The sequence below is a fragment of the Stenotrophomonas sp. Sm6012 genome (assembly GCF_030985895.1).
Classification (GTDB): Bacteria; Pseudomonadota; Gammaproteobacteria; order Xanthomonadales; family Xanthomonadaceae; genus Stenotrophomonas; species Stenotrophomonas forensis.
The window spans coordinates 1-43173 of sequence record NZ_JAPTFX010000022.1 but is presented as its reverse complement, the minus strand read 5'-3'; the positions used below and the strand labels follow the sequence as shown (position 1 = coordinate 43173).

Sequence of the window (43173 nt, the reverse complement as noted above, 5' to 3'; positions counted from 1 at the left end):
GTGCCAACCAAGGTTGGCACCCACCAAGGGCAGCGGTTGGCACCCACCAAAGCCTAGCGGCTCAGGCGTCCCGGTCCAGCAACGAGCCCAGCATCTGGTCCTCGCGGCGGATCACCGAGGCGTTGGCGTCGAACGCCAGCACTTCGGCCCGGGCCGCCAGCAGGTCGCCGAGCGGCGCGCCGGATTCGGTGCCGGTAGTCGTCACCACAGCCTGCACCCCGCCCTGCTCCGCGGCACCACGCTGCAGCTGCAGGTGCTGGGCATCGGGGGTCGCCAGGTTGGCCACGTTGTGTGCGGCCACCTGCACACCCTGCTGGGCCGCACGCATTCCGCCGAGGGCCATTCCCATCACGTTGTTCATGGCGGTCTCCGGGCCACCCTGCGCAGCCCTCCGGACCGGTTAACGGCCGGCAGGCCGCGTCCTTGAGTCCACATCGGCCCGACAGGCCCGAGTGGTAGCATATCCCTCTGATTTCAGCGCCTTTTGCCAATGCTCAGTTTTTTCCGCCGCAAGAAGCCCCAGGACGCCCCCGCAACCGAGGCGCCCAAGACCCAGCACTACTCGGCTGAAGAGCTGGCGGCGGCATTCCCGTCCGCTGCCCCGGTCGACCAAGCCCCGGCCGCTCCGCCAGCCGCGCTGAACACGCCCGAGGCTGCCACGCCCACGCCGACGCCTGCACCTGCGCCGGTCGCAGTGCCCGAAGCGCCGGCCGCCGCACCGGCACCGCCGGCCGCGGAACGCATCATCGCCGCAGAAGACTTCGAAGCCGAAGCCCTGGCCGCTGCAGCCGTACTCGCACCGCTGGCGCCGGTCACCCCGGCCGAAGCACCGGCTGCGCCCGCCGCTGATCTGCCGGTGCTGGTCGACGCCGCCCCGGCTCCGGCCGGCAAGCCGGGCTGGCGCGAACGCCTGCGCAACAGCGTCATCGCACGCAGCTTCGGCGGCCTGTTCTCGCGCAATCCCAAGCTCGACGACGACCTGCTGGACGAGCTGGAAACCGCGCTGATTACCGCCGACGTCGGCGTGGGCGCCACCACCGACCTGGTGGAAGGCCTGCGCAAGCGCATGAAGTCGCGCGAATTCGCCGACGCCAATGCGCTGCTGGCCGCGCTGCGCAGCGAACTGATCGCGATCCTGCAGCCGGTGGCCAAGCCGCTGGTGATCGACCGCACTGCCAAGCCCTTCGTGGTGCTCACCGTCGGCGTCAACGGCGTTGGCAAGACCACCACCATCGGCAAGCTGGCCAAGCGCTTCAAGGACGAGGGCCACAGCCTGATGCTGGCCGCCGGCGACACCTTCCGCGCCGCCGCCGTGGCCCAGCTGCAGGCCTGGGGCGAGCGCAACGGCGTGGCCGTGGTCGCCCAGGGCCAGAACGCCGATGCCGCATCGGTGGCATTCGATGCGCTGCAGGCCGGCAAGGCCCGCGGCACCTCGGTGCTGATCGCCGACACCGCCGGCCGCCTGCACACCCAGTCCGGGCTGATGAACGAACTGGGCAAGATCCGCCGCGTGCTCGGCAAGATCGACCCCACCGCCCCGCACGAGGTGCTGATGGTGATCGATGGCACCACCGGCCAGAACGCGCTGTCGCAGCTGCGCCAGTTCAATGCCGCGGTGAACGTGACCGGCCTGGTGGTGACCAAGCTGGACGGCACCGCCAAGGGCGGCGTGGTGTTCGCGCTCGCCCGCGAGTTCGGCATCCCGATCCGCTTCGCCGGCATCGGCGAGCGCCCGGAAGACCTGCGCGTGTTCGATCCGGAAGCCTTCGTCGACGCCCTGCTGCCTGAAGCGCTGGGCGCCTGATATACCGCGCAGCCCCCCGTGGGGTGGCTCTACTGGAACCGGTAGAGCCACCCCATGGTGGCTGCCCTCCTCCGGAACACCGATGCCACGCCAGCCGCACGCCAGCGCCAACACTGCCGAGGAAGACGGCTTCGTCCGCCGCCTGCTGCACTGGTTCGACGGCCACGGCCGCCACGACCTGCCCTGGCAGCACCCGCGCAGCCCGTACCGGGTCTGGCTGTCGGAGATCATGCTGCAGCAGACCCAGGTGGCCACGGTCATCCCGTATTTCCAGCGGTTCCTGCAGCACTTCCCGACCCTGCCCGACCTTGCCGCGGCCAGCAACGACGCGGTGATGGCGCAGTGGGCCGGGCTCGGCTACTACGCCCGCGCACGCAACCTGCATGCCGCGGCCAAGCGCTGCGTGGAACTGTACGGCGGCGACCTGCCGCGCGATTTCGATGCACTGCACGCGCTGCCCGGCATCGGCCGCAGCACCGCTGGCGCGATCCTCAGCCAGGCCTGGAACGACCCGTTCGCGATCCTCGACGGCAACGTCAAGCGCGTACTCAGCCGCTACCACGGCATCGACGGCTTCCCCGGCCTGCCGGCCATCGAGAAGCAGCTGTGGGCGATCGCCGAGGCACATGTGGCGCAGGTCCCAGGCGGGCGCATGGCCGACTACACCCAGGCGCAGATGGACCTGGGCGCGACCGTCTGCAGCCGCGCGAAACCGGCCTGCGTGATCTGCCCGCTGCACGACGACTGCATGGCGCGCCGCGAAGGCCGCACTGCCGAACTGCCCACGCCCAAGCCCGTCAAGACGCTGCCCGAACGCGAAGCGGTGGCGCTGCTGCTGCGCGACGCCCAACAGCGCGTGCTGCTGCAGAAACGGCCGGACACCGGCATCTGGGCGCAGCTGTGGACCCTGCCGCAGGCCGAAGCCGGCAGCATGCTGCAGGACTGGTTCGATGCGCACGTCGACGGTTCATTGGAAGATGCCGAGGAACTGCCGGTGCTGCAGCACACCTTCAGCCACTACAAGCTGCATCTGCAGGTACTGTCACGGCAGGTAAGCGGCCTGCGCGTGGAAGAACCCACGCTGCGCTGGGTCGCTGCCGACGAACTGCCCGCGCTGGGCCTGCCCGCGCCGATCCGCAAGCTGCTCGACGGCACCGCCATCAAGGCGCCGAAACGAAATTCCAAGAAACCCCGCAACCACGAGTGAGTGCCATGTCCCGAACCGTCTTCTGCCAGTACGAACAACGCGATGCCGAGGGCCTGGACTTCGTGCCCTACCCCGGCGAACTGGGCCAGCGCGTCTTCAACAACATCGGCAAGCAGGCCTGGTCGGCGTGGCTGGCGCACCAGACCATGCTGATCAACGAAAACCGCCTTTCGCCCCGCACGCCCGAACACCGCGCGTTCCTGGAAGGCGAACTGGTCAAGTTCCTGTTCGAGAAGGACGCGGAGAAGCCGGCCGGCACTACGCCGCTATTTCGTGTCTTCCTCGCGCTCCTGCACTTGGGCCTGGCGCAGCTCCTGCTCGGACGCGCGCAACGCCTTCACATCCAGCTTGCGGATGCTCTTGATGAAGCACGGCATGCGTGGGCCGCCCGTGGGGTCGCGCACCAGCACCTTGTCGAAGCGCGTCGAAACGCGATTCATCTGGCTGGTCAGGCCGATGGCGGTGGCAAACGTCAGGTCCTGGCAGGGGCCGTTCAACTCCAGCAGATAGGCTTCGCTGGGGCGGGTCCATACCGCCAGCGCGCTGTCTCCCAGTTCGGTCCAGCCATTGAGGCTGCCGAAGAACTGCATGTCGTTCTGCGGCGCACCGGCATGCGCACGGTACAGGTCCAGCTTCTCGGCGCTGCTGAGCCGGCCGGTGGTCGCACAGGCGGCCAGAGCCAGGCAGAGGCCGGCCATCAGGATCGGGGTCTTCATGGCGATCTCCTCGGGGTACTGTCGCCATCATGCGCCTGCCAGGGTGGCGTCCGTGCGACGACCGGGCCCCCATTCAGCCGCCGGTCGGCGGTCGACCAAGGTCGACCTCTACCAAAGCAGGCCCAAGGCTCCGGAATCCGGTAGTCGCCAACCTTGGTTGGCGCTTGCCCCGCAGCAGCAGCCGACCAAGGTCGGCTTCTACCAATGCGGGCCCAGCGCCTCAGACGTCGGCGTGGGCCAACGCGTGCAGCCGCCCTTCGCGCAGTTCCAGCACCCGATCGAGGCGACGCGCCAGGCTGCGGTCGTGGGTGACCAGCACCAGGCTGGTGTGGCGGGCACGGTTGAGTTCCAGCATCAGGTCGAACACGGTGCCGGCGGTGCGGTCATCCAGGTTGCCGGTCGGCTCGTCGCCGAGCACGCAGGCCGGGTGGTTGACCAGTGCACGCGCCACCGCGGCACGCTGGCGTTCGCCACCGGACAGCTCGCCCGGCTTGTGGTCCAGGCGATGGCCGAGGCCGACCGCCTCCAGCAGGGCCGTTGCGCGGCTGGACGCCTCGGCCACGGCGGTACCGGCCAGCAGCACCGGCATCATCACGTTTTCCAGCGCGGTGAATTCCGGCAGCAGGTGATGGAACTGGTAGACGAAGCCCAGCGCCTGGTTGCGCAGCAGGCCGCGCGCGGTATCCGACAGCGCCGACATGCGTTGGCCCGTCACATAGACCTCGCCAGCGGTCGGAACATCCAACCCGCCCAGCAGGTGCAGCAGCGTGCTCTTGCCGGCGCCGGACGCACCGATGATCGCCACCGTCTCGCCGGCGGTCACGGTCAGGTCCAGGCCATCGAACACCGGGGTCTGCATGCGCCCTTCGGCGTAGGTCTTGCCCAGTGCTTCGGCGCGGATCACTTCATCGCCACGGTTGAAGACCTTATTCATAGCGCAGGGCCTCCGCCGGCTGGGTGCGTGCTGCCCGCCAGGCGGGATACAGGGTGGCCAGGAAGCTCATCAGCAGCGCGACCACGGTGATCGCCACCACGTCGCCGGTCTGCATGTCGGTCGGCAGGCCGGTGATGTAGTACACGTCCTCAGGCATCAGCTTGACGTTGAACACCGCCTCGATGGCACCGAGAATGCGTTCGAGGTTGAGGGTCAGGGTGATGCCGCCGATCAGCCCGGCCAGGGTGCCGAAGATGCCGATCAGCGAACCCTGCACCATGAACACCTGCATCACCCCGCCCGGGGTCAGGCCGAGGGTGCGCAGGATCGCGATATCGGCCTGCTTGTCGGTGACCAGCATCACCTGCGAGGACACCAGGTTGAACGCGCCCATGGCGATGATCAGCGACAGCAGGATGCCCATCACCACCTTCTCCATGCGCAGCGAGTGGTAGAGGTTGGCATTCTGCTGGGTCCAGTCACTCACGCGGTAGGCGCCACCGAGGCTCTGCGCCAGGTCCACGCCCACCTCCAGCGAGCGGTCCATGTCGTGCAGCTTCAGCCGCACGCCGGTGGCACCGTCACTGCGCAGCACGCGCTCCAGGTCCTGCATGTTGGCGAAGCCGACGCCACGGTCGACCTCGTTGTAACCGGCTTCGAAGATGCCGCTGACGGTGAAACGCTTCATCCGCGGCACTGCGCCGGCAGGCGTGCCCTGCACTTCGGCGAAGGTCACCAGTACCTGGTCGCCGACGTCCACGCCCAGCCAGATCGCCAGCTCCTTGCCCAGCAGCAGGTTGAAGCTGCCCGGCTTGAGGCTGTCATAGCTGCCCTTGGTGACCTTCTTGTCGATCACCGACACCTTCGGCTCCAGCGCCGGGTCGATGCCCTGGATGATCGCGCCCTGGACGCGCGGGCCACTGATCATCGACTGGATCTCGATGTACGGCGCGGCACCCGCCACGCGCGGGTCCTTGCTGGCGATGTCGACCACACGCATCCAGTCCGGCATCGGCTCGCCGTCGCGACTGATGGTGGTGTGCGCGGTCATCTGCAGCAGGCGGCTGCGGATTTCCTTCTGGAAACCGCTCATTACCGCCAGCGTGGTGATCAGCACCGTGACGCCGAGCGCGATGCCCAGGATCGATGCCATCGAGATGAAGGAGATGAAGCCGTTGCGGCGCTTGGCGCGCAGATAGCGCAGGCCGATCGCCACGGGGATGGGTTTGAACATGCAGGCACGCCAGTCAATTCAGCTTATGGTGCCATCGTACGCGGCCGACGGGAAACGGCACGTGCGGCCACGGCCAGTCGCAGTTCACGTCGCTGCCCGGAATCGAGCACATCCGGCCAGAACAACAGGCGCCGACGGCGTCGGCCCTCACGCCAGGACAACAACAGCCAGGCACCACGCACCACCAGCCGTGGCACCTCGATGTCCTGCCCGGCCACCTGCAGCGGCTCGGGAAGCGGCGGCAGCCGCACCTGCAGGCGCGGCCTGCGCAGCCGCCAGGCCAGCTCGGCCAGGCCAAGGCCCCAGGCCAGCAGCACGGCGGGCATCAGCAGGCGTGGCGGCAGCTCCGAGGCGCGCAGCAGCCAGGGCGCGGCCAGCAGCACCGCCAGCTGGGCGGCGGCCTGCAGCCGCGAGGGACGCCACTCAAGGCTTGAGGGCGAGGATCTTCTGCATGAGAGGGATCGCGTGCGCATGCGGGCAGGCCTCATAGCCCATGAACCAGCGCCACAACTTATCGTCCTCGCAATCGAGCAGGAACAGGAAAACCTCGCGCTCTTCGGTCGGCGCAGTGCTCCATTCGTGGTCCAGGTAACGGCCGAACAACTGGTCCAGTTCGCGCATGCCGCGGCGGCAACGCCAGCGCAGCTTCTTCAGCAGAACATCTTCTTCCATCGTGCTTCTCCAGATACAGCAAAGCCACGCATGGCGTGGCTCTGCTGGGGTCATGCAACTACCCGGCGCCGTATCAGGCGCGGCGTTCCATCATCAGCTTCTTGATCTCGGCGATCGCCAGCGCCGGGTTCAGGCCCTTCGGACAGGTCCGGGCGCAGTTCATGATGGTGTGGCAGCGGTACAGCTTGAACGGATCTTCCAGATCGTCCAGGCGCGCACCGGTGTCCTCATCGCGCGAGTCGATGATCCAGCGGTAGGCCTGCAGCAGGATCGCCGGGCCCAGGTAACGCTCGCCGTTCCACCAGTAGCTCGGGCAGCTGGTCGAGCAGCAGGCGCACAGGATGCACTCGTAGAGGCCGTCCAGCTTCTTGCGGTCTTCCGGCGACTGCAGGCGCTCACGGTCCGGCGGTGCCGGGGTCTGGGTGCGGATCCACGGCTTGATCGACGCGTACTGCGCGTAGAAGTGGGTCAGGTCAGGAACCAGGTCCTTGACCACGTTCATGTGCGGCAGCGGATAGATCGGCACTTCCTTCTTGCCGCAGTCCGAGATGGCTCGGGTGCAGGCCAGGGTGTTGGTGCCGTCGATGTTCATCGCGCACGAGCCACAGATACCTTCGCGGCAGGAGCGGCGGAAGGTCAGGGTCGGGTCGATCTCGTTCTTGATCTTGATCAGGGCGTCCAGGACCATCGGGCCACAGGCGTCCAGATCGACTTCATAGGTATCAGTGCGCGGGTTGCTGTCGTCGTCCGGACTCCAGCGGTAGATCTTGAAGGTGCGCACGTTCTTGCCGCCGTTCTTGACGGGGAAGTGCTTGCCCTTCGTGATCTTGGAATTCTTGGGGAGTGAAAACTCGGCCATGGCTGCTCTCGTTGGCTCAGGCGGCCCGCGCCCGTGGGCGCGGATTGCATGGTAGGCGGGGTCGGATCAGTACACGCGCGGCTTCGGCGGCACTACGGACACGTCGTCGGTCAACGTGTACATGTGCACCGGACGGTAGTCGAAGCTGCACTTGCCCTTCTCGTCGACGCTGACCAGGGTGTGCTTCTGCCAGTTGACATCGTCGCGGTCCGGGAAGTCCTCGTGCGCATGCGCGCCGCGGCTTTCCTTGCGCTGTTCGGCCGAGTTGATCGTCGCCACCGCGTTGAGCAGCAGGTTGTTCAGCTCGTAGGTCTCGATCAGGTCCGAGTTCCACACCAGCGAACGGTCGGAGACCTTCACGTCCTGGAACGAGTCGAAGATCTTGTCCATCTTCTCGCAGCCTTCCTTCAGCGTCTGGCTGGTGCGGAAGACCGCCGCGTCGGCCTGCATGGTGCGCTGCATGCGATCGCGGATGACCGAGGTCGGGGTATCGCCGTTGGCGTGGCGCAGCTTGTCCAGCAGGCCCAGCGCCTTGTCGCAGGCATCGGCCGGCAGCGGCTTGTGCGATGCGCCCGGCTTGATGGTCTCGGCGCAGCGGTTGGCCACCGCACGACCGAACACCACCAGGTCCAGCAGCGAATTCGAGCCCAGGCGGTTGGCGCCGTGCACGGACACGCAGGCCGCTTCGCCGATGGCGTACAGGCCCGGCACCACCGCATCGGGGTTGTCGCCGACCTTGCGCACGACTTCGCCGTGGTAGTTGGTCGGGATGCCGCCCATGTTGTAGTGCACGGTCGGGATGACCGGGATCGGCTGCTTGTGCACGTCGACGCCGGCGAAGATGCGGGCGCTTTCGGCGATGCCCGGCAGCTTGTCGTCGATCACGCCCGGGCCGAGGTGGGTCAGGTCGAGCAGGATGTGGTCCTTGTGCTCACCGACGCCGCGGCCTTCGCGGATCTCGATGGTCATCGAACGGCTGACCACGTCGCGCGAGGCCAGGTCCTTGTAGTGCGGTGCATAGCGCTCCATGAAGCGCTCGCCGCTGCTGTTGCGCAGGATGCCGCCTTCACCGCGGACACCCTCGGTGATCAGGCAGCCGGCGCCGTAGATGCCGGTCGGGTGGAACTGCACGAACTCCATGTCCTGCATGGCGATGCCGGCACGCATGGCCAGGCCGCCACCGTCGCCGGTGCAGGTGTGCGCCGAGGTGGCGCTGAAGTAGGCACGGCCGTAACCGCCGGTGGCCAGCACCACGCCCTGGGCGCGGAACAGGTGCAGGGTGCCATCGGACATGTCCAGGGCCAGCACACCGCGGCAGGCGCCCTCTTCATCGAAGATCAGGTCGAGCGCGAAGTACTCGATCATGAAGCGTGCGTCGTGCTTCAGCGACTGCTGGTATAGCGTGTGCAGCATCGCGTGGCCGGTACGGTCGGCCGCCGCACAGGTACGCTGCGCCGCCGGGCCTTCGCCGTACTTGGTGGTCATGCCACCGAACGGACGCTGGTAGATCTTGCCTTCGGCGGTGCGCGAGAACGGCACGCCGTAGTGCTCGAGCTCGATGATGGCCGGGATGGCCTCACGGCACATGTATTCGATGGCGTCCTGGTCGCCCAGCCAGTCCGAACCCTTGATGGTGTCGAAGAAGTGGTAGCGCCAGTCGTCCTCGCCCATGTTGGCGAGTGCGGCCGAGATACCGCCCTGGGCGGCAACAGTGTGCGAACGGGTCGGGAAGACCTTGGTCAGGCACACGGTCTGCAGGCCCTTGGCGGCCAGGCCGAACGTGGCGCGCAGGCCGGCGCCGCCGGCGCCGACCACGACCATGTCGTACTTGTGTTCGGTGATCTTGTAAGCGGACATCTAATCTGGATTCCTGTCTTGGTGCCTGGGCTCAGGCAACGCCGAGGGCGATGCGGCCCACCGCAAACACACTGACGATCATGCCGAGCACGGCGACGAACTTCACCGCGGTCTGCAGCACCAGGGCCAGCAGCGATTCGTGGATGTAGTCTTCCAGCACGACCTGCATGCCGAGCTGCGCGTGCCAGAACATGGCGATCAGCAGGCCGATCAGCGGCACGGCATTCCACGGCTTGGCCACGGCGGCGGCGGCGGTCGCGTAGTCCGAACCCAGCAGGCTCAGCACGAAGACCAGGAACCAGATGCCCAGCACCACCAGGGCGGCGGCAGTCAGGCGCTGGTGCACGAAGTGTTCGGTGCCGGTCTTGGCCGAACCAAGGCCGCGCACGCTCTTCAACGGGGTACGGAACCTGCTCACGCGGCACCTCCGAACATCACATAGGCCCACACCAGCAGGGTGATCACCAGGCTGCCGGTGACCGACAGCCAGCTGCTGCGGATGAAGGCGGGAATGCTGAAGCCGATGGCGAAGTCCTGCACCACATGGCGGATGCCATTGCACAGGTGATAGGCGAACGACCATGTCCACGCGAACAGGAACACGCGGCCATACCAGGCCCCGGCATGGCCGGTGAAGCAGTTCCAGGACTCGGGCCCCATCATCAGGGCCAGCAGGCCGGCGGCGATGATGAGGGCACCAACAGACAGAAAGACGCCAGTGGCTCGATGCAGGATCGAGGTGGCCATCTGAATCTGCCAGCGATACACCTGAAGGTGCGGGGAAAGTGGGCGTTGTCTGGTCGCCATTCGCTGGGCTCGTTGTCTCGGCTGGGCGGCACACGGCCGCGTTGGCTCAATGCTGATCAGAAATCGATGCAGCGTCCGTTTTTCTCCCAATCGCCGTACCGCACCGGATCAAGTCCGCCGCGGCCGCCGAATTCTTCTGCTTTTTCCTGTTCCACGGGCACGGGTGCCGCAGGGACCAGCGGGGCTTCAGATTCGTCGTCGGGAGTGGGGGTTGTTTGGCCTATCATGTTCGGTCTCGCAACGCACAAATTTTAGACCTCGTTCACGTGCCTGACAACCTGCCCCCTGCTTTCGTCGGATATCCGCGCCTTCCCGGCCACCAGCTGCTGAGCCTGCAGGGTGTCGATGCGGCCGTTTTCGCCCACGCCCAGTTCAGCAGCGATGTCACCGCCCTGCCCCTGCTGCACTGGCAGTGGAGTGCCTGGCTGAGTGCCAAGGGCCGCACCCTGGCGGTGTTCCAGCTGCTTCGGCTGGCCGAAGACCATGTGATGCTGGTGCTGGCCGACGGCGATGCCGATGCGATTGCGTCGCAACTGCAGCGCTTCGTGTTCCGCCGCAAGGTGAGGGTGCTGGTGCGCAGCGACCTGGCGGTGGCCGGCGCCTTCACCGCGCCCGAGGCGGCCAGTGGCGCCGCCATTGCGCACGCCGCAGGTGATGGCTGGGAGCTGGACCTGGGCAGCGATGCCCTGCCGCGCACCCTGCGCATCGCCGCTACCGACGCCTTCGCCGCCGGCAGCGAGGCCGATGAGGCGGCCTTCGCCCTGGCCTGGCGCCAGGCCGATCTGCGCTACGGCCTGCCCCGGCTTGAGGAAAGCCAGCGCGAGGTGTGGACTCCGCAGCAACTGGGGCTGGATCGCCTGAACGGCTACAGCGTGAAGAAGGGCTGCTACCCGGGCCAGGAAATCGTCGCCCGCACCCACTTCCTCGGCAAAGCCAAGCGCGCGGTGCAGCTGCTGCATACCGCGCAGCCGGCGCAGGCCGGTGATGGCGTGCAGCAGGACGGCGCGGCGCTGGGCACGATCGCCAGCGTAGCCGGTGACCTGGCGCTGGCGGTGTTGCCGTTGGAGGCCAGTGACGCCGATCTGCAGGTCGGCGATGCCATCGCGCAGCGCATGCCATTGCTGGACGGATTGGCGCGCTGAATCCACCCGCCGCTTTGGTGGGTGCGGACCATTGGGCCGCACGCCTTCAGCGAATGAATGGTAGTGCCGGCCAGCAGCCGGCGCTACCGATTACAGGCGCTCGCCGGTTTCCGGGTTGAAGAAATGCAGCCCCTGCGGGTGGATCGCCACGCGGATCTGCTCACCCACCGCCGGCAGCGCCTGCGGCGCCACGCGCATGGTCAGCGCATGCTGGCCACTGCTCAGGTTGACGAAGATCTCGTTGCCGACCGGTTCGATGCCTTCGATGCGGGCGTTGAACGCATGTGCATCGTCGGCGGTCGCCGGCTGCAGGTGCTCCGGGCGCACGCCCACCGCGATCGGCTTCTGCAGCCACGCCGGATCGATCGTGGCCTGGCCCAGCGGCGCGCGCCATTCGCCATCAACCACGGTCACGCCACCGGCATCACCCTGCAGCGTGCCACGCAGCACGTTCATCGCCGGGCTGCCGAGGAAGCCGGCCACGAACAGATTGGCCGGGCGGTCGTACAGCGCCATCGGCGTGTCGATCTGCTGGATGACGCCGTCCTTCAGCACCACGATGCGCTGGCCCAGGGTCATCGCTTCGACCTGGTCGTGCGTCACGTAGATCATGGTGGTGCCCAGCTTGCGGTGCAGCTGCGCGATCTCGGTGCGCACGCTGTGGCGCAGCTTGGCATCCAGGTTGGACAGCGGCTCGTCGAGCAGGAACACCGCCGGCTCACGCACCAGCGCGCGGCCCAGCGCAACACGCTGGCGCTGGCCGCCGGACATCGCCTTGGGCAGCTTGTCCATCATCTCGGTCAGGCCCAGCGTCTGCGCCGCCTCGGCGATGCGCCTGTCGATCGTCGCCTTGTCATGGCCGCGCAGCTTCAGGCCGAAGGCCAGGTTCTCGGCCACGGTCATGTGCGGGTACAGCGCATAGCTCTGGAACACCATCGCGATGTCGCGATCCTTCGGCGCCACGTCGTTGACCACGCGATCGCCGATGGTCAGCGTGCCGCCGCTGATCTCTTCCAGCCCAGCCACCATCCGCAGCAGGGTCGACTTGCCACAGCCGGACGGGCCGACCAGCACCATCAGCTCGCCATCGGCGACCTCGAAGCTGGCGTCCTTCACCGCGACCTGGCCGTTGTCATAGACCTTGCGCACACCCTGCAACTGCACTTTTGCCATATCACCTAATCCGGTCCGCCCGAAGCCGGGCTGTCTTTTGGGACTGCCTCGGCCCTCCCGATGGCAGTGATGATTGCGCGCCCACCGCATGGCGGCGAGCACTGCAATCGAATACAGTTGCCCATTCTGCCATGTAAACGTTTTCACGTGGCACTATCCGATGATCGGTGCGCACCGATCTGCGTCGGCGATTGAACGAAGGTTCCGCCGAGGTAGTGGTTTCGATTGGAACGGTCTTCCGGAGCCCCGGGAAACCCGCCCGACGAACCTCGGACAGGCAGTTGCGCGGATGTCCCCCGAACCCAGCCATGAAGCGATTGACAACGATGTCACCCGGATCTGAAACTCGAGCGATGCACGACACCCTCTTCCTGTTCGGTGCCACAGGTGATCTGGCCCAGCGCTACCTGTTCCCTTCGCTGCTTCGCCTGCTCGGCGACGGCCTGCTGCCGGAGGACTTCCGCATCCGCGCACTGGCCCTGTCCGGGCATGACACCGAAGCCTTCCATGACATCCTGCGGCCGCGCCTGCAGCAGGCCATGCCGATGGCTACGCAGGACGACATCGCCGGGCTGCTGCGCCGCATCGACTACCGCTCGGTGGACCTGCGCGACGTCGACTCGGTGGCCGCCGCGGTCTCCGACCTGGTGCACCGCAAGTGCGTCAGCTACCTGGCCATCCCGCCGGGCCTGTACATCTCCACCTGCGAAGGCCTGGCCAAGGGCGGCGCCCTCGCCGCGCCGGCACGGCTGATGCTGGAGAAGCCGATCGGCAGCGACAGCGAAAGCGCTGAAGAGATCATCTCCACCATCGGCCAGTGGATCGACGAGGACCGCGTGTTCCGCCTCGACCACTACCTGGGCAAGGCCGCGGTGCAGAACCTGATCGCACTGCGCTTCGGCAACACGCTGCTGGAAGCGGTATGGAACCGCAACTACATCGAATCGGTGCACATCCTGGTCGCCGAAAGCGAAGGCGTGGATGGCCGTGACGCCTACTACGCCCGTTCCGGTGCGCTGCGTGACATGGTCCAGAGCCATATCCTGCAGCTGCTGTGCATGGTGGCGATGGAGCCGCCGGCCTCGCTGGAAGCCGACCGCATCCGCGACGAGAAGGTCAAGGTACTGCGCGCACTGCGCCCGCTCGATGCCAAGCACGCCGCGCGTGACAGCATCCGCGGCCGCTACACCGCCGGCACCATCAACGGCCAGCCGGCGCAGGCCTACCAGCCGCCGGAAGGCAGCGACGTGGAAACCTTCGCCGGCGTCACCGCGCATATCGACAACTGGCGCTGGAGCGGCGTGCCGTTCCACCTGGTCACCGGCAAGCGCCTGCCCGAGCGCACCACCCGCGTGGTAGTCACGCTGAAGCCGGTCACCCACTGGCTGTTCGAGCGCCCGCAGCGTGCGCAGGCCGCACCGAACCGCCTGGTGTTCCAGCTGCAGCCGCAGGAGAACATCGAGCTGGGCCTGATGAGCAGCCTGGCCGGCCCGGAATGGGGCGCGCTGGAACTGCACCCGCTGGAACTGGAACTGTCGGTGCCGACCGGCCTGCACCGCCGCATCGCCTACGAGCGCCTGTTCCTGGATGCCTTCAACGGCAACCACACGCTGTTCGTGCGCGACGACGAAGTCCGCGCGGCCTGGGCCTGGATCGACAGCGTCGCCGATGCCTGGAAGGAAGCCAGGCTGCCGCTGGAACCCTACCCCGCCGGCCAGTGGGGCCCGGGCAACGCAACGGAGTTCCTGCCGCAGGACGTGGATGCGCCGGACAGCGGAGCCTCGGCATGAGTGTCGGCTCGCAGCCGGTGCTGGTCGCCGACATCGGGGGCACCAACGCCCGTTTCGCACTGGCCGATACCTCGCTGGACGCGCCGCTGCTGAAGGACAGCATCCGCGAATACGCGGTGGCGGAGTTTCCGTCGCTGGGCGACGCCGCACGTCATCACCTCGAACAGATCGGTGCCAGCGCGGGCCGTGGCGTGTTCGCGGTGGCGGGCCGCGTCGATGGTGACGAGGCGCGCATCACCAACCACCCATGGGTGATCTCGCGCAGCCGCACCGCGGCAATGCTCGGCTTCGACGAACTGCACCTGATCAACGACTTCGCCGCACAGGCGATGGCGATCTCGCTGCTGCAGCCAGAAGACGTGATCCAGGTCGGTGGCGCAGCCTGGGTACCGGGCAAACCTGGACAGCCGCGCAACTACGCGGTGATCGGCCCGGGAACGGGCCTGGGTGTCGGCGGCCTGATCCTGCGCCACGGGCGCTGCTATCCGCTGGAAACCGAAGGCGGCCATGTCAGCTTCCCGCCGGGAACCCCCGAGGAAATCCGCATCCTGGAGATCCTGTCCGAGCAGTTCGGGCGCGTCTCCAACGAACGGCTGATCTGCGGCCCCGGCCTGGTCAACATCCATCGCGCCGTGTGCGAAATGGCCGGCATCGATCCGGGACAGCTGCAGCCAGTGGACGTGACTGCCCGTGCGCTGCACGGCGACCCGCAGGCGATGCGCACGGTGGACGTGTTCTGCGCTGTGTTCGGCGCCATCGCCGGTGACCTGGTGCTGACCCAGGGCGCCTGGGACGGCGTGTTCCTGACCGGCGGCCTGACCCCGAAGATGCTCGATTCGCTGCAGCACTCCGGGTTCCGCCAGCGATTCGAGCACAAGGGCCGCTTCTCTTCGATCATGGCGCGGGTGCCGTCGCTGGCGGTGATGCATCCCCACGCCGGGCTGCTGGGCGCCGCCGCCTATGCCGCCGACGCCGAACGTGACGCACCTGGAGTTGCCGCATGAGTCCCACCACCTTCCACGACGACCGCATCGAGTTCATCCAGCACGGCGACGCCGATGGCTGGATCGAGGCGGTCGCTGCCGAGATGGCACAGACCCTCAACCACGACATCAACGAAGTGGGCCGTGCCCGCATCCTGCTGTCTGGCGGCACCACGCCGGCGCCGGTCTACCAGGCACTGGCCGAGCTTGACGTGCACTGGGACCGGGTTGAAGTCAGCCTGGCCGACGAACGCTGGCTGTCGCCGCAAGATCGCGACAGCAACGCCTGGCTGGTGCGCGAACACCTGCTCAAGCGTGCCGAAGGTGCGCATTTCGACCCGCTGGTGCGCGTGGGCAAGCCGCTGCCGGAATGCGTCTACACCGCCAACCTGCAGGCCCAGCACAGCCAGCCGCCGAGCCTGGTGGCGCTGGGCATGGGCAATGACGGCCACACCGCCTCGCTGTTCCCGGGTTCGAAGGACCTGGCCCGCGCGCTGGAAAGCACCCTGCCCTACGCCGCGCTCGATGCCACCGGCTGCCCCGGTGCGAACCAGTGGCCGCTGCGCATCACGCTCACCCCGCACGGCCTGCGCCAGTGCCGCCAGCGCCTGCTGCTGCTGCGTGGCAAGCAGAAACTGCAGGTGCTGCGCCAGGCGCTGGACAGCAACAACGCCCAGCAGTATCCGATCCTCAATGCGATCAACCTGGACGGCGCGCGCCTGCGCGTCCACTGGGCTGATTGAAGTCGGCGGCGGCGCGCCGCCTACCTGGCCGCGATCGACGCCGCCCTGCGCGATGGCCCGTTCCGCAGCCGCCTGAGCTGCGGCAACCTCGCCCATGGCTTCGCCGCCTGTGGCGGTACCGACAAGAGCCGACTGCGCGGCGGCGTAACGCCGAACCTCGGCATCATCACCGCCTACAACGACATGCTGTCGGCGCACCAGCCGTTCGAGACCTATCCGGAGCAGATCCGGCAGATCGCCCGCGAGCTGGGCGCCACCGCACAGGTGGCCGGCGCGGTGCCGGCGATGTGTGACGGCGTGACCCAGGGCCGTGGCGGCATGGAACTGTCGCTGTTCTCGCGCGATGTGATCGCCCAGGCGACGGCCATCGGCCTCAGCCATGACATGTTCGACACCACGATCCACCTTGGTGTGTGCGACAAGATCGTGCCGGGCCTGCTGATCGGTGCGCTGGCCTTCGGTCACCTGCCGGCCGTGTTCGTGCCGGCAGGCCCGATGACCCCGGGCATTCCGAACAAGCAGAAGGCCGAAGTGCGCGAGCGCTACGCCGCCGGTGAAGCCACCCGCGAAGAGCTGCTGGAGGCCGAGTCCGCCTCGTACCATGGCGCCGGCACCTGCACCTTCTATGGCACCGCCAATTCCAACCAGGTGTTGCTGGAAGCCATGGGCGTGCAGCTGCCGGGTGCGTCGTTCGTCAACCCGGATACCGCCCTGCGCGATGCACTGACCCGCGAAGCCACCGAGCGCGCACTGGACATCACCGCGCTGGGCGACGATTTCCGTCCGCTGGGCCGGATCATCGACGAGCGCGCGATCATCAACGCGGTCATCGCGCTGATGGCCACGGGCGGCTCGACCAACCACACCATTCACTGGATCGCGGTGGCGCGTGCCGCCGGCATCGTGCTGACCTGGGACGATTTCGACGAACTCTCGCAGCTGATTCCGCTGCTGGCCCGCGTGTATCCGAACGGCGAAGCCGACGTGAACCGCTTCGCCGCCGCCGGTGGCCCGGCATTCGTGTTCGGCGAACTGATCAAGGCCGGCCTGATGCACGGCGATCTGGTCAGCGTGGCGCGTGGCGGCATGGCCGACTACGCCCGCGAGCCGCAGCTGCGCGAGGGCAAGCTGGTCTACCTGCCGGGCCTGGAGCGCAGCGCCGATGAAGAAGTGGTGCGCGGCGTCGACAACCCGTTCGAACGCCAGGGTGGCCTGCGCCTGCTGCGCGGCAACCTCGGCAAGTCACTGATCAAGCTGTCGGCGGTGAAGCCGCAGTACCGCAGCATCGAGGCACCGGCGGTGGTGGTCGATGCGCCGCAGGTGCTGAACAAGCTGCACGCCGGCGGTTTGCTGCCCGAGCATTTCGTGGCGGTGGTGCGTTACCAGGGCCCGCGTGCGAACGGCATGCCGGAACTGCATTCGCTGGCGCCGCTGCTGGGCCTGCTGCAGAACCAGGGCCGGCGCGTGGCGCTGGTCACCGACGGCCGCCTGTCCGGCGCCTCGGGCAAGATTCCGGCGGCCATCCACGTGACGCCGGAAGCGGCGCGCGGTGGCCCGCTGGCGAAGGTCCGCGAGGGCGACATGATCCGCCTGGATGGTGAAGCCGGCACGCTGGAAGTGCTGGTGGACGCCGCCGAATGGGCGGCGCGGTCGTTGGCGGCGAACACGGCTCCGGCAGCGCATGACCTGGGCCGCAATCTGTTCGCGATCAACCGTCGCGTGGTGGGCCCGGCCGACCAGGGCGCGATTTCGATTTCGTGCGGGCCGGCAGCGGCGGATGGTGGGCCGTGGGATTACGACGCCGAGTATGAGCTGGGGCACGATGCGGCGGCAGCGGCGGCGCCGCATGAGGCGAAGGACGCCTGAGGGTTGAAGAGCGTTGCGGGTATGCGTTGGCGGTGAGTGTCCTGGTTGAGGCGGCGGAGCTGTTGCATGCGGCGGGCATCCTGCCGGTGGTGACGATTCATACGCTGGACCAGGCGCGTGCGGTGAGTGCGGCGCTGCTGGAAGGGGGCTTGCCGGCGATCGAGCTGACCCTGCGTACGCCGGTGGCGATGGAAGCGCTGGCGATGCTCAAGCGCGAGCTGCCCGATGTGGTGGTGGGCGCGGGTACAGTGCTGACCGTGCAGCAGATGCAGCAGTCCATTGATGCGGGTGCGGATTTCCTGGTGACCCCGGGAACGCCGCCGGCACTGGCCGATGCGCTGGCCGCCGCCCCGCTGCCGGTGGTACCGGGTGCGGCGACGCCGACCGAGCTGCTGTCGCTGTATGCGCGCGGCTTCCGCGTGTGCAAGCTGTTCCCGGCCACCGCCGTGGGCGGGCTGGCGATGATCAAGGGCCTGGCCGGCCCGGTCGCCGATCTCAAGCTGTGCCCGACCGGCGGCATCACCGAAAACACCGCCGCCGAATACCTCGAGCAGAAGAACGTGGTCTGCATCGGTGGTTCGTGGATGGTACCGGGCAACTGGATCGCCGACGGCGAATGGGACAAGGTCCGCGCCAGCGCCGCCGACGCGGCGAAGATCATCAAGCGCGTGCGCGGTCACTGACGCACCACGCGGTCAGAGCCCTTTCCCACCGGGAAAGGGATCCGACCCCGGGCGACGAGCGCGCAAAGCGCGCGACCCGCTCCTGCTCTTACTTCTTCATTCCGCGGTGGACGCGCACGGAACCTGTCCGTGGCCCTGCGGAGGGATTGCGCAGGGGCGTAAGCGCCATGGATGGCGCGCCCGAGCCTCCAGGGATGGATTCACGGCGTCCCCTGCGCAATCCCTCCGCAGGGCCAACCCCACGAATCCTGCCGCACGCCGCGAGGGGCTCAGCCGTTGGCCGAAACCCTCACAACGGCCGTGCCGGATCCACCAGCCCGTACTGGCTCGCCATGCGCGCCAGCGCGATGTTGTCGTGGATTCCCATCTTCTCGAACAAGCGCGCCTTGTGCGTGTTCACCGTCTTCGCGCTCAGGCTCAGGCGCCGCGCGATGTCTTCCTGGCGCAGGCCCTGGGTCAGCAGCAGCGTCACTTCCAGTTCACGCGGCGACAGGCTGTCGAACGGCGAACCGTTGCCCTCCACCGTCGACAGCGCCAGGTTCTGCGCGATGCTGGTGCCCAGGTAGCGTCGACCGGCCGCCACATCGCGCACCGCACGCAACAGTTCCTGCGCGTCGCAGCCCTTGCCGATGTAGCCGGCGGCACCCGCCTCAAGCAGGCGCTTCGGCAGCGGGCCGTCCTCCAGCACCGACACGATCACCACGCGGGTATTGCGATGGCTGCGGACGATGCGCTCGGTCACTTCCATGCCACTGACACCCGGCAGGTGCAGATCGCACAGCACCACGTCCGGCAGCAGCTGGCGCACTTCACGCAGCGCGTCTTCGCCGGTCTCGGCTTCGCCCACCACCTCGATGTCGGTTTCCCCCGACAGAATCATCTTCATCCCGGTGCGGACCAGTGCGTGGTCATCCACCAGGTAGACTCGAATCGTCATTCACGTACCTCTTCGAATGCGGCCATTGCAGGTCAAGCTAGGCAGGGTGCCGTAACCCTGCAAGCGCGTTCGTAATGCGGCAATGGCAATCTGCTTTGCGCATCACAGTACGGCGCCTGGTGCTTGCCCCCTGTCTTGCAGAACCTGCTGCAACGAAACAACTGATCTATCACGTAGACGTCCCCGAAGGGTCATCCACGTCAAACCCCCTGTGATGATGCTTCGCTGGCCTTCGCTGGCGGCGAGCCGTGACGTCGCCATGGGTGCCGGCGACTGAACATGACCAGATAGCACCCTACCACCCAAACCAGCGCGGCACACCATCCGGCCAGGATATCGGAGGGGTAATGCACCCCCAGATAGACCCGGGATACGCTGACCAGAAGGCTGAACGCCGGGGCCAGCACCAGCACCGGCCAGCGCCAGCGGGTGTTCCAGGCCAGCAGTACCAGGGTCACCGCCAGGGTCATCGACCCCATCGCGTGACCACTGGGGAAACTGAACGTCGATTCCGGCGCGATCGATTCCCACAGGCTGGGGCGCTGGCGCTGGAAGAAATGCTTGCTGCCCATGTTCAGCAGCGCCGAGCCGACGAAGCTGACGGCGACGAAGGTGGCCTCGCGCCAGCGCCGGTAGCCCAGCAGCACGCCAATGATCAGCACATCGGCTGGAATCAGGAACCATTCGTAGCCCAGCCTGGAAATGAGCACGAAGAAGCGGTCCAGCAGCGGCGAATGCAGGCCATGCATCTGCCACAGCAGCGGTGCATCGAAATGGAACGATTCAAACTCGTGCACTTCATCGGCCAGCGCGACGAAGCCGGCCAACGGCAGCAGCACGCCACCGAACAGCAGCAGCAGTCGCCAAGCGTTGCGCGCCATCCAGTGGCGGAAACCGGAGGCCGACTCCGGCGCAGCGAGGATCGCAGGCTTATCCGGCGCTTCGGACATAGTTGTGTTCGACGTAATCGTCGATCAGGGCGACGAACTCCTGGGCGATGTTGTCGCCACGCAGGGTCACCTTCTTCTCGCCATCGACGAAGACCGGTGCCGCCGGCGTCTCACCGGTACCCGGCAGGGAGATGCCGATGTTGGCGTGGCGCGACTCACCGGGCCCGTTGACGATGCAGCCCATCACCGCCAGGGTCATGTTTTCGGCCCCCGGGTGGTGGATCTTCCACAGCGGCATCTTCTCGCGCACGTGGTTCTGCACCACCTTGGCCAGTTCCTGGAAGAATTCGGACGTGGTGCGGCCGCAGCCCGGGCAGGCCGTGACCAGCGGCGTGAAGGCGCGCTGGCCGGTGGTCTGCAGCAGTTCCTGGGCGACGATCACTTCCTGCGTACGCGACTGGCCCGGTTCCGGGGTCAGCGAAATGCGGATGGTGTCGCCGATACCTTCCTGCAGCAGCACGCTCAGCGCCGCCGACGACGCGACGATGCCCTTGCTGCCGATGCCGGCCTCGGTCAGGCCCAGGTGCAGGGCGAAGTCGGACCGCTGGGCCAGGTCGCGGTACACCGCGATCAGCTCCTGCACGCCGCTGACCTTGGCCGACAATACGATGCGATCGCGCGGCAGGCCGAGCTCCACCGCCTGCTCGGCCGAATCCAGCGCCGAACGGATCAGCGCCTCGCGCAGCACGCGGCCGGCGTCCCAGGGCTGTTCGCGCAGGTTGTTTTCGTCCATCAGCTTCGCCGCCAGGGCCTGGTCCAGCGAGCCCCAGTTGGCGCCGATGCGCACCGGCTTGTTGTAACGGATCGCAAACTCGATCAGCTGGGCGAACTGCAGGTCCTTCTTCTTGCCGAAGCCGACGTTGCCCGGGTTGATACGGTACTTGGCCAGTGCTTCGGCACAGGCGGGCTCGGCGGTCAGCAGCTGGTGGCCGTTGTAATGGAAGTCACCGATCAGCGGCACATCGATGCCCATCATCGCCAGCTTGTCGACGATGCGTGGAATCGCCGCAGCGGCTTCAACGGTATTGACGGTCAACCGCACCATTTCCGAACCGGCACGCCACAACTCGGCCACCTGCTTCACGCTGGAGGCCACGTCGGAGGTGTCGGTGTTGGTCATCGACTGCACCACCACCGGCTTGCCTCCGCCTACGGTGACCCCGCCGATCTGCACGGCATGGGTCTGGCGGCGCGGCCAGGAGGTGGCATCGGAGGGAGGAGTCGGGCGGGTGACGGCGTCGTGCATGGGCGCATTCTACCGCCCGCCTCCGCATTCCGGGTGACTCGCATTCAGCCGGCGGCACGGCTGCGGCCTATTGTCGCAGGCACCGGCGCCCGCGAACGCATACGATGGGCATGAATGACCGGTCCCGACGCTCCGTTTCTCCGTACCCTGTGCAGCCTGCGCTGGCTTGCCGTGGGCGGCCAGGCCGCAACCATCCTGGTGGCCACCTGGGTGCTGGGCCTGCCGTTGCCGCAGCTGCCGTTGTGGGCCGGCGTGGCGGTGCTGGCCCTGTTCAACGTCTACACCCAGCTGCGCCCGGAAGCGGCTGATACCGCGCCCCTCACCGCTTTCGGCCACATCCTCGTGGACGTGATCATCCTGACCTGGATGGTGGGCTGGAGCGGCGGCATGGCCAACCCGTTCAGCTCGCTGTTCCTGATCCTGATCGCACTGGCCGCATTCGCCCTGCCCCTGCGCTGGGCGCTGGCGGTCGCACTGGCCTGCCTGCTCGGCTACGCCAGCAGCGGCATCTTCGGGCAACCCCTGCCGGACGGCTACTTCCGCGCACAGGACCTCAACCGCTGGGGCGTGGTGGCCAACTTCCTGATCTCCGCCGCGGTGGTGCTGGCGTTCTCGACCCGGCTGGCATTGGCACTGCGCCAGCGCGAGCTGGAGCTGTCGGCGCTGCGCGAGCGCTTCGCACGCAACGAAGGCATCGTCGCTCTGGCCACCCATGCCGCCTCGGTGGCGCATGAACTGAATACCCCATTGGCGACGATGACCCTGCTCGCCGACGACGTCGCCGAGCGCAGCGAAGAGCCGGAAGTGCGCGAGGATATGGAAACCCTGCGCGAACTGCTGGTGCAGTGCCGCGAACGGGTACTGGCACTGGCCGCACCAGCGTCGGCCGATGCGCCGGGCCGCAGCCATTCCAGCGCCCAGCAGGTGCTGGAGCAATGGCGACTGGTGCGGCCGACCATCGACCTGCACCGCAACGACGATGCGCCGCTGCGGCTGCCGCTCGACCCGGGCGTGGGCCACCTGCTGATGGTCCTGCTCAACAACGCCGCCGATGCCGGCGAGAAGGCCGGCCGGCCGCGCGTGGACCTGGACCTGCGCATTGAAGGCGACGACCTGATCGGCGAAGTCCGCGACTACGGCCACGGCTTCGATGCCCGCGCCGCCGTGCTGCCGGGCAAGCTGTTCGGCAGCAGCAAGAGCGAGGGCATGGGCGTCGGCCTGGCCCTGTCCCATGCCACCATCGAACGCCTCGACGGCGAGATGTGGATGCGCCCGGCCCAGGGGGCCGGCAGCCGCGTCGGCTTCCGCCTGCCGCTGGCCCCACGCGAGGACACCCCATGAGCCTTCACCACTCCACCCTGGGCCTGCTGGTCGACGACGACGAGCTGTACCTGCGCACCCTGCAGCGCAGCCTGGCCCGCAAGGGGCTTGAAACGCAGACCGCACAGGATGCCGCCAGCGCGCTGGCACTGGCCCGCCAGCATCCGCCAGCGTTCGCGCTGATCGACCTGAAGCTGGGCAGCGATTCGGGCCTGGCCCTGATCCAGCCGCTGCGCGCCCTGCGTGCCGACATGCGGATCCTGCTGGTGACCGGCTACGCCAGCATCGCCACCGCGGTGGAAGCCATCAAGCTGGGTGCCGACGACTACCTGCCCAAGCCGGCGACCGTACCGATGATCCTGCGCGCATTGGGCGAGGAAGACGACGGCCCGGCTGACGATGGCGAAATGGAAGTGCCCGACGCGATGACGCCGATCAGCCGCCTGCAGTGGGAACACATCCAGCAGGCGATGCACGAGACCGGCGGCAATGTCTCGGCAGCCGCACGCCTGCTCGGCATGCACCGGCGCTCGCTGCAGCGCAAGCTGGCCAAGCGGCCGAGCCCGGAACGCGACCCGACCCGTTGACCGCTGCGGGACGTTCCCGGCTCAGGCCTCCGCCAGCGCTGCCGGCGCGGCCTGCCCGCTGCTGAAACGTGGCTCCATTGCGCCCGCCCTCGCGGCCCCCGTCTCCTGCAGCAGCGGCGACGGCAGCACGCAGGCCGGATGCATGCGCAGGAATCCATAGATCGCGCCGGCCAGCCCGATCATCAGGCCCGGGGTGAAGGCCGCGCGGGTCAGCCCGCCGACCATGCCCTGGTGCTCCTCGATCGAAGACACGATCTCGATGGCTGCATCATCCCGCGCATAGGGGCAGCCTTCCGGGTCCAGCGCGGCGGCCAGCACCAGCAGCTCCCGGGTCGACACGTCGCCGTGGCACAGGGTATGGCTGAAACCCCATTTGCCGCGTGCATCGGCCACCGCCCGGCGCATGTCGCGCAGCTGTGCCGGATCGCCCGTACGCGCATACAGGTCGGCGGCCGCCAGTCCGATGCCGACGCTGCCATGGCACCAGGTCGGGAAGTTCTTCTGCCCGTCCTGCAGATGGATGTCACGCCAGTGCCCGGTGTGCGGCTCGAACAATGCCGCCTGGAACGCGAAGGCCTCTTCTGCCAGTTGCCGCCAGGCAGCGCGCTCTGCCGCACTGCCCGCCTGCGAACGTGCCAGCCGTGCCAGTGCCCACCCCATGCCCATCGCACCATGGCCAAAGCCACCGATCGGCTCCCGGAACTGTGGCGTCGGCCAGCGCGCGCCATCGGCATCAACGATCGCCGCGTCCTGCATCCGGCGTCCTGCTGCGGCCGCCAGATCCAGCCAGCGCGGGCTGCCGGTGGCCTCGGCCAGTGCCAGCAGCGGCAGGATCATGCCGGACACGCCATCAATCAGTTCGAACTTCACCGGCCCCTGGAAACCACGGCGTTCCGCGGCTTCCGCGCAGTGCTCTGCCAGCGCCAGCAGTGCCGGCCGCTGCAACAGATCGTGCAACGCCAGCAGTGTCCAGATCTGCGAGCCGGTGCCGACGAATCCACCATCGATCTCGGCAGGATGGCGCTCGCACATGGTCTGGAACACCGCGATGGCGCCGTCGATGGCCGGTTCCAGGCCAGCCACCGGATCAGCACGCCCCTGCGCCACTTCACGGCGGTAAGCCGCCAGCGCGAAGGCAATGCCCCCCAGGCCGAAGTACAGGTCGGGCTGCACTGGTTGGACCGTCCAGCCGCTGCGGGTCACCTCGGGCGTGATCCAGGTCATCGAGCCGTCTTCACCGTGCACGGCCAGTCGCAGCAGGTTCTCCACCGCGCGCGCCGCGAGTGCGCGCCGACGCGCATCCAGCGCGTCGGCGTGCGGCTGCCGTGCCGCATAGCTGTAGCCGGAGCGGGCCTCTGCACGCGCCAGCGCATGCTGGTTCAGGTCGGTGGCCACCAGCGTGCTGCGGATGGTCACGTCTTCCAGATCGATGCGCATCGCGCGCCAGTTGGCGACGATCGAATGGATGCGTGGCCCATCCAGCAGCGATGCGAAGATCGGAATGTCTCCGTAGCGCAGGTCATCCACCTCGCCGCGCACGGTGTCCAGGTCCGAAGGTGCAGCCGGTGATACCGCCGCGTTCCTTACCAGCAGGTCGACGGCACGTTCGACTGCCTGGGATTCGTTGTGCAGCGACGCCGGATGCCAGAGCATCCGCCCGAGCTCGGCATAGGCCATGGTCGGCCGCCGCACATCCCGCACCTGGCACCCTTCGAACCCTGCCAGCAACGGCATCAGCTCGCCCTTCGCATCCAGCGCGCGCAGGCGCCCACTGGCGTCGACGAAGCCTTCGCTGATGTGGTCCCAGTACAGCGAGACATCCGGCTGCGGGCTCGGATGGTTCTGTGCGATGGCGACCTCCGCCTCGACCAGGCCCAGCCGCGCCGGCGCGGTCCCGTCTTCGATGATCACCGGCACCTGCACCCGTGGCTGCTCGCCCGGCAGCGCGCCGGCCGCGGACAGGTCCACGCCTTCCATGCCGAGGCCGGTGGTGCGGAACGGCACGATACCGGTGCGCAGCACGGAATTGCGCATCAGTTTGACGGCCGTGTCGTAGGCATCGCCCAAGCCTGAGGGTTCGACGTCGATGACGCGCGAAAACACACTTTCGGCGTCGACCACCACCGGCACCGGCCCGACTGCAATCAGGTTCTCAAGATGGATGTCGGTACCCCCGACCAGGCGCAGGATGGCCAGCCAGTGACCGAGGCCGCGGTAATAGGCACGCAGCTCTTCATCACCGGAACAATAGCGGTGCGCCGCGAATGCGGCCCAGCCGTGGCTGCCACGATCAACCACGCGGGGCACGCGTACCCGGCCAGCGCCTTCGCCAAAGACTGCGGCAAGCAGGCCATCGAGCGTGGCATCGATGCGCAGCGAGCGCGGCTTGTACATCAGCGTGCCGCCGTCGAACTGCAGCCGCGCCACGGTGCGGCCGCCGCCATGCAGGTCACCCCGCCCCAGCGAGACGGCACGCAACGCGCCTGCCGGCCGGTCGAGCAGCTCCGTCAGCAGCGCGCGATCGCTACCAATGCGCGCGGCCAGCTCCACCACGGCCGCACATTGCCCTTCGAGCATGCGCGACAGCCGCGGCAACAGCACCGGGTAGCGTCGCTGCAGATGCTGCTGGAAGCCCTCGCTGGTGGCGAGCGCCATGAATTCATGCAGCGCCCCGGCGCTGTCAAGCGGGCCGATGTCACCGCCACGTGCGGCGGCATGCAGCTCCAGCAGCAGCACGCGATTGAGCTTGAGCTGGGCATGCTCACGAAGCGCCGCATCGCCCTGCTCGTGCAGCAGCTTGCGTTCGTCCGGCCGCAGGTCGATAGCGGGGTCATGCAGGCCAGCGGCCAACGCGGCGCGCGCATCGGCAAGGAAATGTTCGGTGATGCGCGCAAACACGGCCGCAGCCGGAGAAGCGGTCATTACGCCCCCTGCAAAGTGTCCAGAGTCTGTTCCAGTGGCCGGCACGCAGCGCAAGCCGCTACGTGCCGGCTCGGGCTACATCAACAGCACAGGCAGTGATTGACCACCGACATCGTGGTGGTGCACTCGGTACCACCACCGGTGATCAGGGTGTCGGAGGCCGACGTGAGCGCGGACTCGGTGGCCGCAGCGCCATAGATGAACAGCGAACCGGCGGGGTTGGCGCACCCATCCACATCGTCCGAGCCGTTGAGCCAGCCGGACACAACATCGTCATTCAGATCCATTCGCAATCTCCTGTCATTCACAACATGAGGCGTTGAGAACGTGGATCGATTCCACGTTCCTTCGGATACGGCCAGTCCCTGGCATCAACTTCATGCTGCGAGCGATACTGGATGACAGGTACTGCCGCCCGTGCACACTGCATCGGCATTCGATGCGGCGTCAAGCTGCGCTGCGGCAGGCACGCGGATGCACGGCACGCGCAACACGGAAGGACGCGTGCATGGCCAGGATGTGGAATGCAGGGATGGCCGGCCGGTGGCCGGCACCTCCAGGGCAGGCTCAGCGCTTCAGCTGCGCAAGAATCTCGCGGGTCATCGGATCGGCGATCGCCACGTCCTCACCCTGCAACGCCGGCAGCAGGCCACTGGCCAGCTGCTTGCCCAGCTCGACACCGAACTGGTCGAAGGCGTTGATGTTCCAGATCACCGATTGCACGTACACGGCGTGCTCATACATCGAGATCAGCGCACCCAGTGCCTGCGGGGTGAGTGCATCAAGCAGGATCAGCGTGCTCGGACGGCCGCCCGGGTAATCGCGGTGTGGATCGTCGCTGCCCTGGCCATTGGCCAGCGCCTCGGTCTGCGCCAGCAGGTTGGCCAGCAGGGCCTGATGATTGACCGTGTAGGGATCATCGCTGTGCACGCAGCCGATGAAATCGGCCGGCACGATGCTGGTGCCCTGGTGCAGCGCCTGGAAGAAGCTGTGCTGCACATCGGTGCCCGCCCCGCCCCACCACACCGGCACGGTGTCGGTGGTGACCGGCTGGCCATCGCGCTGCACGCGCTTGCCCAGGCTCTCCATCACCAGCTGCTGCAGGTAGGCCGGCAGCAGCGCCAGGCGCTGGTCGTAGGTCATCACCGCATGCGTGGCATAGCCCAGCAGGTTGCGGTTCCAGATGTCGGTCAGGCCGTGCAGCACCGGCAGGTTGCGCTCCAGCGGCGCGTCCAGCGCATGCGCATCCATCTGCGCCGCGCCTTCCAACAGCTGCTCGAAACGCTCGAAGCCGATCGCCAGCGCGATCGGGAAACCGACCGCCGACCACAGCGAATAACGGCCCCCCACCCAGTCCCACATCGGCAGCACGCGATCGGCAGCGATCGCGAATGCCTTGGCGGCACGTTCCGGATTGGCGCTGACGGCATACAGGCGTTCACTGCCGCCGAGCCAGTCGTGCAGGATCTGGCCGTTGAGCAGGGTTTCCTGGGTACCGAAGGTCTTGGAGATCAGGATGCCGGCGGTCTTGGCCGGATCCAGCGTGGCCAGCGTGCGCTGCATGGCGGCGCCATCCACGTTCGACACGAAATGCACGCGCAGGCGCGCGCCGCTGACCGGGCGCAGCGCATCGGCCACCAGGCGCGGGCCGAGATCGGAACCACCGATGCCGACGCTGACCACATCGGTCACGCCGCTGTCTTCCAGCGCACGCACCAGCACGCCCATGCGCTGGCGGATTCCGCGCGCAGTGGCATAGGCCTCGGCCGCCACCGGCGCATCGACCACGTCACCACGCAGTGCGGTATGCAGGGCAGCGCGGCCTTCGGTCAGGTTGACCTGCTCGCCACGGAACAAGCGGTTGATGGCACCGCCGACATCACGCTCGGCGGCCAGTGCCAGCAACGCCTGCAGCGCCGCGGCATCGTATTTCTGCCGGGCGAAGTTGACGTACAACGGACCGACCCGCAGCGCCAGGTCCTGGACGCGGCCGGGTTCGGCGACGAGCAGGCTGGGAATGCTTGCGCCCTTCAGGCGCTGGGCGTGGGAATGCAGCGAGTCGAATCCGTTGTTCGTTGTCATGCGGCCTGGGTCGGGATCGTGTCGTTGGTGTGGGTAATCTGGTTGTTGCCATCAACGTACACCAGCTTCGGCTTGAAGCTGTCGGCTTCCTGCTCGGTCATGCTGGCGAACGCGGCGATGATGATGATGTCACCGACCTGCACGTGGCGCGCGGCGCCACCGTTGAGCGAGACAACGCCGCTGCCGGCTTCGGCGCGGATGGCATAGGTCGAGAAGCGCGCACCGTTGGTCACGTCCCAGATGTGCACCTGCTCGAACTCGCGGATGCCGGTGGCAGCCAGCAGGTTGTCGTCGATGGCGATCGAGCCTTCGTAGTTCAGCTCGGAATGGGTGACGGTGGCGCGGTGGATCTTGGTCTTGAGCAGGGACAGGTGCATGGGGGCGCTGCAACGGCAAAGGAAAGAGCGGATTCTAGCACCCGCTTGGCCATCGTCAGGGGCCCGTGGCAGGACGCTGAAGGCCGTTCAGGCGTCCTCCCGCGGCGGGGTTGCCGGGATCGCACTGGCGGTGCCGACCATGGACAGGCGGAACACGGTGTGGAAGGCCAGCCCGGCGACCCCGCCGAGGCCCCCTGCAGCCAGCACCAGCAGGCCATAGCCGACCACATCGAAGGTGTCGACGTAACGCAGGCGCTGCAGCAGCGGACCGCTGTCCTCACCCGGCCAGGTACAGATGGCCATGACCAGCGCCGCCAGCCCGAAGCCGACCCACACGAAGCGGCCCCGGCGCAGGCGATACTGAGACTGCTGGAACAGCGCCATCGGCAGCAGCACGGCAATGGCACCGCAGGCGGCCAGCACGAACATCAGTCCGGCGCCGTTGAGCGCCGGTAGCGGTGTGCGCCTGAATTCGACTGCGAACAACAGGCCGCCCACCAGCTGGGCCGGCAGCATGCCGGCAGCCAGCACCGCCAGGATCGAGGCCTGGGCAAGGCGGCCGGCATCAGTGGCAGGAATCTTCATGTGCTGTCTCCCGTCCGTGGGAAGGCGGGAGGCGCCCGTTGCGGGCGCCCCGGAGCCACATGCGGCTCAGAACTCCAGGTTGTCGATCAGCCGGGTGCTGCCCAGGCGCGCGGCAATAAGCGCCACGCGGCCACCGCCGTCGAAGGTCGGCTCGGCCAGCTCCGGGGTACGCAGCACCGCGTAGTCGACCTGGAAACCAGCCGTCTGCAGCGCGGCCGTCGCATCGGCCTCGATCTGCGCACGCGACTGGCCAGCCACATAGCCTTCGCGCATGCCCAGCAGGGTGCGGTGAAGGGTCGTCGCGACCGGGCGCTGTTCGGCGCTCAGGTACTGGTTGCGCGAACTCTTGGCCAGGCCATCCTCGTCGCGCACGATCTCCGCGCCGACGATCTGGATCGGGAACGACAACTCCGCCACCATCTGCCTGATCACGGCCAGCTGCTGGTAGTCCTTGCGGCCGAACACCGCCACATCCGGCTGCACCTGCAGGAACAGGCGTGCCACCACCGTGCACACGCCGTCGAAGTGGCCCGGGCGGCTGGCACCCTCCAGCACTTCGCTCACGCCCGGGGCGTGCATCTGCGTGGTCTTGTCCACGCCCAGCGGGTACATCGCCTCCACGCTGGGCAGCCACACGGCATCGCAGCCGACCTGCTCCAGCCCGGCCACATCGGCCTCGGGCGTGCGCGGGTAGCGACTGAAGTCTTCATTGGGGCCGAACTGGGTCGGATTGACGAAGATGCTCGCCACCACCCTGTCGGCGTACTGGCGCGCCAGGGTCACCAGCGAATGATGGCCGCCATGCAGGTTGCCCATGGTCGGCACCAATGCCACGCGCAGGCCTTCGCGCTTCCACTGGCCGATCTGCTCGCGCAGTGCGCCAAGCTCGTTGAAGGTCTGGATCATTGGGCGTAGGCGTGCTGTTCGTCAGGGAAGCTGCCGCCGCGCACGGCGTCGGCATAGGCGCGGGTGGCACCGGCCACCGAACCGCCTTCGGCAAGGAAATCCTTGACGAACTTCGGGCGGCGATGACCGCTGTCCAGGCCGAGGAAATCATGCAGTACCAGCACCTGGCCATCGCACTGCGGGCCGGCACCGATGCCGATGGTCGGCACGTCCACCGCCGCCGTGACCTCGGCAGCGACCGGGGTCGGCACGCATTCGAGCACCATGATGCTGGCACCTGCGGCGGCCACGGCCCTGGCATCTTCCACCAGCTGGCGCGCGGCATCGCCTCGGCCCTGGATCTTGAAGCCACCCAGGCGCAGCACCGACTGCGGGGTCAGGCCCAGATGCGCGCAGACCGGGATCTCGCGCTCGACCAGGTAACGGATGATGTCGACCTTGAAGCCGGCACCTTCGATCTTGACCATCTCGGCGCCAGCCTGCAGCAGCTGCAGCGAGGCATCCAGCGCGCGTTCGGGGGTGGCGTCGGCGCCAAACGGCAGATCGGCCACCAGCAGCGCACGCTGCAGCACGCGGGCCACGGCGCGGGTGTGGTAGACCATGTCGGCCACGGTCACCGGCAGGGTCGAATCATGGCCCTGCACGACCATGCCCAGCGAGTCGCCGATCAGGATCAGGTCAACGCCGTTTGCGTCGAAAGTGCGGGCAAAGCCGGCGTCGTAGGCGGTCAACATGACCAGCTTCTGGCCATTGCGCTTGGCCTCGGCCAGGGCGGGAACGGTCCAGGGCTTGCTGTCTGCGTGGGTGCTCATGTGCTGATAACCGGGGGAGATAACCCGGGCATTATCACTCTATCGGCGCGATCCCGCAGGCATCCACCCGCATCACTGCATCCCGCACGCGCCCATGGCCGGGAATGGCCAGATCCGGTGCGATTTCGGCCAGTGGCACCAACACGAACGCACGCTCGTGCAGGTACGGGTGTGGCACCTGCAGCCCGGGCTGGTCGAGTTCCTGCACGCCGTACAGCAGCAGGTCCAGGTCCAGCGCGCGCGGGCCCCAGTGCACCGCAGGGTCGCGCACGCGACCGAAGCGCTGCTCCAGCGCCAGCATCGCCTGCAACAGTTCGCCAGCCGGCAGCTCGGTATCGACGGCCGCCACCGCATTGACGAACGGCGGCTGGTCCTGGTTGCCCCAGGCCGGGGTGGCATACAGGCGCGAGGCCTGCCGCAGGCGGGTCCCGGGCAGCCCGTCCAGCGCGGCAATCGCCGCACCGACGGTCTCGGCCGCGTCGCCGAGGTTGGCGCCGAGGCCGATCCAGGCAAGGGTCATCGCTTACTCGCCCGCCGCACCGGCCGCGGCACCCGGGCGACGGCGGCGACGGCGGCGCTTGCGCGGCGCCCCGCTTTCGTCATCCCCCTCGTCGCTGTGCATCGCATCCAGCGACGATTCCAGTTCGCGGCCGGACTGCGCCTGTGCCTCGCGCCAGAACTCGACATCGGCGGCGTGCTCGGCCGAAGCCACCTGGCGCAGGCTGAGGAAGTCGAACGCAGCACGGAAACGCGGATGGGTCAGGGTGCGGAACACGCGCTTGCGCTGGCGCGAGCCGAAGCGCGACTGCAGCAGCCAGATCTCCTGCATCGGCAGCGAGAAGCGGCGCGGCAGCGCGATGGTGCTCAGCTGCTGCACGGTCACACGGTCGGCGGCACGCCGCTGTGCCTCTTCCGGTGCCACGCCCTGCTTGAGCAGGGTCGCCTGCGCGCGGCAGTAGGCCGGCCACAGCAGCAGCGCGAACAGGAACGCCGGCGAGACCGGCTCGTCGTTGGCCACGCGCGCATCGGTGTTGGCCAGGCCCTCGACCAGCATGCGGCGCAGCGCGCCGGTGCGGTTGGACTTGAGCGCCTTGGCGCTTTCCGGGAACAACACATCCAGCAGGCCGTAGCGCTCCAGGCCTTCGAAGCTGGCCACGCCATGCCCGGACAGGAACAGCTTGAGCACTTCCTCGAACAGGCGCGCCGGAGCCGCTTCGTTGAGCAGGCCGGCCAGCTGCGGGATCGGAGCGGCGGTGCCCTCTTCGATCTGGAAGCCGAGCTTGGCGGCCAGGCGCACGGCGCGCAGCATGCGCACCGGGTCCTCCTGGTAACGCTGCACCGGGTCGCCGATCAGTTTCATCAGCCGCGCCTGCACGTCTTCGAAGCCGCCGGTGTAGTCACGCACCGAGAAGTCCTCGATGGCGTAATACAGGGCGTTGCAGGTGAAGTCGCGGCGGACGGCATCGTCTTCGATGGAGCCGTACACGTTGTCGCGCACGAGCATGCCGTTTTCCATCTCGCGGTCGCCACTGCCGTCATCGCTGTTGGCACGGAAGGTGGCCACTTCGATGATCTCGCGGCCGAATACCACGTGGGCCAGGCGGAAGCGGCGGCCGATCAGGCGGCAGTTGCGGAACAACTGCTTGACCTGTTCGGGCGTGGCGTCGGTGGCCACGTCGAAATCCTTGGGTTGGCCATTGACCAGCAGGTCACGCACCGCGCCGCCGACAAGATAGGCGCCGAAGCCGGCATCGCGCAGGCGATAAAGCACGCGCAGGGCGTTCGGGCTGATGTCCTTGCGGGAGATCGTGTGCTGGTCGCGCGGGATGACGCGCAGGCTGAACGGTGATGTAGCAGAGGAAATGATGTTGGCGCTTCCGGTTGAAGTTTCGGGATTGCCCAATGGCATCGAGGTGCATATACTAGCGCTCCTGCCTCGGCAGCGACACAGTTACGCTCCCTTCGTCTAGTGGTTAGGACGTGGCCCTCTCAAGGCTAAAACAGGGGTTCGAGTCCCCTAGGGAGCGCCAGTCGCCGCAGCAGGAACCGAAAAAGCCCGCCTCGTGCGGGCTTTTCTGTTTTCCGGGGTTTGCATTGGCATCGGTCGGTTTGGTCGCTTTGGCGCCTGCCGGCGATCGGCTTGAGCCGGTGGGTCACCCAGGGCAGGACACGCCGTGAACCCATCCATGGGGGCTCGATGGCGCCATCCATGGCGCCAACGGTCCTGCCCTGGGTGACCCCACCGACTCTGGACGGTTTCCCGCGAGCTGCGGCAACAACCGACCAGCGCTTCGTCCCATCCGCACGCACCATGAAACTGTCAGGAGGGGGCAGGCCGCCCTCTCCAGGACCGTTGGCGCCATGGATGGCGCCATCGAGCACCATGGATGGGCTCTTGCGTGTCCTGGAGAGGGCGGCCTGCCCCCTCACACTCTGGACAAGCAGGCGCCAACGGAACGCAACCGAAGCCAGTCGCCGTCAGCCTTCCATCTGCTCCAGTTCCTTGCCCTTGGTCTCGCGCACGTGGCGGACGACGAAGAAGATCGAGAGGATCGCTGCGACCGTATAGATGCCGTAGGCCCCGGCCAGGCCGATGCCGGCCAGCAGCATCGGGAAGGTCACGGTGATCGCGAAGTTCGAGGTCCACTGTGCCGCGCCGGCCACTGCCAGTGCCGGGCCGCGGATCTGGTTCGGGAACATCTCGCCCAGCATCACCCACATCACCGGGCCCCACGACATGTTGAAGAACACCACGTAGACGTTGGCCGCGACCAGCGCCAACCGGCCCATGCCGTCGGACAGCTGCAGGCGGCCCTCGGCCAGGCTGCCACTGGCAAAGGCCACCACCATCAGCACCAGCGCCACCGACATACCGACTGAACCGACCCACAGCAGCGGCTTGCGGCCGATGCGGTCGATCAGCAGCACGGTCAGCAGGCAGGCCCCGATGCTCAGTGCACCCGACAGCACGTTGATCAGCAGTGCATCGCTTTCCGAGAAACCGACCGCCTGCCACAGCACTGCCCCGTAGTAGAACACCACGTTGATGCCGACCAGCTGCTGGAACATGGCCAAACCGATGCCGACCCAGAGGATCGGGCGCAGCCGGCCGGTGGCCTTGTCGCGCAGATCACCAAAGCGCGGCTTGTGCTGGTCGTGCGCCAGGCTGGCTTCGATCTCGGCCTGCTTGGCCGCCGCCGCGCCGTCGCCGTACAGCCGCGACAGCACCGCCCTCGCCTGCGCCTGCCGCCCCTTCAGCACCAGGAAGCGCGGGCTCTCCGGAATCACCAGCAACAGCAGCAGGAACAGCCCGGACGGCAGCGCCTGCATCCAGAACATCCAGCGCCAGGCCTCGTGGCCCAGCCACAGGGGCTCGGTTGACGCGCCGGCTGCGCGGGCCAGCAGGTAGTTGCTGAGGAAGGCGGCGAACAGCCCGCAGATGATGGCCATCTGCTGCACCGTGGCCAGGCGGCCGCGATAGCGTGCCGAGGCCACTTCGGCAATGTAGGCCGGCGACATCACGCTGGCTGCACCCACGGCAAAGCCGCCGAGCACGCGCGCGGCGATGAACAGCCAGGAGGCATGGGCGGCGCCGGCGCCCAGCGCCGAGACCAGGAACATCAATGCCGAGACGATCAGTACGCCGCGGCGCCCCAGGCGATCCCCCAGCCAGCCGGCCAGGAAGGCGCCGATCGCGCAGCCCAGCAGCATCGAAGCAACTTCGAAACCCAGTGCCGCTTCGCTGGAGTTGAAGGCCTGGCGCAGGCCATCGACCGTGCCATTGATGACACCACTGTCGAAACCGAACAGGAATCCACCGAGGGTGGCCACGCAACTGATCAGGACGATGAACGCGGTGTTCTCACCGCCGTGCGGGGCGGTGCCGGTCTGGACTTGGGACATGGACGATCCTGCTGGAAAGGGAATTCGGCCACCCCTGCGGCCGATGGCCCGCAGCGTCGCACAGGCTCGGCCGTGCCGCCAATGGCCGCAGCGGTCGCGCCTGCCAGGCGCCCGTTTTCCGTCCCGCGCCGACACCGGGGGCCAACCTGTTCTAGAATTGTCAGGTTCAGGAATCGATCCACCCCCAGCCCATGCCCTTTGTCGTCACCGAAAACTGCATCAAGTGCAAACACACCGATTGCGTGGAAGTGTGCCCCGTGGATTGCTTCCACGAAGGCCCGAACTTCCTGGTGATCGACCCGGATGAGTGCATCGACTGCACTCTCTGCGAGCCGGAGTGCCCGGTCAACGCGATCTTCCCGGAGGACGATGTCCCCGCCGGGCAGGAAGGCTTCGTCGCCCTCAATGCCGAACTGGCAAAGGAATGGCCGGTGCTGACCGTGCGCAAGGACCCGCCCGCCGACGCCGGCGAATGGGACGGCAAGCCGGACAAGCTGAAGCTGCTGGAGCGCTGAGAAGCGCTCACTGCGGCAACGAAAAAGGGCGCCGAGGGCGCCCTTTTCTGTTCTTCGGCAGATGCCAACCGCGCGATCCGGTAGGTGCCAACCTTGGTTGGCACAGAAGCGCCGACCAAGGTCGGCCTCTACCAGGGCGGCTCTTACTGGGCCAGCTTCGCCTTCAGTGCGGCAATCAGCTTGACCGGCGCTTCGGCCGTGGCCGGCAGGCCACGCGGATCGACCGCGGAGATGTAGGCGCCGGCATCGACCGCAACCACGCGGACCAGGAAGTTGCTGCCTTCGTAGGCCACGTCGTACGAGCCCAGCAGCTGCGCGCGGCTGGCGATGGTCACGCCTTCCACGCCTTCCAGCGCGGTGCCGACCTTGGCGAAAGCCTCGTCCTTGCCGCCGGCGATGGTGAAACCGGTATTGCCCACGGCCGGGGCCGCAGCCACCGGCGCCGCCGGCTTGGTCGCCGAAGCCAGCGTCGGCACCTTGTTGTCGGAGGTGGCGTTGGGCAGGTTCAGGTCCGGCGGCACTTCCAGCGGACGCATTTCCGGGGCCAGGGCGTAGTCGCCCTTGACGCCACGCTTGAAGCAACCGGTGGTGCCGGCCGCGACAGCTACAGCAAGCAGAGCGTAGGACAGCACGCGGACGGTGGAAACGGATTGACGCATGTGAATCTCCTGGGTCAGACCAAGACGAAAGGTCAGTGGCTGGAAAGGGCTTCGAGGGCGGCGATGTCGCCGGCAAGATGGTCGGCAGCCGGATGATGCGCCGCCGACAGCGGCAGCAGCGGCAGGCGCAGGTCGTGGCCGATGCCGATGCGGCGCAGCAGCGCCTTGACCGGAATCGGGTTCGGCTCGACACCGCAGAAGTCGTGGAATGGCTGCAGGCGCGCATCCCACGACCCGGTGGCTTCGTGGTCATGGGCGGCGGCCAGCTCGCACATGCGGCGATAGGCGCCGGGCAGCACGTTGGAGCCGACCGATATCAGGCCGTCGATACCGGCCTGGATCGAGCGCGCGGCCGTGCCGTCATCGCCACTGAGCACCGCGAACCGCGGGCTGCGCAGCGCCAGCAGCGCCTGCACCCGGCCGGTGTCGCCCACCGCTTCCTTGATGCCGACAATGTTGGGATGGCCGGCCAGTTCGGCCACGGTCTCCGGCTGGATGTCGCAACCGGTGCGGCCGGGCACGTTGTACAGCACGACCGGCAACCCGCCCTGGTCGGCAACCGCGCGGTAGTGCGCGATCAGGCCGGCCTGGGTCGGCCGCACGTACGGCGGGGTGACCACCAGCGCATGGCTGGCACCCAGTGCGGCAGCGCGGCGGGTCTGTTCGATGGTTTTGGCCGTACCCGACAGGCCGGTACCGGCCATGACCGGGATGCGGCCACCGATGCGCTCGACCGCGCTGGCCAGCAGCTGGTCGTACTCGGCATCGGTGAGGGTCGCCGCTTCACCGGTCGAGCCGGCTACGACAACGCCATGGACGCCTCCTTCCAGTTGCAGGTGCAGCAGGCGCTGCCAACCGTCGGGATCGAGGGCGCCGTCGGCCCGGAACGGGGTCGCCAGCGCGGTGATGAGGCCGGAAAGGGACAAGGACGTGCTGCTCTTGGCTGGGAAGGGAAAACGCCCGCCACGAAAGGCCGGGGGCGACCTGAATGTTACTTGCGGCGCGAAAGCACGGGCAAGTATGCTGGACACCGGTGGATCCCCGCCTCTGGCGGGCATTCAGACTAACGCATGCATTACCCGGAATCGCCTTGACCGACACCACCCCGCGCCCCGCGCCGAGCGAAAACCACCTCCTGATCAACGCCTATACGACGCATCCGGAGTCTCCCCTGCTGTCCGTCACCCGCCGCATTGCCGACAGCGGCTGCAACCTGGTGGACGCGCGCCTGGCCACGGTCGGCCGCGATGTCTCGGTCACCGCCCTGGCCACCGGCTCCTGGGACTCGGTGGCCAAGCTGGAAGCGATGCTGACCCGGCTGGAGCGCGAGGAAGGCCTGAAGCTGGTCTGGTACCGCACCGCTGCCAAGCAGGCGCAGTCCAACCTGCTGCCGTACATCGTCGAAGTGATCGCCGCCGACAAGCCAGGCATCCTGTTCCAGCTGGCCGATTTCTTCGACCGCCAGGGCATCACCATCGAGAACCTGCAGAGCACCCGCTACCGCGCCATGCAGACCGGTGCGGAAATGTTCAGTGCGCAGGTGACCATCGGCGTGCCGGCCAACATGCACATCGCCGCGCTGCGCGACGATTTCCTTGAGTTCTGCGACCACCTGAACCTGGACGCGATCATGGACCCGATGAAGTTCTGAATGAATTCCTGATTTTTCGCGCGTCCCTCACGGGCGCGTGGCGTTTCATGCAATTGTCGTAGAAAGAACCCAGGCTCGACAGAAGGACCTCATGAACAACGGCGACACCCTGGACAGCACCACCCTCTCCCTGCCGCTGGCCCTGTCCGGTGGCGACCAGGCCACTCTCGGCGATTACGCCGGCCACTGGCTGGTGCTGTACTTCTATCCCAAGGACAGCACCCCCGGCTGCACCACCGAAGGCATCGACTTCAACGCGCGGCTGCCGGCGTTCAAGAAGGCCGGTGCGGTCGTGCTCGGTGTCTCGCGCGATTCGGTGAAGTCGCACGACAACTTCTGCGCCAAGCAGGGCTTCAACTTCCCGCTGGTCAGTGATGGCGACGAAGCGCTGTGCAGCGCCTTCGGCGTGATCAAGATGAAGAACATGTACGGCAAGCAGGTACGTGGCATCGAGCGCAGCACCTTCCTGATTTCCCCCGACAGCCGCATCGTGCAGTCCTGGCGCAAGGTCAAGGTTGCCGGCCATGCCGATGCCGTTCTCGCCGAACTGAAGGCCTCCCAGTCCAAGTGAGTCCCACTGCCTACTGTGTCTGCCATCACCCTGCCCTGCGGCAGGCCGTGATGGTTTTTCCCTGTCCGTAACCAGGAATCGACGATGACCCGAGGCAAGCGCATCTACGTGCTGGATACCAACGTGCTGATGCACGATCCCACCGCGCTGTTCAAATTCGAGGAGCACGACGTTTACCTGCCCATGCAGGTGATCGAGGAGCTGGACAACGGCAAGAAGGGCACGTCCGAAGCGAGCCGCAATGCCCGCCAGGTGAGCCGCTTCCTCAACGAGCTGGTGCAGGCGTCCGGCCTGGACAACCTGGCCGACGGCATTCCGCTGCAGCGCCCCAATGGGCTGCAGCTGCGGGGCAAGCAGAGCGCCGGCAAGCTGCGCTTCCAGACCAGCCATTTCGACGCCGGCAAGAGCTTCGGCAAGGTGATCCCGGACAACGCCATTCTCGGCGCGATCCTGGCGCTGAAGGAAGAAACCCCGGACCTGCCGGTGGTGTTCGTTTCCAAGGACATCAACCTGCGGATCAAGGCGGCGATCGCCGGCATCGTGTCCGAGGACTACGAGAACGATCGCGCGCTGGACGATTTCAGCCTGCTCTACACCGGCGCCACCGAGCTGCCGGAAGACTTCTGGAAGCGCCACGGTGAAGACCTGCGCAGCTGGAGCGACAAGGGCCGTACCCATTACGAAATCCAGGCCCAGGACGGCGAGGAGTGGTACCCGAACCAGTACGTCTACCTGCCCGGCGAAGATGAAGTCGAGCTGCGCGTCAGCCGCGTGGTCGGCGACGGCAAGGTGGTGCTGTCGCTGGTCGACGATTTCCGCCATGGCAGCCATGCCGTGTGGGGCATCAGTGCACGCAACCGCGAGCAGAACTTCGCGCTCAACGCGCTGATGGATCCGGAGATCGACTTCGTCACCCTGCTCGGCACCGCCGGCACCGGCAAGACCCTGTTGGCACTGGCTGCCGGCCTGGCGCAGACGATGGACCAGCAGCGCTACCGCGAGATCATCATGACCCGCGCCACGGTCAGCGTCGGCGAGGACATCGGCTTCCTGCCCGGCACCGAGGAAGAGAAGATGACACCGTGGATGGGCGCGCTGACCGACAATCTGGAAGTGCTGACGCACAACCAGGAAGGCGGCACCTGGGGCCGCCAGGCGACCAACGACCTGCTCGCCAGCCGCATCAAGATCCGCTCGATGAACTTCATGCGCGGCCGCACCTTCCTGTCGCGCTACCTGATCCTGGACGAGGCGCAGAACCTCACCCCGAAGCAGATGAAGACACTGATCACCCGTGCCGGCCCGGGCACCAAGATCGTCTGCCTGGGCAACGTCGAGCAGATCGACACCCCGTACCTGACCGAGACCACCTCGGGCCTGACCTATGCGGTGGATCGCTTCAAGAACTGGCCGCACAGCGCGCACATCACCCTGCGCCGTGGCGAGCGTTCGCGCCTGGCCGATTACGCTTCGGAGGTGTTGTGAGCCGCTGCGCCCGCCTGCTGATGCCCACGGCTGCGATCGCCCTCGCAGCCGTGCTGGGTGCCTGCACCACCACGCGCGGCCCGGCCAGCGTGCCGACCGCCGAGCGTACCGGACAGTCCTGGGTGGTCACCCGCCCGATCATCGCCGCGCAGGTGCTCGACACCTGCTCGCGCCCCAGCCCCGGCCGCGAGGCCGGGCGGGTCAGCGGCTACTGGGCACCCAGCCGGCAACAGATCGATCAGCTGGAAGCGAAGCTGTCCTCGCTGGAGGCGCAGGTGCCGAAAGTGCTGGACTTTGATCGCCAGTACGTCGGCATCGAAAGTGCCGGCAAGCGGCTGATCTACATCAACGCCTTCCACCTGCCTGACGACAGCGGCATCAATCCGGCCCGCGAAGCGATCCGCGTCTGCGATGGCGGCACACAGTTCTGGGGCGCCGTGTTCGACCCGGCCAGCAATACCTTCAGCGAGCTGCAGTTCAACGGCGGCTTCGGCGGACCCTGAGCGGCCCTGCCGATGGGAATACGCCTGCCCACCTGGGTCTGGATCGGTGCGGTCGCGCTCTCGTGCGTGGCCGGCATGGTCAACGTGGTCGGTTTTCTGGGTTTCGAGCACCAGGCGGTCAGCCACATGACCGGCAGCACCAGCCAGCTGGGCATGGCGCTGGCCCAGGGTGACTGGCGTGCGGTCGGGCACCTGTGGGGGCTGTTGATCGCCTTCTCGCTGGGCGCAATGCTCAGCGGCCTGTTGATCCAGGACAGCGCCCTGCAGCTGGGGCGTCGTTACGGCGTCGCGCTGGCGCTGGAATCGGCGCTGCTGCTGGTGGCCATTCCGCTGTTTGAACAGCACCAGATCTGGGGCGCGCTGGCCGCCGCCATGGCCTGCGGCCTGCAGAATGCGCTGGCCACCACCTTCAGCGGCGCAGTGGTGCGCACTACCCACCTCAGCGGCATGTTCACCGACCTCGGCATCGGCCTCGGCCACCTGCTGCGCGGCCTGCCGCTGCAGGTTCGCCGGCTGACCCTCAGTGGCCTGATCATCAGCGGCTTCCTTGCCGGTGGCATCCTCGGCGCCTGGTTGTTCGTGCGCTGGCAATACGATGCCCTGCTCGCCCCCGCGCTGCTGACCGGCCTGACCGGGCTGGGCTACGTGGTGTACCAGCAGTGGGCGCGCTGGCGGCATTGAGTTGAAGCGCATCCACGCATGGCGTGGATCTACCTTCCCCAGCGGGACCACGGCACAATCGCTGGATGAGCCCGACCACTCCCGTATCCGCCCTCACCATCGCCGGCTCCGACTCCGGCGGTGGTGCTGGAATCCAGGCCGACCTGAAGGCGTTCGCTGCACATCGTGTGCATGGCCTCTCGGCGATCGCCGCGCTGACCGCACAGAACACCCGCGGCGTGATCGCCGTGCACGTGCCGCCGATCGACTTCCTGCGTGCGCAGCTGGAGGCCTGCTTCGACGATTTCGATATCCACGCGGTGAAGCTCGGCATGCTGGCCAACGCGGAGGTGATCAACGTCGTTGCCGACGCACTGCAGCGCCATCGCCCGCCGCACGTGGTGCTGGACCCGGTGATGGTCGCCACCAGCGGCGCACGCCTGCTGGAGGACAGCGCACTGCAGGCCATGCGTGAGCGGTTGATCCCGCTGGCCACGCTGATCACCCCGAACACACCGGAAGCAGAGCTGCTGGTCGGCCGGAAAATCAGCAACGGCAATGATGCCGAGCAGGCCGCCAGCGCCCTGCTCGACCTCGGTGCGGGTGCCGTTCTACTCAAGGGCGGCCATCTGCATGAGGGCAATCGCGTGGTCGACCGCTACTTCGATGGCGTCAGCAGCGAAGAGTTCATCCACGCCCGCCTGCCGCTGGATGCGCACGGCACCGGCTGCACGCTGGCCTCGGCCATCGCCGCGCAGCTGTGCAACGGCCTGAGCCTGGCCAATGCCTGCGAGGCCGGCATCGACTATGTCGCGCGCGGGCTGCAGAGGGGCTACGCCCCCGGCCGCAGCGAAGTGCTGGTGCTCGATCACTTCGGCGCGGCACCGCACGCATGAGCCTCACTCCGGACGTGCTCGCTGTCCAGTGCGACGACGGCCATCGTTACGAGGTGATTGCCTGCGTGCCTGAACATCCCATCGCGCGCCTGCTGTGGCTGCCGGCACTGGGCGTGGCGGCACGCCACTACCTGCCGCTGGCGCAGGCGCTGGCGGCCAGGGGCGTGGCGGTCTACCTGCATGAGTGGCGCGGCAACGGCAGCAGCTCGCTGCGCCCGTCACGCACGCAGGACTGGGGCTATCGCGAGGTACTCGAACAGGATCTGCCGGCCAGCCAGGCCGTGCTGGCCGCCGCGGATGATGAAGCTGGCGCCCTGCACTGGATCATCGGTGGCCACAGCCTGGGCGGACAGCTGGCCTGCGTGCATGCCGGCCGCGCCCCGCAACACTTCAACCGTCTATGGCTGGCGGCCAGTGGCTCGCCGTTCTGGCGCGGCTTTCCGCCACCGCGTGGCTGGCTGCTGCCGTTGGTCTACCGCTTCCTGCCGTGGATCGCGCAGCGCCAGGGCGTGCTGCATGGCCGGCGCCTCGGCTTCGGTGGTACCGAGGCGCGGGGACTGATCGCCGACTGGGCGCGCGTCGGCTTGAACAACCACTACGCCGCCGTCGGCATGAGCGAAGACCTCGATGCGCAGATGGCGCGCGTGCACGGCAGTGCGCAGGCGGTGCTGATGGAACACGACTGGCTGGCGCCGGCCGGCTCGATGCGCACGCTGCTGGCGAAGCTGCCGAATGTGGACGCGCAGCTGCGCGTGCTGTCCGCGCAGGAACTGGGCACGCATGCCGATCATTTCGCATGGCTGAAAGCCCCGGACGCCGTGGCTGACTGCTTTTTCATTCAGTTGGGTGAAAATTTTCACAAAACTGTTGACGGTGCGCGCCGACATCCGCATAATTCCGCTCCTGTCGCAGGGCGCCCGTAGCTCAGTTGGATAGAGTACCTGGCTACGAACCAGGCGGTCGGGAGTTCGAATCTCTCCGGGCGCACCACTCGACAGGTTTCCAGCATCCGCCGCTGGAAATGCAGTAAAATTTGGCAGTAAGTTGATTGTGTACCGCGCGCCCGTAGCTCAGTTGGATAGAGTACCTGGCTACGAACCAGGCGGTCGGGAGTTCGAATCTCTCCGGGCGCACCA

At 67.4% G+C, this 43173-nt stretch carries 44 protein-coding genes, 3 tRNA genes and 2 pseudogenes; 22 read left to right on the top strand and 27 right to left on the bottom strand.

The annotated features are described in order from the left end of the window. Positions 1–61 precede the first annotated feature (61 nt). Positions 62–361 (bottom strand): hypothetical protein, encoded by a 300-nt coding sequence (locus O0J73_RS06465; protein ID WP_006433090.1) that lies wholly within the window; start codon positions 359–361, stop codon positions 62–64. Positions 362–490: 129 nt separating this feature from the next. Here O0J73_RS06465 and ftsY point away from each other — a divergent pair, with 129 nt between their 5' ends. The 3 genes and pseudogenes from ftsY to O0J73_RS06450 form a co-directional block, all read left to right on the top strand. Continuing rightward, complete coding sequence (ftsY, locus tag O0J73_RS06460; protein WP_308308272.1) at positions 491–1804, top strand: signal recognition particle-docking protein FtsY; 1314 nt, start codon at positions 491–493, stop codon at positions 1802–1804. An 82-nt stretch (positions 1805–1886) separates the two neighbouring features. Then, the gene (mutY, locus tag O0J73_RS06455; protein ID WP_006433085.1) at positions 1887–3011 is read left to right on the top strand and encodes an A/G-specific adenine glycosylase; all 1125 of its coding nucleotides are present in this window, start codon (positions 1887–1889) and stop codon (positions 3009–3011) included. Between the two features lie 5 nt (positions 3012–3016). Further along, positions 3017–3268: pseudogene (locus O0J73_RS06450) on the top strand (oxidative damage protection protein); the annotation flags it as partial. A gap of 9 nt (positions 3269–3277) precedes the next feature. Here the strand turns inward: O0J73_RS06450 and O0J73_RS06445 are convergent. The 10 genes from O0J73_RS06445 to O0J73_RS06400 all read right to left on the bottom strand — a co-directional run bounded on the left by O0J73_RS06445 (position 3278) and on the right by O0J73_RS06400 (position 10317). Further along, on the bottom strand, positions 3278–3727 hold the full coding sequence (locus tag O0J73_RS06445; RefSeq protein ID WP_006433036.1) for a DUF6491 family protein: 450 nt from the start codon (positions 3725–3727) through the stop codon (positions 3278–3280). Between the two features lie 220 nt (positions 3728–3947). Then, on the bottom strand, positions 3948–4661 hold the full coding sequence (gene lolD / locus O0J73_RS06440) for a lipoprotein-releasing ABC transporter ATP-binding protein LolD (RefSeq protein ID WP_006433035.1): 714 nt from the start codon (positions 4659–4661) through the stop codon (positions 3948–3950). Further along, positions 4654–5895, bottom strand: a complete 1242-nt coding sequence (locus O0J73_RS06435) for a lipoprotein-releasing ABC transporter permease subunit (RefSeq protein ID WP_006433034.1) — start codon at positions 5893–5895, stop codon at positions 4654–4656. Before O0J73_RS06435 ends, lolD begins: the two co-directional genes overlap by 8 nt. 23 nt (positions 5896–5918) lie before the next feature. Continuing rightward, positions 5919–6368 (bottom strand): hypothetical protein, encoded by a 450-nt coding sequence (locus O0J73_RS06430; RefSeq protein WP_049457520.1) that lies wholly within the window; start codon positions 6366–6368, stop codon positions 5919–5921. Next, positions 6319–6567, bottom strand: coding sequence for a succinate dehydrogenase assembly factor 2 (locus O0J73_RS06425; RefSeq protein WP_005409080.1), 249 nt, complete (start codon positions 6565–6567; stop codon positions 6319–6321). Before O0J73_RS06425 ends, O0J73_RS06430 begins: the two co-directional genes overlap by 50 nt. 73 nt (positions 6568–6640) lie before the next feature. Continuing rightward, positions 6641–7426, bottom strand: a complete 786-nt coding sequence (locus O0J73_RS06420; protein WP_005409079.1) for a succinate dehydrogenase iron-sulfur subunit — start codon at positions 7424–7426, stop codon at positions 6641–6643. 66 nt (positions 7427–7492) lie between these two features. Beyond that, positions 7493–9283, bottom strand: a complete 1791-nt coding sequence (gene sdhA / locus O0J73_RS06415; RefSeq protein WP_006432983.1) for a succinate dehydrogenase flavoprotein subunit — start codon at positions 9281–9283, stop codon at positions 7493–7495. 31 nt (positions 9284–9314) lie between these two features. Then, positions 9315–9701 carry a succinate dehydrogenase, hydrophobic membrane anchor protein gene (gene sdhD / locus O0J73_RS06410; RefSeq protein ID WP_006432981.1) on the bottom strand — a complete coding sequence of 129 codons (387 nt, stop codon included), beginning with the start codon at positions 9699–9701 and terminating at the stop codon, positions 9315–9317. Next, on the bottom strand, positions 9698–10090 hold the full coding sequence (gene sdhC, locus O0J73_RS06405) for a succinate dehydrogenase, cytochrome b556 subunit (protein ID WP_005409076.1): 393 nt from the start codon (positions 10088–10090) through the stop codon (positions 9698–9700). The genes sdhD and sdhC overlap by 4 nt, the downstream gene beginning before the upstream one ends. Positions 10091–10146: 56 nt before the next feature. Beyond that, entirely contained in the window at positions 10147–10317 is a 171-nt protein-coding gene (locus tag O0J73_RS06400) for a DUF1674 domain-containing protein (RefSeq protein WP_005409075.1), read from the bottom strand. 39 nt (positions 10318–10356) lie between these two features. Here O0J73_RS06400 and O0J73_RS06395 point away from each other — a divergent pair, with 39 nt between their 5' ends. Then, positions 10357–11232 (top strand): folate-binding protein, encoded by an 876-nt coding sequence (locus O0J73_RS06395; protein WP_308308271.1) that lies wholly within the window; start codon positions 10357–10359, stop codon positions 11230–11232. Between the two features lie 90 nt (positions 11233–11322). Here the strand turns inward: O0J73_RS06395 and ugpC are convergent, their stop codons facing one another. After that, a complete protein-coding gene (ugpC, locus tag O0J73_RS06390; protein WP_308308270.1) occupies positions 11323–12405 on the bottom strand; it encodes a sn-glycerol-3-phosphate ABC transporter ATP-binding protein UgpC in 1083 nt (360 codons plus the stop codon). Positions 12406–12758: 353 nt separating this feature from the next. On the opposite strand from ugpC, the gene zwf reads away from it, so the two are divergent. From zwf to eda, 5 genes and pseudogenes are all read left to right on the top strand, one after another. Further along, positions 12759–14195 carry a glucose-6-phosphate dehydrogenase gene (gene zwf / locus O0J73_RS06385; RefSeq protein WP_308308269.1) on the top strand — a complete coding sequence of 479 codons (1437 nt, stop codon included), beginning with the start codon at positions 12759–12761 and terminating at the stop codon, positions 14193–14195. Then, entirely contained in the window at positions 14192–15199 is a 1008-nt protein-coding gene (gene glk, locus O0J73_RS06380; protein WP_006432897.1) for a glucokinase, read from the top strand. Before zwf ends, glk begins: the two co-directional genes overlap by 4 nt. After that, positions 15196–15921, top strand: a complete 726-nt coding sequence (pgl, locus tag O0J73_RS06375; RefSeq protein ID WP_006432894.1) for a 6-phosphogluconolactonase — start codon at positions 15196–15198, stop codon at positions 15919–15921. The genes glk and pgl overlap by 4 nt, the downstream gene beginning before the upstream one ends. Positions 15922–15933: 12 nt before the next feature. Continuing rightward, positions 15934–17787, top strand: a pseudogene (edd, locus tag O0J73_RS06370) (phosphogluconate dehydratase); the annotation flags it as partial. Positions 17788–17813: 26 nt separating this feature from the next. Next, positions 17814–18470 (top strand): bifunctional 4-hydroxy-2-oxoglutarate aldolase/2-dehydro-3-deoxy-phosphogluconate aldolase, encoded by a 657-nt coding sequence (gene eda / locus O0J73_RS06365; protein WP_308308268.1) that lies wholly within the window; start codon positions 17814–17816, stop codon positions 18468–18470. Positions 18471–18759: 289 nt separating this feature from the next. On the opposite strand, the gene O0J73_RS06360 is transcribed toward eda, so the two are convergent. The 3 genes from O0J73_RS06360 to ispG all read right to left on the bottom strand — a co-directional run bounded on the left by O0J73_RS06360 (position 18760) and on the right by ispG (position 21603). Continuing rightward, positions 18760–19407 (bottom strand): response regulator, encoded by a 648-nt coding sequence (locus O0J73_RS06360; protein WP_308308267.1) that lies wholly within the window; start codon positions 19405–19407, stop codon positions 18760–18762. A 200-nt stretch (positions 19408–19607) separates the two neighbouring features. Next, a complete protein-coding gene (locus O0J73_RS06355) occupies positions 19608–20357 on the bottom strand; it encodes a phosphatase PAP2 family protein (protein ID WP_008268304.1) in 750 nt (249 codons plus the stop codon). Then, positions 20338–21603 carry a flavodoxin-dependent (E)-4-hydroxy-3-methylbut-2-enyl-diphosphate synthase gene (ispG, locus tag O0J73_RS06350; RefSeq protein WP_180879752.1) on the bottom strand — a complete coding sequence of 422 codons (1266 nt, stop codon included), beginning with the start codon at positions 21601–21603 and terminating at the stop codon, positions 20338–20340. The genes O0J73_RS06355 and ispG overlap by 20 nt, the downstream gene beginning before the upstream one ends. Positions 21604–21717: 114 nt before the next feature. Between ispG and O0J73_RS06345 the strand changes: the two genes are divergently transcribed. Next, on the top strand, positions 21718–22944 hold the full coding sequence (locus O0J73_RS06345) for an ATP-binding protein (RefSeq protein WP_053449382.1): 1227 nt from the start codon (positions 21718–21720) through the stop codon (positions 22942–22944). After that, positions 22941–23510: a response regulator transcription factor gene (locus tag O0J73_RS06340; RefSeq protein ID WP_008265983.1), complete on the top strand. Its 570-nt coding sequence runs from the start codon at positions 22941–22943 to the stop codon at positions 23508–23510. Before O0J73_RS06345 ends, O0J73_RS06340 begins: the two co-directional genes overlap by 4 nt. Positions 23511–23531: 21 nt before the next feature. On the opposite strand, the gene O0J73_RS06335 is transcribed toward O0J73_RS06340, so the two are convergent. The 9 genes from O0J73_RS06335 to pcnB all read right to left on the bottom strand — a co-directional run bounded on the left by O0J73_RS06335 (position 23532) and on the right by pcnB (position 33097). Next, on the bottom strand, positions 23532–26432 hold the full coding sequence (locus O0J73_RS06335; protein ID WP_308308265.1) for a type 2 lanthipeptide synthetase LanM family protein: 2901 nt from the start codon (positions 26430–26432) through the stop codon (positions 23532–23534). 80 nt (positions 26433–26512) lie between these two features. Then, positions 26513–26719, bottom strand: a complete 207-nt coding sequence (locus tag O0J73_RS06330) for a DUF6229 family protein (RefSeq protein ID WP_049423517.1) — start codon at positions 26717–26719, stop codon at positions 26513–26515. A 280-nt stretch (positions 26720–26999) separates the two neighbouring features. After that, entirely contained in the window at positions 27000–28514 is a 1515-nt protein-coding gene (gene pgi / locus O0J73_RS06325; protein ID WP_308308263.1) for a glucose-6-phosphate isomerase, read from the bottom strand. Further along, positions 28511–28891, bottom strand: coding sequence for an aspartate 1-decarboxylase (gene panD, locus O0J73_RS06320; protein ID WP_006432456.1), 381 nt, complete (start codon positions 28889–28891; stop codon positions 28511–28513). Before panD ends, pgi begins: the two co-directional genes overlap by 4 nt. Before the next feature lie 87 nt (positions 28892–28978). Next, on the bottom strand, positions 28979–29476 hold the full coding sequence (locus tag O0J73_RS06315) for a hypothetical protein (RefSeq protein ID WP_308308262.1): 498 nt from the start codon (positions 29474–29476) through the stop codon (positions 28979–28981). 66 nt (positions 29477–29542) lie between these two features. Continuing rightward, entirely contained in the window at positions 29543–30382 is an 840-nt protein-coding gene (gene panC, locus O0J73_RS06310; protein ID WP_006432440.1) for a pantoate--beta-alanine ligase, read from the bottom strand. Continuing rightward, on the bottom strand, positions 30379–31194 hold the full coding sequence (gene panB / locus O0J73_RS06305) for a 3-methyl-2-oxobutanoate hydroxymethyltransferase (RefSeq protein WP_006432439.1): 816 nt from the start codon (positions 31192–31194) through the stop codon (positions 30379–30381). The genes panC and panB overlap by 4 nt, the downstream gene beginning before the upstream one ends. 34 nt (positions 31195–31228) lie before the next feature. Beyond that, a complete protein-coding gene (gene folK / locus O0J73_RS06300) occupies positions 31229–31714 on the bottom strand; it encodes a 2-amino-4-hydroxy-6-hydroxymethyldihydropteridine diphosphokinase (protein WP_308308261.1) in 486 nt (161 codons plus the stop codon). 3 nt (positions 31715–31717) lie between these two features. Next, positions 31718–33097: a polynucleotide adenylyltransferase PcnB gene (gene pcnB, locus O0J73_RS06295; RefSeq protein WP_308308260.1), complete on the bottom strand. Its 1380-nt coding sequence runs from the start codon at positions 33095–33097 to the stop codon at positions 31718–31720. 52 nt (positions 33098–33149) lie between these two features. Between pcnB and O0J73_RS06290 the strand changes: the two genes are divergently transcribed. Beyond that, positions 33150–33224: transfer RNA gene (locus tag O0J73_RS06290), tRNA-Glu, on the top strand. A gap of 448 nt (positions 33225–33672) precedes the next feature. Here O0J73_RS06290 and O0J73_RS06285 read toward each other — a convergent pair. Further along, on the bottom strand, positions 33673–35097 hold the full coding sequence (locus O0J73_RS06285) for a sugar porter family MFS transporter (RefSeq protein WP_308308259.1): 1425 nt from the start codon (positions 35095–35097) through the stop codon (positions 33673–33675). A gap of 191 nt (positions 35098–35288) precedes the next feature. Here O0J73_RS06285 and fdxA point away from each other — a divergent pair, with 191 nt between their 5' ends. Further along, positions 35289–35612, top strand: a complete 324-nt coding sequence (gene fdxA, locus O0J73_RS06280; RefSeq protein ID WP_005409054.1) for a ferredoxin FdxA — start codon at positions 35289–35291, stop codon at positions 35610–35612. Positions 35613–35755: 143 nt separating this feature from the next. Here the strand turns inward: fdxA and O0J73_RS06275 are convergent, their stop codons facing one another. Both O0J73_RS06275 and dapA read right to left on the bottom strand, forming a co-directional pair. Continuing rightward, the gene (locus tag O0J73_RS06275) at positions 35756–36271 is read right to left on the bottom strand and encodes a hypothetical protein (protein WP_006432432.1); all 516 of its coding nucleotides are present in this window, start codon (positions 36269–36271) and stop codon (positions 35756–35758) included. Positions 36272–36303: 32 nt separating this feature from the next. Next, positions 36304–37197, bottom strand: a complete 894-nt coding sequence (gene dapA / locus O0J73_RS06270) for a 4-hydroxy-tetrahydrodipicolinate synthase (protein ID WP_308308257.1) — start codon at positions 37195–37197, stop codon at positions 36304–36306. 164 nt (positions 37198–37361) lie between these two features. Here dapA and O0J73_RS06265 point away from each other — a divergent pair, with 164 nt between their 5' ends. From O0J73_RS06265 to O0J73_RS06225, 9 genes are all read left to right on the top strand, one after another. Further along, entirely contained in the window at positions 37362–37922 is a 561-nt protein-coding gene (locus O0J73_RS06265) for a glycine cleavage system protein R (RefSeq protein ID WP_005409051.1), read from the top strand. A gap of 91 nt (positions 37923–38013) precedes the next feature. Next, positions 38014–38493, top strand: coding sequence for a peroxiredoxin (locus O0J73_RS06260; RefSeq protein ID WP_308308256.1), 480 nt, complete (start codon positions 38014–38016; stop codon positions 38491–38493). Between the two features lie 84 nt (positions 38494–38577). Next, on the top strand, positions 38578–39978 hold the full coding sequence (locus O0J73_RS06255; RefSeq protein ID WP_049458525.1) for a PhoH family protein: 1401 nt from the start codon (positions 38578–38580) through the stop codon (positions 39976–39978). Continuing rightward, positions 39975–40481 carry a hypothetical protein gene (locus tag O0J73_RS06250; RefSeq protein ID WP_049458524.1) on the top strand — a complete coding sequence of 169 codons (507 nt, stop codon included), beginning with the start codon at positions 39975–39977 and terminating at the stop codon, positions 40479–40481. The genes O0J73_RS06255 and O0J73_RS06250 overlap by 4 nt, the downstream gene beginning before the upstream one ends. Positions 40482–40493: 12 nt before the next feature. Beyond that, a complete protein-coding gene (locus tag O0J73_RS06245) occupies positions 40494–41162 on the top strand; it encodes a YoaK family protein (protein ID WP_049458523.1) in 669 nt (222 codons plus the stop codon). Positions 41163–41227: 65 nt separating this feature from the next. Beyond that, positions 41228–42037 (top strand): bifunctional hydroxymethylpyrimidine kinase/phosphomethylpyrimidine kinase, encoded by an 810-nt coding sequence (thiD, locus tag O0J73_RS06240; RefSeq protein WP_197564615.1) that lies wholly within the window; start codon positions 41228–41230, stop codon positions 42035–42037. After that, positions 42034–42960 (top strand): alpha/beta fold hydrolase, encoded by a 927-nt coding sequence (locus O0J73_RS06235; protein ID WP_308308254.1) that lies wholly within the window; start codon positions 42034–42036, stop codon positions 42958–42960. The genes thiD and O0J73_RS06235 overlap by 4 nt, the downstream gene beginning before the upstream one ends. After that, positions 42951–43027, top strand: a tRNA-Arg gene (locus O0J73_RS06230). The genes O0J73_RS06235 and O0J73_RS06230 overlap by 10 nt, the downstream gene beginning before the upstream one ends. Before the next feature lie 69 nt (positions 43028–43096). Beyond that, positions 43097–43173: transfer RNA gene (locus O0J73_RS06225), tRNA-Arg, on the top strand.

Excerpts from the sequence above, each read along its gene's own strand:
- panB (WP_006432439.1), bottom strand. The coding sequence starts at position 31,194 with ATGAGCACCCACGCAGACAGCAAGCCCTGGACCGTTCCCGCCCTGGCC.
- glk (WP_006432897.1), top strand. The coding sequence starts at position 14,192 with ATGAGTGTCGGCTCGCAGCCGGTGCTGGTCGCCGACATCGGGGGCACC.
- pgi (WP_308308263.1), bottom strand. The coding sequence starts at position 28,514 with ATGACAACGAACAACGGATTCGACTCGCTGCATTCCCACGCCCAGCGC.
- O0J73_RS06425 (WP_005409080.1), bottom strand. The coding sequence starts at position 6,567 with ATGGAAGAAGATGTTCTGCTGAAGAAGCTGCGCTGGCGTTGCCGCCGC.
- O0J73_RS06260 (WP_308308256.1), top strand. The coding sequence starts at position 38,014 with ATGAACAACGGCGACACCCTGGACAGCACCACCCTCTCCCTGCCGCTG.
- O0J73_RS06335 (WP_308308265.1), bottom strand. The coding sequence starts at position 26,432 with ATGACCGCTTCTCCGGCTGCGGCCGTGTTTGCGCGCATCACCGAACAT.
- thiD (WP_197564615.1), top strand. The coding sequence starts at position 41,228 with ATGAGCCCGACCACTCCCGTATCCGCCCTCACCATCGCCGGCTCCGAC.
- pgl (WP_006432894.1), top strand. The coding sequence starts at position 15,196 with ATGAGTCCCACCACCTTCCACGACGACCGCATCGAGTTCATCCAGCAC.
- O0J73_RS06400 (WP_005409075.1), bottom strand. The coding sequence starts at position 10,317 with ATGATAGGCCAAACAACCCCCACTCCCGACGACGAATCTGAAGCCCCG.
- sdhA (WP_006432983.1), bottom strand. The coding sequence starts at position 9,283 with ATGTCCGCTTACAAGATCACCGAACACAAGTACGACATGGTCGTGGTC.
- O0J73_RS06430 (WP_049457520.1), bottom strand. The coding sequence starts at position 6,368 with ATGCGCACGCGATCCCTCTCATGCAGAAGATCCTCGCCCTCAAGCCTT.
- O0J73_RS06435 (WP_006433034.1), bottom strand. The coding sequence starts at position 5,895 with ATGTTCAAACCCATCCCCGTGGCGATCGGCCTGCGCTATCTGCGCGCC.
- O0J73_RS06255 (WP_049458525.1), top strand. The coding sequence starts at position 38,578 with ATGACCCGAGGCAAGCGCATCTACGTGCTGGATACCAACGTGCTGATG.
- zwf (WP_308308269.1), top strand. The coding sequence starts at position 12,759 with ATGCACGACACCCTCTTCCTGTTCGGTGCCACAGGTGATCTGGCCCAG.
- O0J73_RS06275 (WP_006432432.1), bottom strand. The coding sequence starts at position 36,271 with ATGCGTCAATCCGTTTCCACCGTCCGCGTGCTGTCCTACGCTCTGCTT.
- folK (WP_308308261.1), bottom strand. The coding sequence starts at position 31,714 with ATGACCCTTGCCTGGATCGGCCTCGGCGCCAACCTCGGCGACGCGGCC.
- O0J73_RS06315 (WP_308308262.1), bottom strand. The coding sequence starts at position 29,476 with ATGAAGATTCCTGCCACTGATGCCGGCCGCCTTGCCCAGGCCTCGATC.
- O0J73_RS06465 (WP_006433090.1), bottom strand. The coding sequence starts at position 361 with ATGAACAACGTGATGGGAATGGCCCTCGGCGGAATGCGTGCGGCCCAG.
- O0J73_RS06360 (WP_308308267.1), bottom strand. The coding sequence starts at position 19,407 with ATGACGATTCGAGTCTACCTGGTGGATGACCACGCACTGGTCCGCACC.
- panC (WP_006432440.1), bottom strand. The coding sequence starts at position 30,382 with ATGATCCAGACCTTCAACGAGCTTGGCGCACTGCGCGAGCAGATCGGC.
- O0J73_RS06355 (WP_008268304.1), bottom strand. The coding sequence starts at position 20,357 with ATGTCCGAAGCGCCGGATAAGCCTGCGATCCTCGCTGCGCCGGAGTCG.
- mutY (WP_006433085.1), top strand. The coding sequence starts at position 1,887 with ATGCCACGCCAGCCGCACGCCAGCGCCAACACTGCCGAGGAAGACGGC.
- ftsY (WP_308308272.1), top strand. The coding sequence starts at position 491 with ATGCTCAGTTTTTTCCGCCGCAAGAAGCCCCAGGACGCCCCCGCAACC.
- sdhC (WP_005409076.1), bottom strand. The coding sequence starts at position 10,090 with ATGGCGACCAGACAACGCCCACTTTCCCCGCACCTTCAGGTGTATCGC.
- ispG (WP_180879752.1), bottom strand. The coding sequence starts at position 21,603 with ATGCACGACGCCGTCACCCGCCCGACTCCTCCCTCCGATGCCACCTCC.
- O0J73_RS06235 (WP_308308254.1), top strand. The coding sequence starts at position 42,034 with ATGAGCCTCACTCCGGACGTGCTCGCTGTCCAGTGCGACGACGGCCAT.
- fdxA (WP_005409054.1), top strand. The coding sequence starts at position 35,289 with ATGCCCTTTGTCGTCACCGAAAACTGCATCAAGTGCAAACACACCGAT.
- O0J73_RS06340 (WP_008265983.1), top strand. The coding sequence starts at position 22,941 with ATGAGCCTTCACCACTCCACCCTGGGCCTGCTGGTCGACGACGACGAG.
- O0J73_RS06420 (WP_005409079.1), bottom strand. The coding sequence starts at position 7,426 with ATGGCCGAGTTTTCACTCCCCAAGAATTCCAAGATCACGAAGGGCAAG.
- ugpC (WP_308308270.1), bottom strand. The coding sequence starts at position 12,405 with ATGGCAAAAGTGCAGTTGCAGGGTGTGCGCAAGGTCTATGACAACGGC.
- O0J73_RS06245 (WP_049458523.1), top strand. The coding sequence starts at position 40,494 with ATGGGAATACGCCTGCCCACCTGGGTCTGGATCGGTGCGGTCGCGCTC.
- lolD (WP_006433035.1), bottom strand. The coding sequence starts at position 4,661 with ATGAATAAGGTCTTCAACCGTGGCGATGAAGTGATCCGCGCCGAAGCA.
- O0J73_RS06285 (WP_308308259.1), bottom strand. The coding sequence starts at position 35,097 with ATGTCCCAAGTCCAGACCGGCACCGCCCCGCACGGCGGTGAGAACACC.
- panD (WP_006432456.1), bottom strand. The coding sequence starts at position 28,891 with ATGCACCTGTCCCTGCTCAAGACCAAGATCCACCGCGCCACCGTCACC.
- O0J73_RS06330 (WP_049423517.1), bottom strand. The coding sequence starts at position 26,719 with ATGGATCTGAATGACGATGTTGTGTCCGGCTGGCTCAACGGCTCGGAC.
- O0J73_RS06345 (WP_053449382.1), top strand. The coding sequence starts at position 21,718 with ATGACCGGTCCCGACGCTCCGTTTCTCCGTACCCTGTGCAGCCTGCGC.
- O0J73_RS06445 (WP_006433036.1), bottom strand. The coding sequence starts at position 3,727 with ATGAAGACCCCGATCCTGATGGCCGGCCTCTGCCTGGCTCTGGCCGCC.